The sequence below is a fragment of the Algoriphagus faecimaris genome (assembly GCF_900101705.1).
GTDB classification, from domain to species: Bacteria; Bacteroidota; Bacteroidia; order Cytophagales; family Cyclobacteriaceae; genus Algoriphagus; species Algoriphagus faecimaris.
In genome coordinates this window covers 14,096-62,776 of record NZ_FNAC01000027.1, presented here as the reverse complement: position 1 = coordinate 62,776, position 48,681 = coordinate 14,096, and the positions used below count along the sequence as shown (strand labels likewise).

General features: G+C 40.6%; 43 protein-coding genes. 36 read left to right on the top strand and 7 right to left on the bottom strand.

Annotation, left to right across the window (positions count from 1 at the left end; all coding sequences use genetic code 11):
• Window positions 1-256: 256 nt before the first annotated feature.
• From BLQ57_RS13960 to BLQ57_RS13830, 25 genes are all read left to right on the top strand, one after another.
• The gene (locus BLQ57_RS13960; RefSeq protein ID WP_087940184.1) at window positions 257-823 is read left to right on the top strand and encodes a hypothetical protein; all 567 of its coding nucleotides are present in this window, start codon (window positions 257-259) and stop codon (window positions 821-823) included.
• 591 nt (window positions 824-1,414) lie between these two features.
• Window positions 1,415-2,410, top strand: a complete 996-nt coding sequence (locus BLQ57_RS13955) for a mannose-1-phosphate guanylyltransferase (protein ID WP_087940183.1) — start codon at window positions 1,415-1,417, stop codon at window positions 2,408-2,410.
• A gap of 378 nt (window positions 2,411-2,788) precedes the next feature.
• The gene (locus tag BLQ57_RS13950) at window positions 2,789-3,160 is read left to right on the top strand and encodes a GxxExxY protein (RefSeq protein ID WP_087940182.1); all 372 of its coding nucleotides are present in this window, start codon (window positions 2,789-2,791) and stop codon (window positions 3,158-3,160) included.
• Window positions 3,161-3,380: 220 nt separating this feature from the next.
• The gene (locus tag BLQ57_RS13945; RefSeq protein ID WP_087940181.1) at window positions 3,381-4,379 is read left to right on the top strand and encodes a GDP-L-fucose synthase family protein; all 999 of its coding nucleotides are present in this window, start codon (window positions 3,381-3,383) and stop codon (window positions 4,377-4,379) included.
• 169 nt (window positions 4,380-4,548) lie between these two features.
• Entirely contained in the window at window positions 4,549-4,935 is a 387-nt protein-coding gene (locus BLQ57_RS13940) for a four helix bundle protein (protein ID WP_087940180.1), read from the top strand.
• Between the two features lie 112 nt (window positions 4,936-5,047).
• Complete coding sequence (gene gmd / locus BLQ57_RS13935; protein ID WP_087940179.1) at window positions 5,048-6,241, top strand: GDP-mannose 4,6-dehydratase; 1,194 nt, start codon at window positions 5,048-5,050, stop codon at window positions 6,239-6,241.
• 133 nt (window positions 6,242-6,374) lie between these two features.
• Window positions 6,375-7,376, top strand: a complete 1,002-nt coding sequence (locus BLQ57_RS13930; RefSeq protein ID WP_087940178.1) for an NAD-dependent epimerase/dehydratase family protein — start codon at window positions 6,375-6,377, stop codon at window positions 7,374-7,376.
• Window positions 7,377-7,398: 22 nt separating this feature from the next.
• A complete protein-coding gene (locus tag BLQ57_RS13925; protein WP_087940177.1) occupies window positions 7,399-8,391 on the top strand; it encodes a GDP-mannose 4,6-dehydratase in 993 nt (330 codons plus the stop codon).
• A 12-nt stretch (window positions 8,392-8,403) separates the two neighbouring features.
• A complete protein-coding gene (gene asnB, locus BLQ57_RS13920) occupies window positions 8,404-10,185 on the top strand; it encodes an asparagine synthase (glutamine-hydrolyzing) (protein ID WP_087940176.1) in 1,782 nt (593 codons plus the stop codon).
• Window positions 10,186-10,187: 2 nt separating this feature from the next.
• Complete coding sequence (locus BLQ57_RS13915) at window positions 10,188-11,201, top strand: glycosyltransferase family 4 protein (RefSeq protein ID WP_087940175.1); 1,014 nt, start codon at window positions 10,188-10,190, stop codon at window positions 11,199-11,201.
• Window positions 11,198-12,229 (top strand): CgeB family protein, encoded by a 1,032-nt coding sequence (locus tag BLQ57_RS13910; RefSeq protein WP_087940174.1) that lies wholly within the window; start codon window positions 11,198-11,200, stop codon window positions 12,227-12,229. The genes BLQ57_RS13915 and BLQ57_RS13910 overlap by 4 nt, the downstream gene beginning before the upstream one ends.
• A 200-nt stretch (window positions 12,230-12,429) precedes the next feature.
• Window positions 12,430-13,203, top strand: coding sequence for an FkbM family methyltransferase (locus BLQ57_RS13905; RefSeq protein WP_087940173.1), 774 nt, complete (start codon window positions 12,430-12,432; stop codon window positions 13,201-13,203).
• Window positions 13,204-13,217: 14 nt separating this feature from the next.
• Entirely contained in the window at window positions 13,218-14,528 is a 1,311-nt protein-coding gene (locus BLQ57_RS13900) for a lipopolysaccharide biosynthesis protein (RefSeq protein WP_087940172.1), read from the top strand.
• Between the two features lie 68 nt (window positions 14,529-14,596).
• Complete coding sequence (locus BLQ57_RS13895; RefSeq protein ID WP_087940171.1) at window positions 14,597-15,982, top strand: O-antigen polymerase; 1,386 nt, start codon at window positions 14,597-14,599, stop codon at window positions 15,980-15,982.
• A gap of 16 nt (window positions 15,983-15,998) precedes the next feature.
• Entirely contained in the window at window positions 15,999-17,159 is a 1,161-nt protein-coding gene (locus BLQ57_RS13890; RefSeq protein WP_087940170.1) for an XrtY-associated glycosyltransferase XYAG1, read from the top strand.
• Window positions 17,160-17,780 (top strand): class I SAM-dependent methyltransferase, encoded by a 621-nt coding sequence (locus tag BLQ57_RS13885; RefSeq protein WP_087940169.1) that lies wholly within the window; start codon window positions 17,160-17,162, stop codon window positions 17,778-17,780.
• Entirely contained in the window at window positions 17,777-18,682 is a 906-nt protein-coding gene (locus tag BLQ57_RS13880; RefSeq protein ID WP_087940168.1) for a glycosyltransferase family 2 protein, read from the top strand. The genes BLQ57_RS13885 and BLQ57_RS13880 overlap by 4 nt, the downstream gene beginning before the upstream one ends.
• Window positions 18,683-18,791: 109 nt before the next feature.
• On the top strand, window positions 18,792-20,513 hold the full coding sequence (locus tag BLQ57_RS13875; RefSeq protein ID WP_087940167.1) for a carbamoyltransferase family protein: 1,722 nt from the start codon (window positions 18,792-18,794) through the stop codon (window positions 20,511-20,513).
• A 2-nt stretch (window positions 20,514-20,515) separates the two neighbouring features.
• Window positions 20,516-21,271 (top strand): glycosyltransferase family 2 protein, encoded by a 756-nt coding sequence (locus BLQ57_RS13870; protein ID WP_087940166.1) that lies wholly within the window; start codon window positions 20,516-20,518, stop codon window positions 21,269-21,271.
• 203 nt (window positions 21,272-21,474) lie between these two features.
• On the top strand, window positions 21,475-22,917 hold the full coding sequence (locus BLQ57_RS13865; RefSeq protein WP_240507831.1) for a capsule assembly Wzi family protein: 1,443 nt from the start codon (window positions 21,475-21,477) through the stop codon (window positions 22,915-22,917).
• A gap of 562 nt (window positions 22,918-23,479) precedes the next feature.
• Complete coding sequence (locus BLQ57_RS13860) at window positions 23,480-23,704, top strand: hypothetical protein (protein WP_087940165.1); 225 nt, start codon at window positions 23,480-23,482, stop codon at window positions 23,702-23,704.
• On the top strand, window positions 23,694-24,017 hold the full coding sequence (locus BLQ57_RS13855) for a type II toxin-antitoxin system RelE family toxin (protein WP_087940164.1): 324 nt from the start codon (window positions 23,694-23,696) through the stop codon (window positions 24,015-24,017). Before BLQ57_RS13860 ends, BLQ57_RS13855 begins: the two co-directional genes overlap by 11 nt.
• A gap of 1,380 nt (window positions 24,018-25,397) precedes the next feature.
• Window positions 25,398-26,591: an ImmA/IrrE family metallo-endopeptidase gene (locus BLQ57_RS13840; protein ID WP_087940161.1), complete on the top strand. Its 1,194-nt coding sequence runs from the start codon at window positions 25,398-25,400 to the stop codon at window positions 26,589-26,591.
• A 116-nt stretch (window positions 26,592-26,707) separates the two neighbouring features.
• A complete protein-coding gene (locus tag BLQ57_RS13835; protein WP_205635628.1) occupies window positions 26,708-27,151 on the top strand; it encodes a hypothetical protein in 444 nt (147 codons plus the stop codon).
• 10 nt (window positions 27,152-27,161) lie between these two features.
• Entirely contained in the window at window positions 27,162-27,527 is a 366-nt protein-coding gene (locus BLQ57_RS13830; RefSeq protein WP_205635627.1) for an AbiH family protein, read from the top strand.
• Window positions 27,528-27,753: 226 nt separating this feature from the next.
• Here the strand turns inward: BLQ57_RS13830 and BLQ57_RS13825 are convergent, their stop codons facing one another.
• Entirely contained in the window at window positions 27,754-28,599 is an 846-nt protein-coding gene (locus tag BLQ57_RS13825) for a hypothetical protein (protein WP_087940158.1), read from the bottom strand.
• A gap of 76 nt (window positions 28,600-28,675) precedes the next feature.
• Here BLQ57_RS13825 and BLQ57_RS13820 point away from each other — a divergent pair, with 76 nt between their 5' ends.
• Together BLQ57_RS13820 and BLQ57_RS13815 are read left to right on the top strand one after the other, a co-directional pair.
• On the top strand, window positions 28,676-28,927 hold the full coding sequence (locus BLQ57_RS13820) for a hypothetical protein (RefSeq protein ID WP_087940157.1): 252 nt from the start codon (window positions 28,676-28,678) through the stop codon (window positions 28,925-28,927).
• Window positions 28,928-28,930: 3 nt separating this feature from the next.
• A complete protein-coding gene (locus BLQ57_RS13815) occupies window positions 28,931-29,587 on the top strand; it encodes a hypothetical protein (protein ID WP_087940156.1) in 657 nt (218 codons plus the stop codon).
• A gap of 429 nt (window positions 29,588-30,016) precedes the next feature.
• Here the strand turns inward: BLQ57_RS13815 and BLQ57_RS21570 are convergent, their stop codons facing one another.
• Window positions 30,017-30,142, bottom strand: coding sequence for a hypothetical protein (locus BLQ57_RS21570; RefSeq protein WP_262481081.1), 126 nt, complete (start codon window positions 30,140-30,142; stop codon window positions 30,017-30,019).
• A gap of 72 nt (window positions 30,143-30,214) precedes the next feature.
• Window positions 30,215-31,198 (bottom strand): AlbA family DNA-binding domain-containing protein, encoded by a 984-nt coding sequence (locus BLQ57_RS13810; protein WP_169712766.1) that lies wholly within the window; start codon window positions 31,196-31,198, stop codon window positions 30,215-30,217.
• A 164-nt stretch (window positions 31,199-31,362) separates the two neighbouring features.
• On the opposite strand from BLQ57_RS13810, the gene BLQ57_RS21465 reads away from it, so the two are divergent.
• From BLQ57_RS21465 to BLQ57_RS13775, 6 genes are all read left to right on the top strand, one after another.
• Window positions 31,363-34,089, top strand: coding sequence for a class I SAM-dependent DNA methyltransferase (locus tag BLQ57_RS21465; protein ID WP_087940154.1), 2,727 nt, complete (start codon window positions 31,363-31,365; stop codon window positions 34,087-34,089).
• Entirely contained in the window at window positions 34,086-34,607 is a 522-nt protein-coding gene (locus BLQ57_RS13800) for a hypothetical protein (protein ID WP_087940153.1), read from the top strand. Before BLQ57_RS21465 ends, BLQ57_RS13800 begins: the two co-directional genes overlap by 4 nt.
• Window positions 34,608-35,372: 765 nt before the next feature.
• Window positions 35,373-35,966 (top strand): toll/interleukin-1 receptor domain-containing protein, encoded by a 594-nt coding sequence (locus tag BLQ57_RS13795; protein ID WP_087940152.1) that lies wholly within the window; start codon window positions 35,373-35,375, stop codon window positions 35,964-35,966.
• Complete coding sequence (locus tag BLQ57_RS13790) at window positions 35,963-36,934, top strand: caspase family protein (protein ID WP_087940151.1); 972 nt, start codon at window positions 35,963-35,965, stop codon at window positions 36,932-36,934. Before BLQ57_RS13795 ends, BLQ57_RS13790 begins: the two co-directional genes overlap by 4 nt.
• 15 nt (window positions 36,935-36,949) lie before the next feature.
• Window positions 36,950-37,321, top strand: a complete 372-nt coding sequence (locus BLQ57_RS13785; RefSeq protein WP_087940150.1) for a TIR domain-containing protein — start codon at window positions 36,950-36,952, stop codon at window positions 37,319-37,321.
• A 289-nt stretch (window positions 37,322-37,610) separates the two neighbouring features.
• A complete protein-coding gene (locus BLQ57_RS13775; RefSeq protein ID WP_087940148.1) occupies window positions 37,611-38,321 on the top strand; it encodes a hypothetical protein in 711 nt (236 codons plus the stop codon).
• A gap of 234 nt (window positions 38,322-38,555) precedes the next feature.
• Here BLQ57_RS13775 and BLQ57_RS13770 read toward each other — a convergent pair whose 3' ends face one another.
• The gene (locus BLQ57_RS13770; protein WP_087940147.1) at window positions 38,556-38,801 is read right to left on the bottom strand and encodes a helix-turn-helix domain-containing protein; all 246 of its coding nucleotides are present in this window, start codon (window positions 38,799-38,801) and stop codon (window positions 38,556-38,558) included.
• A 1,985-nt stretch (window positions 38,802-40,786) separates the two neighbouring features.
• On the opposite strand from BLQ57_RS13770, the gene BLQ57_RS13765 reads away from it, so the two are divergent.
• The 3 genes from BLQ57_RS13765 (at window position 40,787) to BLQ57_RS13755 (ending at window position 47,150) form a co-directional block, all read left to right on the top strand.
• Window positions 40,787-42,424, top strand: coding sequence for a TlpA family protein disulfide reductase (locus BLQ57_RS13765; RefSeq protein ID WP_169712764.1), 1,638 nt, complete (start codon window positions 40,787-40,789; stop codon window positions 42,422-42,424).
• A gap of 13 nt (window positions 42,425-42,437) precedes the next feature.
• Window positions 42,438-45,617 carry a SusC/RagA family TonB-linked outer membrane protein gene (locus tag BLQ57_RS13760; protein ID WP_087940145.1) on the top strand — a complete coding sequence of 1,060 codons (3,180 nt, stop codon included), beginning with the start codon at window positions 42,438-42,440 and terminating at the stop codon, window positions 45,615-45,617.
• Between the two features lie 174 nt (window positions 45,618-45,791).
• Entirely contained in the window at window positions 45,792-47,150 is a 1,359-nt protein-coding gene (locus BLQ57_RS13755; RefSeq protein ID WP_087940144.1) for a RagB/SusD family nutrient uptake outer membrane protein, read from the top strand.
• Window positions 47,151-47,191: 41 nt separating this feature from the next.
• Here BLQ57_RS13755 and BLQ57_RS13750 read toward each other — a convergent pair whose 3' ends face one another.
• The 3 genes from BLQ57_RS13750 to BLQ57_RS13740 all read right to left on the bottom strand — a co-directional run bounded on the left by BLQ57_RS13750 (window position 47,192) and on the right by BLQ57_RS13740 (window position 48,609).
• Window positions 47,192-47,461 carry a hypothetical protein gene (locus BLQ57_RS13750; RefSeq protein WP_139162743.1) on the bottom strand — a complete coding sequence of 90 codons (270 nt, stop codon included), beginning with the start codon at window positions 47,459-47,461 and terminating at the stop codon, window positions 47,192-47,194.
• A gap of 390 nt (window positions 47,462-47,851) precedes the next feature.
• Entirely contained in the window at window positions 47,852-48,055 is a 204-nt protein-coding gene (locus BLQ57_RS13745; RefSeq protein WP_139162742.1) for a hypothetical protein, read from the bottom strand.
• Window positions 48,056-48,405: 350 nt separating this feature from the next.
• Complete coding sequence (locus tag BLQ57_RS13740) at window positions 48,406-48,609, bottom strand: hypothetical protein (protein ID WP_139162741.1); 204 nt, start codon at window positions 48,607-48,609, stop codon at window positions 48,406-48,408.
• Between the last annotated feature and the right edge of the window lie 72 nt (window positions 48,610-48,681).

Below are 48,681 nucleotides of genomic sequence, written 5' to 3'. Positions count from 1 at the left end.
CCATATAGTGATCAAGCCCATACCAAGCAGCGAAAAGGATCTGCAACATCCAAACTTCCATTCCTCCAAACTTCCTGACAACTTCCCATCAATTCCCCAACCCCATTCCTTCGATTAAATCAAAAAAGCCAACACATATTCACTAAACCCCTACAGATATACATTGAATTGTAGTTTAAAGAAATAAATAATACATTTGTAGTTCTTACGTTGTATACTAAGAATTCTTTTTGTTTATCCCCTTTTTTCCAACATCATGAATGTTTTCAACTTTCTTAACAAAACCCTAACTGGGTACAGGGCCAAAACCAAAGAGGTCAACGGCCAAAAATTATCCTATCAGTACGCTGGAAAACCTGTCCTATTTGATCCCTTTCAAATGCTCAAGGACATGAGTTTTCAGTTGGATCAGGCCAAAAGCCTTAAAGCAGATGAGCCTTTCGCCCAAGAGCTAAAGTCGCTCGAACTCATGAGTAGGGAAGGATTACTGCCTACCGTAATTTGCCGCAGCAACCTGGGAAACATAAAATTCTCAGCCAAGCGCTATGTCAAAAACCCCGGCAACAAACCTTGCAGCACCTATGAGTTTTTCATCGATGAGAACACCATTGCCCGGTTCTCTCGCATTTATGATTATGGTGCTAGTTTTGACTCCTTTTGCAGAAGAACTGAAGTATTTGAGCAACTCACAGGCGAGGAAGGCCCGGCTTCACTCCGATTTGAATTAGGATCCAATGAGCTCTTTCTGGCAGAAAACTTCGGACATAGTCAGTTTTGGCATATTCAGGATTGGGCCCAACTCCAACAAATCAGGCCGAACTAAAACCAAAGAGTTGGACACAAAATGCAAAAATCCATATATAAAAAAAACAAGATAAATTTGAACAAAAACTTAACAAAATCTGAGTACTAAATTTGCTCGATTTATTACCTTTGTTCATAATTAGTACTTTCAGTCAGGGTGATCCTATTAGCTTAAAAGACACCTTTGATAAAATAAACCCCAAAATATCAGATCCTTAAGATCTATTTTCTAAACTTACTTTACAAAGCTAAGTACCAAAAACAAAGAAAAATAAAACAGGATTACGCTAGGCCACCCCTTGGCCATTTCAATTAGCCTCCTGTCTTAATTTTTCACTCAAATTGGGACTGAAAGGGCGAAGCTGTAAAAACTTGATTAACTTTCGAATAGAAGCCTTAACCTGAAAATATGGGTCAACTACCAGTTCATCAGTGAAACAATTCATCAATTCGACAACATCCCTGCTTGGCCCTGTCGAAAACCCTGAACCTGTCAGACTATGCGAAGTCGAAGTCCCGAACCCCGAACCTGTCAGACTATGCGAAGTCGAAGTCCCGAACCCCAAACCTGTCAGACTGAGCGAAGTCGAAGTCCCAAACCCCCTCTCCCTTGCATATAATTAACCTCATCCTTTCCGGCGGTATAGGCTCCCGACTTTGGCCCATCTCTCGAAAGACACAACCCAAGCAGTACTTGCCGATTTTTGAAGGGGAAACACTTTTTCAAAAAACAGCAAAACGTAATCAAGCCTACTGCGATCAGGTATTGGTGGTGGGAAATAAGGACAATTACCAACTCTCTAGAAAGGACCTGGAAAAGGCTGGAATCACCGAATATCAGGAAATCATCGAAGCCTGTCCCCGAAATACAGCCGCCGCCATCGCTTTTGCTGCCTTCGCCGTAGAAGCAGAGGATATTCTATTTGTAACCCCTTCAGATCACCTCATCGAGTCAGGCACTGCTTACGATAAAGCGGTCAAGCGGGCCATTCAACTTGCAAAAGAAGGCTATATCGTCACCTTTGGTCTCAAAGCTACCCGACCCGAAACGGGCTTTGGATACATAGAAGCGGAAGGGGAGGAAGTAAAAAGCTTTAGAGAAAAACCCAATCAGGATACGGCAGAGGAATTTATTAAAAAGGGCAACTTCTACTGGAACTCAGGGATGTTTTGCTTTCAGGCAGGATTGTTTTTGGAGGAGTTAAAGGCATTCGAACCCGAAGTTTATCTACGATCCAAAGAAGCTTTTGAAAAACGGGATAAGGGTTTCCTCAAAGAAGATCTCTCTGCCAAAATCCCTTCCATCTCGGTGGATTATGCAGTAATGGAGCAAAGTAATAAGATCAAAGTCGTTCCCTCAGATTTTAAATGGTCGGATATGGGGAGCTTTGAACAAATCTTTACCTACTTCAAAAAGCAAGGCAAGACAGTAGATAAAAACGGGAATATGGTCTTGGGAACGGACATCCATACTGAATTTGTAGGTATTAGAAACAGCTTGATTGTGATGACTCCGGATGCCCTATTAGTACTCAAGCGCTCCAAATCTCAAGAGGTCAAAAAGGTCTATGAACGGCTTGAAAAAGAAAATCCGGATTTGACCTGATATTGGCAAGCTCGCTTTTCTTTAACCACCAAGAACACGAAGGACACAACTTGTCCCGAGAATCGGGAAAGGGCTCGCTGGCTCGCATAATTTGGGGCACGGAAGACCATAGAGTTTGACACAGAGGACCACGGAGTTCTCGCAGGCTCGCTATTTATTAACCACTAAGAACACCAAGATCACTAAGTGCTCGCAAGCTCGCTTTTTTTGAGAACACAGAGGACCACGGAGGGATGCACAACTTGTCCCGAAGCATTTCGGGAGAGTTACACAGAGGGCCAAAGATGTTTATTTAGAAATAAAAAAAGAAAAAACGCTGTGACTCTCGGTGTCTCCTCGGTTGCTCTCTGTGACAAAAAAGTTTAAGTGCAAATAACGATGATTGAAGATTCACTCACCAAACAAGTTATAGGCGCTGCAATTGAAGTACATCGCCATCTAGGCCCTGGGCTTTTGGAGTCTTCGTATCAAAAATGCCTTCAATACGAATTAGTCAACCGTGGTTTAATAGCCAGAAGGGAAGTGCCTGTATCTATTCAATATAAAGATCTACTTGTTGAAAATGGCTACCGAATTGATCTGTTGGTCAATGAAGAGCTGGTAATTGAGACCAAAACCGTCGAAGAATTAAATGATATTCATCTCGCACAAATACTTACCTATTTAAAATTTGGTGGATTTAAAAGAGGCCTTCTATTAAATTTTAAAGCCCTTAGAATGATTGATGGTATCCAAAGAGTATCTCTTTAAAATTTAAAACTCTGTGGCCCTCCGTGTATTTCTGAGGCCCTCGGTGACCAAAAAATACGATTATCTCTATGGGCTTAAAGCAAATTTCTCAGTTTATCTCTTCCTGCCTTAGGCAGGCCCTCAAATAATAAAAAAAAGACTCCGTGGTCCTCGGTGCAACTCGGTTTTCCTCGGTGTCAAGAAAAAAATAAACTCTTTGGCCTTCTGAGACAAATTATAAATGAATAAAAAATCCAAAATATACATTGCAGGGCATAATGGGATGGTTGGTTCAGCAATTTGGAGAGCCTTGGAAAAAGAAGACTATAAAAATCTGGTCGGAAAAACTTCCAAAGAGCTAGATCTTCGAAATCAACAAGCCGTTCAAGAATTTTTTTCCAAAGAAAAACCGGAAGTGGTCATTGATGCAGCTGCCCGAGTAGGAGGGATTCTCGCCAATAATGATTACCCCTATCCCTTTCTAATGGAGAATATGCAGATTCAAAATAATCTCATTGATTCTTCTCACAAAGCTGACGTACAAAAGTTCATTTTTCTAGGTTCTTCCTGCATTTACCCTAAACTAGCACCACAACCGCTCAAGGAAGAGTATTTGCTGACAGGCCCACTCGAACCCACCAACGAATGGTATGCCATCGCCAAAATCACTGGTGTCAAAGCCTGTGAAGCCATCCGCAAACAATATGGAAAGGATTTTGTCTCTTTGATGCCCACCAATCTTTATGGGCCTTTTGATAATTTCGACCTCAAAACCTCCCATGTGCTACCCGCCATGATCCGGAAGTTTCACGAAGCTTTGTCTATGCTGAGCACCTTGGAGACGGGAGTCGACAAGTTCGAAGGATCTGTAGATCATGCACCAGTAACCTTATTGGGTAGTGGTACTCCGATGAGGGAGTTTTTGTATGTAGAAGACCTGGCCGAAGCGGTGGTCTTTGCCTTGGAGAATAAATTCACCGAAAACCTCTACAACGTAGGCACCGGAGAAGACCTGACTATCCGCGAACTCGCCTTACTCATCCAAAAAATCGTGGGACATACAGGGGAGATCATCTGGGATTCCACCAAACCCGATGGCACTCCCCGCAAACTCATGGATGTCTCCAAAATGACCTCCGCCGGCTGGAAAGCCAAAACCACCCTCGAAGACGGCATCCGCAAGACGTATCAATGGTTTTTGGAAAATCAAGGAGAGTTTAAGGAAGTCAAAATCGATTAAAGTTGTTCGAAGTTCGTTGTTCCATGTTCATTCAAACTGAACCTTGAACCTCGAACTCTGAACTTCGAACCCCGAACCCTGAACCCCGAACCTTGAACCCTGAACTCTGAACCCTGAACTCTGAACTCCGAACTTTCAACCAAGAACCCCGAACCAAAAACTATTTTTCATGAAGATCGAGAAGTTTGAAGATTTAGAAATCTGGAAAGAAGCTCGAGAGTTGTGCAAATTTATTCGATCCTTAACTCGAAAGTCTGATTTTTCCAAAGACTTCAAATTGGTAGGTCAGATTAATGGTTCATCTGGTTCTATAATGGATAATATAGCCGAAGGATTTGATAGGGACGGAAATAAAGAGTTTATACAATTCCTTTCTATTGCTAGAGGTTCAAATGCCGAAACTAGATCACAGGCTTATCGGGCCTTTGACGCGGTATATATTGATCAAATTGAACTAGATGAAGTTTTGAACCGAACAGAAAGACTGAGAACAAAGATTAAGTCTTTAATGATCTATCTCAAAAACTCAGAACGGAAAGGAAACAAATATTCTTAAGCAAACCTTCGAACCCCGAACCTCGAACCCCGAACATCGAACTTCGAACTTCGAACCTGGAACCCAGAACCCCGAACTCTGAACCCCGAACTTCAAACGCCGAACGAAACAAATGAATAACTCTTCAACTTCAAAAGTTGCCCTCATAACCGGCATCACCGGCCAAGACGGCGCTTACCTATCCGAATTTTTACTCAAAAAAGGCTACATCGTCCATGGACTCAAGCGTCGATCCTCCCTTTTTAATACGGATAGAATAGACCATTTATATCAAGACCCTCACGAGGAAAATAGAAATTTTATCCTCCATTATGGGGATATGACCGACAGTACCAATCTCATCCGTTTGATCCAAGAAATCCAGCCGGATGAGATTTACAACCTGGCGGCAATGTCTCATGTCCATGTGTCCTTCGAAACCCCGGAATATACAGGAAATGCCGATGGCTTGGGCACCTTGAGGTTATTGGAAGCTATTCGCTTGTTGGGTTTGGAGAAAAAGACGAGAATCTATCAGGCCTCAACTTCCGAACTGTACGGTAAAGTGCAGGAAGTTCCTCAAACCGAGAAAACTCCCTTCTATCCACGTAGTCCCTATGCCGTAGCCAAAATGTATGCCTTTTGGATTACCGTAAATTACAGGGAGGCCTATGGGATTTTTGCCAGCAATGGTATCCTGTTTAACCATGAATCCCCTCTTCGAGGAGAAACCTTCGTGACTCGAAAGATTACTCGGGCAGCGGCAAGAATCGCCTTGGGATTACAGGATAAGCTGTACTTGGGTAATCTCGATGCCCAACGGGATTGGGGGCATGCCAAGGATTACGTCCGAATGATGTGGATGATTTTGCAGGCAGAGGAGGCCGAGGATTGGGTGATCGCTACCGGCAAGACTACTCCGGTAAGGGACTTTGTACGAATGGCCTTTGCAGAAGCAGGTCTCCACCTTCGCTGGGAGGGGACCGGCATAAAGGAGGTCGGGATTTTAGACTCGGTGGACAAAGAAAAATTTCAAAGTGTAACTGTCTTAGAACGCCAGAATTTTGAACATCGAACATCGAACCCCGAACATCGAACCCCCAAAATAGGTGACGTATTGGTAAAAGTCGACCCCAAATATTTCCGCCCAACAGAAGTCGAGTTATTGATCGGAGATGCGACCAAGGCCAAGGAAAAATTAGGCTGGGAACCGAAAATCACCTTGGAAGATCTGGTTAAAGATATGATGCAAAGCGATCTGAAATTGATGAAAAAGGATCAGTACCTCCGTGACGGTGGCTATGAGACCCTCAATTACTTTGAGTAGCGATAAATTGCTCAAAGTTCAAGGTTCAATGTTAACCCCAAATTCACCTTGCCAATCGTGTCGGAAACTCTAATAAAATTGAACCTCGAACAAATACTATTTGTCATTTAACCCTTAATTTTTAGAAAAAGCAGTGAAACGCATTCTTGTCACCGGAGCCGCTGGATTTATTGGTTTTCATCTTTGTAAAAAGCTTCTTGAATTGGGTCACCAAGTAGTGGGCGTGGATAATCTGAATGGTTATTATGACCCTCAACTTAAACTGGCAAGGTTAAAAGAGCTGGGGATTTCTGGTGTGGAACTTGAAAATGAGGAGATTAAAAAGTTGGAGACTGGAGATTTTACTTTTTTAAAAGCTGATATTACCGATGATAAGCTTTGGGCCTTGCTTTCAAAAGAATTTCAAATCACTTCAGTAGTTCATTTAGCGGCTCAGGCAGGTGTGAGGTACAGCTTGGAAAACCCTAAGTCCTATATCAAAAACAATGTCGAAGGATTTCTTAATGTTCTTGAATTTTGTAGATATCAAAAAATAAATCATTTGATTTACGCCAGTAGTTCCTCGGTATATGGCAAGGACTCTGAACAACCTTTTTCAGAAGACCAACCTTGCAACAAGCCCATTAGTTTGTATGCAACTACCAAAAGATCCAATGAATTGATGGCTTTTACATATCATCATTTGTTTGGGATAAATTCCATAGGATTACGTTTTTTTACGGTTTATGGCCCTTGGGGTAGACCAGATATGGCACCCTTCTTATTTACCAAAGCAGCTTTTGAGGGGACTCCGATCAAAGTTTTTAACTACGGAAAGCAGAAACGAGATTTTACTTATATTGATGATATTGTCAATGGCATTGTTCAGGTGTTTAATCAGAAAGAAAAAATCGAAGGAGCTGAAATCTGTAATATCGGTCAGGGAAAGCCGATTGAATTGGATGAATTTCTAAGAGAAATTGAATTCCAAACAGGAAAATCGTTAAAAAAAGAATTTGTTGAAGCTCAACCAGGAGATGTAGAATTGACATTTGCAGATATTTCGAATGTTTCAAAAAAATATTTATTTATTCCAAGTACCCAATTAAAAAAAGGCATCTTAGGGTTTATTAAATGGTACAAAGAATTTAAGTAAAATTTTTACTTTTGATTTTATTTTGAAAAAAGCACTAATAACTGGAATAACTGGTCAAGATGGAGCCTATTTAGCTCAATTGTTATTGTCAAAGGGTTATAATGTAATAGGCGTTACTAGACAAACCGATTCATTTGCCTTCCATCGATTGGCTTATTTAGGTATAGATAAGAAGATTGAAATAGCTTATTTTGATTTGACTGACCCCAAAGCTGTATTAGCATGTTTGGAACAATATCATCCAGATGAAATTTACAATTTAGCTGCACAGAGTTCAGTAGGGCAATCATTTCATATTCCTCAAGAAACTTTTTCATTTAATACAATGAGTGTAATGAATCTTTTAGATGGAGTACGTCAATTCGATAGGAAAATCCGGTTTTACCAAGCTTCTAGCAGTGAGATGTTCGGGAATGTTAGTTTCCAGAACCTGCCCATCCGCGAGTCGTTGCTCTTCCATCCCGTCAGTCCATATGGCATCTCAAAGGCTTCCGCCCACTGGCTGACAGTAAACTACCGCGAGGCTTATGGCATTTTTACTACCTGCGGCATCCTGTTTAATCACGAATCGGCTTTGAGGGGAGAGAACTTCGTCATTAAAAAACTCATCAATACTGCGCTGAAAATACAAGCTGGCAAAGCGGAAACGCTTACTTTGGGCAATTTGGCCGTAAGCCGCGATTGGGGCTATGCGCCCAAGTATGTAGAAGCCATGTGGAAGATGCTGCAACAGGAACGCCCCGGCGACTACATTATCTGCTCGGGTAACCTGAGCACGCTGCAAGAGCTCCTGCTGAAAGTATTCGACCAATTGGGACTGGATATGGGGAAACATCTGCGGCTAGACCAAGCCTTTATGCGTTCCCTCGATCTGGGCGTGATCTATGGCGATAACACCAAAGCCAAAGCGGAATTGGAATGGGAATACAACCTCAGTACCGATGACCTCATCGCCCAACTCATTGCCGATGAACGGGAGTGGATGGCGTGGGGAGATAAAAACAAAGAAGTATAACTTTATACACGCATGTGCCGTATTGCTGGAATCATTGAAGCCCATCCTCAACCAGAGAGTAAAGAAAAGCTAGAGGCCATGCTGTATGCACTCCGAAGGGGAGGGCCTGATGATCAGGGGACTTATGAAGCAGGAGGGGTGCTGTTAGGCCATCGCCGATTGTCCATCATCGATCTTTCTGAGCAGGGTCATCAGCCTATGCTTTCTGAAGATCGCAACCTGATTTTAGCCTTCAATGGGGAAATATATAATTTCCAACAGATAAAAGCAGACCTACTGGCTAAAGGCTACCGGTTCCGTTCTACTACCGACAGTGAAGTAATTCTGTACGCTTACCAAGAGTGGGGCATAGAGGCATTTGCCAAGTTCAATGGGATGTTTGCCTTTGCTTTGTACGATAAAGCAGGCCAACAGGTACACTTAGTACGCGACCATGCTGGGATAAAGCCTCTTTACTATGCCTTTGAAGAAGGGCGGCTCATTTTTGCCTCCGAAGTACGTGCCTTTAGTGCTTACCGGGCAGACTGGCCTGAGCAACCCAATTGGAAAGTTCTGTTTTTGGCTTTCGGTTCGCTGCCTTTTCCATTCACTACTCTTAGAGATGTAAAGATGCTTGCAAAAGGAAGCTGTTTAACTCTCTCTCTCAACGGTTTTTCGCACAGCATTACGAGGTTTCACCAATTTGCTTATACAGATGAGATAAGCTCAGCAGCAGAAGCCGAAGCGCTAATTAAGGAACAACTTACGCAAGCAGTAGAGCGCCACCTGATTGCTGATGCCCCCTTGGGAGTGTTCTTGAGTGGGGGCATAGATTCCAGTTTGCTCACCTTGCTGGCTCACCAATTGGGGAGCAAAAAGCTCAATACGCTTTCGGTAACGTTCAAAGAAGCTTCTTTTGATGAATCGGCCTACCAGCAGATGGTGTTGGAACACATACAGAGCCAACACACTGCCTTCTGTGTGGACGACCAACTGTTTTTGAGCCAGTTGGAAGATGTGTTCCAAGCGATGGATCAGCCTTCCATAGATGGCGTAAACAGTTACTTCATTGCCAAATGCGCACACGATAACGGCCTAAAAGCAGTACTTTCAGGCTTAGGAGGAGATGAGTATTTTGGTGGGTACAGTTCCTTCAAGCGCATGAAACAGTTGCAGTTACTGCGCAATTTACCCACTGCCGCCTTAGGTGCCACCCTGGGAAAGTTCAAAGATGCATACAAGCGCATTGCCTATTTGCAGTTAAGGAATGAAACAGGCGATTATTTATTCTTGCGCGGCCTGTACCCGTCTCAAGATATTTCCCTCATATTAGAAATACCTGAAAAACAGGTGATGGATACCCTGCGGCAAGTCCGTTTTGAAGGCGCTCCGCAAGAAAAGGACGAAAACTACGCTTCGTATTTGGAGTCAAATATCTACATGGAAAACCAACTATTGAAAGATACCGACTTCATGAGTATGTGGCATGCCTTGGAAGTGAGGGTGCCATTTTTGGATAGGCAACTATTGGAAACTGTTCTGAGCATTGCCCCTGCCATCAAATACCGCAACGAGCGACCCAAATATTTGCTTTCCCACACCTTCCGTAACCTACTCCCAGATGGTGTCGTGTTTCGCCAAAAATATGGTTTTACATTTCCCTTTGCCCTATGGCTGAAGCAGCACATAGCACAAGTACAGGCCATGACGCCATCTACCCCCCACATAGCAGCCAAACAACAAGGATTTATGCAAGGTAGTATGCATTGGAGCAAATACTGGAGCTTGGTAATAGCAGAACAGTTTAGGTCTTAACCATGAGCAAAACCCATTCGCGCCCCATAGTTGTGTTTTTCCAACGCAGACCGCGCAAATTCGGCAACTTCAGCGTTGAGTTTATTTTTGATGCGGTTCGTAGAAACCTTCCTTCCGATTTGGAAGGGGTTTATCACCCGGCCAAGCATGAGAGCATTGGGCTTTGGAAGCGGCTATATATTATGTGGGAAGCGGCACAAAGCCAAGGCGATGTGAACCATGTAACGGGGGATGTTCATTTCCTTACCCTGCTGCTACAAAAGCGCAAAACCGTGCTTACAGTCCTCGATGTGGGCTTTATGAAACACCCTTCCAAGTGGGCAAGGGCTTTTTTGAAGTTTTTCTGGATTACCCTGCCCGTCAAAAAGGCCCAACTCATTACCACCATCTCCCAAGCTACCAAACAAGAGCTGCTGAAGTACACCAGTTTCCCTGCCGAACGAGTAAAAGTGGTATATGTCCCCATTTCCGATGACTTTAAACCCATACCCAAGCCGTTCAACAAGGAAAAACCCGTGATTTTGCAGCTAGGCGTGGCATTCAATAAAAACATAGAGCGCTTAATAGAAGCCATTAAAGACATTCCCTGCCATTTGGAGATAGTAGGCAAACTCCCCGAACCACTCCTCGAAAAACTGCAAGCCTACAACATAAGCCACCAAATTTCTTGGAACTTAAGCAATGAAGAAGTAAGGCAGAAATACGCCGAGTGCGATATACTTTCCCTCATTTCTACCTACGAAGGCTTCGGAATGCCCATTGTAGAGGCCAATGCCGTCGGCCGAGCAGTCATCACAGCCAATATTCTTTCTATGCCAGAAGTGGCAGGTAATGCTGCTCACCTAGTAGATCCATTCAATATAGAATCAATGAAAAGCGGCTTCCTTAAAATTATTGATGATGATGAATATAGGGAACAATTAATTGCGAATGGGTTTATAAATAGAAGGCGTTTTTCTATAAATAAAATCACAAAAGAGTATATAAAAATATATAAAGAGATACTTAATTTATGAAAATATTTTTTGCTGGAAATATTGAATTTGGATCTCATTCTTTAGGTAGAATGCAGGCCTTTCAAAATATAGGGCATAGTGTACATAAATTTGATTTTAGGATATTTTTACCGAAAAATCGAATATTAAATGCATTTTTATATCGATATGGTTTAAAGTTTTTAGCTAAAAAATTAAATAAATCCTTTGTAGAAGAGATAAATAAGTTTGATCCAGATTTAATATGGGTTGATAAAGGATTATATCTATTTCCTGAAATATTACAATCAATTTCACAGAGAAAAGTACACTTTAATCCGGATGATCCTTTCGGGCATTATAAATACGGTTGGCATATATTTAAAAAATCAATACCTTTTTATGATATTCATTTTGTTCCTAGACCTCAAAACATTAAGGAATATTTGGGTTATGGGGCTAAAAAAGTAATTGAATATGATCGATCGTATAATCGAAAACTACATTATCCCATTAAATTAAATCCTGAAGAAAAAAAGAAATATTCTGTTGAAGTAGGCTTTATCGGTAGTTATGCAGAAGCTAGGTCAAACTCTATTAAATATTTGATTAAAAATGGAATTGATGTTTATGTTTATGGTCCAGGTTGGAAAAAAGAATTCCAGAAATCAGGATTATTAAGATATGTAAAGTCTGACGCCATTTATGGAGATGAATATAGAAAAGTGATTTGTGGAATGAAAATAGCCTTACATTTCTTGAGAAAAGAAAATAGAGATTTTCAGGACAGTAGGTCTTTTGAAATTCCAGCTTGTGGAACATTTATGTTAGCGGAACGAAGTTATAAGCACGAAGAATTCTTTGAAGATGGAAAGGAAGCAGTGTATTTTAATACAGACGAAGAACTACTTGATAAAGTTAAATCTTATTTAGCAAATCCAAATCTTATAGTTGAAATTGCAAAAGCAGGATACGTGAGATCTATTAATTCTGGTTATGACCATGAGAGTCGTCTTAGTTCCTTAATAAAGAATATTGATGAAAGTGTTATTGAATCGAACTTTCAATAAAATCCAAAATAAACAATCATTATTCAGCTAGGTCTTCATAAAGAAAGGTTGATAGTTAAATAAAAGGTTTTATAATGATTGGTAAAAAACCAAATATTCAAGTAATAAAAATTTTGAGCTTGTACTATATTTTTATAAAAAATAATCAAATGTTTATATTTGTCTAGTTTTATTTGAACGTTAAGTAAATTAAGAAAAAATTGAAAAAGTTGGCCGCTACACTTGCTTATTTTGCAAAATTCTTATCAGCTATCCCAGAACTTGGTTTAGTTAATACTTTTAAATTATTTTTTCTAGTACGAATATTTGCTAAGGAATTTTTGTTAGAATTCAAGAGGAATAATATAAAATTAAGTGTCTATTTGAGAGGAAGAACAAGTGATTCTGATATATTTAGAACTATTTTTATTAATGAAGAATATAAGCTCCCAAAAAAACATAAACCAAAATTTATTCTTGATGCTGGAGCTAATATTGGAATGAGTGCATTATTTTTTTATTTCCTATACCCAGATGCAATAATAATTGCATTAGAACCCGATAAAAATATTTTCAAGCAATTGATTAAAAATACTCGGGGGTTCGAAAGAATTTACCCAACCAATGCAGCATTGTGGAAAAATGCTGGTTTGATACAATTTAACTCGGAGAAATCCACATTAGGAGGAAGTGTAAAGATTAGTGACCAAAACGATGAAACCTTTATGGATGTTGAACTAACCATTGAATCTCTTACGATAGAAAAATTGAAAGAAAAATATAATATCCCGTACTTTGATTTCTTGAAAATTGATATTGAGGGAGCTGAGCTTGAGGTATTCAATGAGGATATTGATTTAAGTGCTACAAATATGATAGCTATCGAGCTACATGACCATAAGAAAAGTGGATGTGGTGAAGCTTTTTTCCAAGCCTGTTCCTCCCAAAAGTTCAACTATGCTGTGAGTGGTGAAAATATTATTGCCTACAAGTGATTTAATAGGTAGGAATGCAGCTGAAAGATAAATTTATAAGCTTAAAGATAAATAAAGTTGTACAAAATTTTTCTTCTAACAGTTTTGCTCAAGCGATTACGTTAGGGATACAGATAGTTAGTGTACCCTTGTTATTGACGGTTTTTGGTATGCAACTATACGGAGAGTGGGTTTTATTGAGTTCTATTCCGGCTTATCTTACCTTCTCAAATTTAGGTATTACACAAATAGCTGGCAATGAGCTAGCTTTAGCAGAAGCCAAAGGTGATGCTAAACAATTTAGCTTAGTGCTGAGAAATGCATTCTTGTTGACTTGTACATTAGTATTTGGAGTAAGTGTGGTGTTTTTGCTTTGTATTTGGTTACTTAATCCTCAAGCACTTTTAAACATAAAAAGTCTAGAGAAGAACGAAGTAGCTTGGATCCTCTCGGCACTCGTCATGTACACGGCTATATCATTGGTAGGGGGAATTTTTATGGCCGTGCTCAGAGGGAAAGGGAAATACGCGCAGGGCACCTTTCTTGCCAATATCAGCCGGGGGGTTGAGTTCTTAATAGTGATTTCCGCGGCTTGGTGGAGTCGGTCTTTATTAGTAATGGCCCTCAGCTACCTCTGCTTACGTATCATCATTACTTTTCTATGGGTTTATAGCGCAAGTAAATATGAGCCAAATTTGTTAGCCAGCCTTAGAATGCCTTCCTACAACAAACATTTAATTAGGAGATTAGCATTGCCTTCTATTTCTTCTATGGGCTTCCCCTTAGGCAATGCCATCAACATACAAGGAATCAATATTATTATAGGTGTAGTCTTTGGTGCTACCACATTGGCCGCATTTAATGTATATAGGGTCATTGCCAACATGGTGAAGCAATTGGTAAATACAGTAAGCCATTCTTTCTATCCTGAAATTACCTTTGCCTATGGGAAAAAAGACTCTCTAAAACTAAGATTTTATATTAAAAAATCACAATTTCTGAGTATAGCAATAGCTGTTAGCTGCTTTCTGGGATTATTGATATTAGAAGAATTCATACTTAAACTTTGGACCCAAAACGAAATACCTTACGATTTTTTTCTCTGTAATCTACTGAACCTAAGTGCAGTGATTTATGCGACCTGGTACAGTAACTATACGGCTTCTTTGGCAATCAATAAACATATGTTTCAATCGTTGTTATATCTAGTTTTAGCAATTCTGACTATAGTTATTTTTTATTCTTTAACTTTTATTTTTGAAAGTCTTGTTATAATCTCAATGTCGTTGATTATAATTGAGTTCGTAATGTATATTAATAGTTCTAAAAGAATTTTTATTAAATAGATATATGCCTGTTTTGCTAAAAATAAAAATTTTTATTTAATCTAGATTTATATTTATACTTTGTTATTTTGAGATATAAAAGTATCAGTCAAGAACAGGCTATTCTGCTATTTGGAGTATTAATATCTTTTATTTTATTCCATTTTTCGGTTTCAAGCTATTTTATTAATATATTTACATCCATAATAATTAGTGTATACGGGGTAACTTTATTTTTTAATGAAAAAGAAAGATTTCAAACTATAATTCATCCACTTGTATTAAGGGCTATTTACAAATTTTTTATTGGTATAGCTGGAGCTTTTTTAACCTTGTTTATTTTTCCCGATTATGAAGGAATGCAGGTTTCAATCATTCAAGTTCCAATAACTAATATTGCTTTTTTTTCAATTCTGTATATTTTAGGTGAGTTATTTTACATAACTGCTTTTAAAAACCATTCAAAAAATATTAACTTAGATCCTGTTTTTAAATCTAAAAAGTTTAGCATAAATTGGTTTGTAATTAGTGCCACTTTTTTTCTTTTGTTTGCTTTATTCCCATCTGCTTTTAAATTTTTGGGCTCTCTTGGTGTATTATTAAATAGAATAGGTTTCGCCCTTCTTTTGTTGATCATTTATTCCAATATAAAGGATAATATAAAGCATCCATTGTTAGTGTTCTCTACTTTAGTTGTCGTTGGATTAAATATTAATAAACTTTCCAAAGCAGCAATTTTTCTAGCTATAATTCCATATTTATTTTATATTTTAATTAAATACCGAAAAAATCTTACTAGATTATTATTGGTATATTTACTTCCATTAGGGTCTGCTTTATATCTTTTTGTTTTTCCATTTGTTTCAGTAGCCCGTTACTATTATTTTGGGGATAATCCAGAGCAAATTAGTTTTTCTACTGCTTTTAATATGGTATATAATGTTGGTTTTCTAGAAAAATATTCTAATATATCTTCTGCTGGGAGTATATTTTATCAACGAGAAATTTATGAGATAATATTTCTTCGGATGTATGAAATGCCTGTTTATGCTGTGGTTGTAGATTTTGTTAATGAGGGTGGTTATAAATTTGGTGAAGCTTTTGATAAATTGATTTATGGACTTATTCCACGCTTAATATGGCCGGAAAAGCCTATAATGGTTAGTAGTTATGAATTTGGTAATTTGCTTGGGGCAGAGGGTACTGCAATTGGTGTATCTGATGTTGGTGACCTATATTGGAATTTTGGGATACTAGGAATTCCTATTGGAATGTATATTTTGGGAATGATTACAGCTCGATTTTTTAATTTTATATTAAGAATAAATAACTCCGTAGTTTATTTTCTGGGATATACACTAATCATATATTCTGGTATGGCATCAAGTGGTTCTGAATTTGTTGCTTCTTTGTTAGGTTGGTTTCAATATTTAGTTATTTTTTATTTATTATATTTATTTCTCAGGATTAAATAGTATAAGATTTTTGTAAATGTCTTTATCCATTTTGCATTTGGTAGCATCCTATAAGCCAGCATTTATTTACGGTGGGCCAGTCGTATCAGTTAGTCGCCTTTGTGAATCCATCTCTATAATTAATAAAGTAACGGTATATACAACTACCGCAAATGGAGAAGAGGAACTAGATGTCCCAGTTAATCTTACTCAAGATGTAGATGGTGTCTCTGTTTACTATTTTAAAAGGATCACAAAGGGGCATAGCCATTTTTCTCCTGCCTTGCTTTGTGCTCTCTGGCGTTCTGTAAAACAGTTTGATATTGTGCATATTCACTCTTGGTGGAATTTAGTCTCTGTTTTAAGTGCTTTAATTTGCATATTCAGAGGGGTTAAACCCATTTTGTCCCCTAGAGGTGCATTATCTGTCTACTCTTTTAAAAAGAGTAAAAGCAGTGTAAAAAAGTGGCTACATGTATTTTTAGGAAAACATATATTGAGAAATACGTATTTACATGCAACCACTCATAAGGAATGGGAAGAATGCAAAGAATTGTTGCCGAATTGGAACGGTTTTGTACTACCTAATTATCTGCCTTATGAAATGGAGGCTATGCTCGAGAAGCCTGTATCTTTTGCTCGAAATCAAGAACATAATCCCTTTCAAATTCTTTTTGTAGGCAGGTTGCATCCCGTAAAAGGAATAGAATTACTATTTAATGCGTTGGCGAAGCTAGAGTTTCCTTTCAAACTAATTTTGGTTGGTGGAGGCGAAGAAGACTATGAAAATGAACTTAAAAAACAGGCAAATAATGTAGGCATTGCTTCATACCTCTATTGGAAAGGTTTTCTGCAAGGAAAAGAAAAAATCGAAGCATATCAACAATCTGATATATTGGTATTACCCTCCTATACCGAAAACTTTGGTATGGTACTCGTCGAGGCTTGGACTAATGGATTGCCCACTGTTGTTACCAAAGGGGTTGGTTTGAGTAGTTTTGTAAAAGATCATCAATTAGGTTGGGTAGCTGATCATACCCCAGAAAGTTTAGCGAATGCTATTATTGCATCTAAAAAGCAAAACACAAAAAGGTTATCTATTGCCTCAAATGCCCAAAAAATAGTATGTCAGCAATTTTCCTCTGCAAAGCTTACGGAAAAATACTTAAAAGCCTATCACCAATTTAAAATGTCTTGAATGGCAACATATAAAGAATACGGTTTTAGCGGAGGTGAAATTTGTTCCCATGGCTACTTAATCCCATCCCTACTCAAGCTGCTAAATAGCGGAAAAAACAAAACCATACTCGACGTAGGATGTGGAGATGGGGCCATTGCAAGGGCTCTTATGGCCAAAGGGTTTGAAATATATGGTTCCGATGCTTCCCCACAGGGAATCGCCATCGCACAAAAGCACCATCCAGAGCGCTTCTTTCTGCAAGACCTTACCAAAGATACTTTGCCCGAAGGACTGCAACACCTTACGTTCGATACCATCATTTCTACGGAAGTAGTAGAACACCTTTACGATCCAAGGGGCTATATCAAGTTCTGTAAAGACGTACTTGCCAAAAACGGGGGCGGGGAGTTGATCATCTCCACACCTTACAATGGCTATCTTAAAAATTTGATGCTCTCCGTTTTAGATAAATGGGATTTGCACCTGAACCCCCTCTGGGATGGCGGGCACATCAAATTTTGGTCGTGTAAAACGCTTTCTGCTTTGGTAGAGGAACAAGGGTTCAAAGTGGTGCAGTTCGAGGGGAGCGGGCGCTTGCCTTACCTTTGGAAGTCCATGTTCATTAAAGCGCGGCTATGAAACCCGACCTCTCAGTTCTCATTCTCACCCATAATGAAACCTTGCACCTACGCCGCTGTATTCAAAGCGTGCAGCCCTTCGCCAAAGCCGTTTTCATTGTCGATAGTTACTCTTCTGATGATACTCTCGAAATAGCCCGATCTTTAGGTGCTGAAGTTTTCCAAAACCCCTGGGTCAACTATGCTGAGCAGTTCAATTGGGGGTTGGAAAACTGTCCCATTACTACCCAATGGGTTATGCGCATGGATGCAGACGAGTACGCAACTCCCGAATTGCAAAAAGAAATCCTTATCAAACTCCCCGCAATGTTGCCGGAAGAAACTGCAGTTTATGTAAAGCGGCGGGTACATTTTATGGGTAAATGGATTAAAAGAGGTGGGTATTATCCCACATGGTTACTTCGTATTTGGCATCACGAAAAAGGTTTTTGCGAAAAAAGGTGGATGGATGAACATATTAAAGTAACCACGGATACGCCCGTTTTTTTTGAGCATGATCTAGTGGATGATAATTTAAACGACCTTACTTGGTGGACTACCAAGCATAACCACTATGCTACTCGTGAATTGGTTGACTTGCTCAACATACGCTATAACTTTTTGGAGTACGACGAGGTAAACCCAGCCCTTTTTGGCTCACAAGAACAACGTAAGCGCTGGCTCAAAATCAAATACGCCAATCTCCCTTTATTTACCCGCCCATTCATCTACTTCCTCTATCGCTATTTCATCAAATTGGGTTTTTTGGATGGCACAAAAGGGCTTATTTGGCACTTTTTGCAAGGATTTTGGTACCGCTTTTTAGTTGATGCCAAGGTGTATGACATTAAGAGGCGGGCCAAGTTTTCAGGCAAGCCACTGGTTCAAGAAATTGAGAACTATCTAGGGAAGCCTTTGCATTAATTGAATAACAAATAAATAGCATAAATGATCATTCTTAAAGGTGATTATATAACCTCTATATTATGCAAGTGTATGTTTCTCAAGGTTAACATATAATTTATTAAATACAATGTACATAATTGGAATTAATGCATTTCACGCTGACAGCTCCGCAGCTTTAGTAAAAAATGGTCATGTTATTTTTGCAACGGAAGAAGAGAGATTTGAGCGCATCAAGCATTGGGCTGGACTTCCTTTACGCTCAATTGAATTTTGTTTAAAAGCGGAAGGCATTTCAATAGACCAAGTCGAAGCCATTTGTATCGGGAGGGATCCTAAAGCTAAATTTGGAAATAAGTTAGCGTATCTACTAAAAAGGCCTAAATCAGCCTTAGGGATGTTTCAGCAACGATTTTCTAATAGAAATGACTTAGGGAATATTCAAGAAGAGATTAAAAAACATTTTGGGTATTGTCCATCTATTCGATATGTTGAGCACCACCGAGCGCATTTGGCATCAGCTTTCTTTTCAAGTCCATTTCATGAAGCGGCTGTTATATCTATTGATGGTTCAGGTGATTTTTCTACTGTAATGATCGGTAAAGGGCTTGGAAATAAGATTGAAGTATTAGAATCTCAAGACTTCCCAGTTAGTATAGGTTTGTTTTATACAGCTTTTACACAGTTTTTGGGTTTTCCATATTACGGAGATGAATACAAGGTAATGGGACTTTCTCCGTACGGTGAACCTAGATATTTAAATGAACTTCGAAAGTTAATCTGGTTAGGTAAGGAAAATATTCTCGAATGGGATGAATCTTTTTTTGACCTAGACGGAGGTATTATTTCCTATGAAAATAAAATGCCTCAAGTTAGTCAGCTTTTTAAAAGAGAAAAGTTTGAGGAGTCGTTTGGAAAATCTAGAAAAAAAGGGGAGCCTATCGAAGGACGACATCAAGACATTGCGGCAAGTCTACAACGTCATACTGAAGATCTAATATTTGGAATTGTTGAAAGAGCTTATAAGCTGACAGGTTATAAAAATGTGGCTATTGCTGGAGGAGTAGCACAAAACTCCGTGGCAAATGGGAAATTAATCCAAAATACATCTTTTGAAGAATTATACATTCCAAGTGCAGGTCATGATGCAGGAATTGCAATGGGAGCTGCTCAATTTGAATTTTTCCAAAATCAAAAAAATCAAAGGATTGCTCCTCTTTACAATGCAAATTTGGGTATTTCATTTTCGAATGAGCAGATAAGAGAGGTTTTGATCCGAATGGAACTCGAATTTACTTTTCTTGAGGATAAAGAATTGTTTTCATTTGTTGCGAAAAAGATTTCAGAAAGTAATGTTGTTGGATTTTTTGATGGAAGTGCAGAATTCGGTCCTAGAGCTTTGGGGAGTAGATCAATTCTGGCTGATCCCCGTAATCCCAGAGCCCAATCTCTGTTGAATGAAAAAATAAAGAAGAGAGAATCTTTTAGGCCCTTTGCCCCATCCATTTTAGAAGAGTTTGGCCCAGAATACTTTCATGAATATCAGTTCACTCCATTTATGGAGCGAGTGTTATCGATCAAAGAGGAAAAAAGGCAATTGATACCAGCTGTTACTCATGTAGATGGATCAGGTAGACTGCAATCGGTAAAAATAGAGCTTAGGCCTCGGTACCATCGCTTAATTTCTGAATTCCATAAGCTTACAGGAATCCCAATTTTGATAAATACTTCCTTTAATGAAAATGAACCGGTGGTAAATATTCCTGAGGAAGCTATTGATTGCTTTTTGAGAACTGATTTGGATATTCTTGTTCTTGGTAATTACATTCTTTCAAAAACTCCCCTGGAATAATCTTGAAAGTATCCTTAATAACAGTTACCTATAACTCTGCAGCTACTCTTAAAGATACCATTGAGAGTGTGGCTTCCCAGGATTATCCGAATATAGAATACATCGTTGTAGATGGCAATTCTAAAGATGGAACTCAGGATATAATTCGTTCTTATAATGATACGGTTTCCAAATGGCTATCTGAACCGGATAAGGGGCTTTATGATGCCATGAATAAGGGCATTCAAATGGCATCTGGAGATGTTGTGGGAATTATTAACTCCGATGATTTTTACCATCGATCGGATGCTATTTCTCAAGTGGTCAATGCTTTTCAGGAATTTAGGGTAGCTTCTGTTTATGCAGATGTACGTTTTGTTCGCCCTGATAATTTAGAAAGGACGGTTCGCTATTATTCCTCTCAAAGTTTTAGCCTAGAATCCTTTAAGATAGGAAGAATGCCAGCACATCCTACCTTTTTCACCTATCGAAAGAATTTTGAAAAGTATGGCTACTACCGAACGGATTATAAGATTGCCGCAGATTTTGAGCTCTTGGTACGCTTCCTTTATCGAGAAAAATTAAGCTATTTTTATTTGCCTATAGATTTGATGAAGATGCGTACCGGAGGCTTGAGTACGAAGTCCTGGAAAAGTAATGTCATTATCAATCAGGAGGATTTGCGGGCTTGTAAAGAAAATGGACTGGATACCAATTATTTTTGGCTGTATTCCCGATATTTCCAAAAATTATTAGAATTTTTACCAGGGTTGTTTTGAGAGGATTTCTATTAGTATTACTGTTCTTTTGTTTTCAAGTCGCTCCCGCACAGGTTATTCCGGCGGGATTTCCTGTTTTGGAGGAGCGGGCCCGGATAAATCAGCTATTTTCTGATTCTATAGGTCCTTCCTTATTTATTAGGCCCACTTTAACCTTTTCTGATTCCTTGCCAAAGGAGTCCCTAAAAGTAAGGAAGAACAAAATGGAGTTCACCATTTTACCTACTTTAAGCACATTTAGAGTAAATACAAAAAGGACTTATGGCTTTGGGGATTACGGAATGATTCCTACTCCTGGTGCTCAGCTGTATTTGGCTGGAGGGGTTCACTATCAATGGAGGGAATTAGGTATTACATACTATCCAGACTTGGTGTATGCACAAAATGCAGCGTTTAATGGATTTCAGGGTTTAGGTAATAGCTCATGGGATCGAAACCGATTTTTATATTGGAATTTTGGAGACAATCCAGAGCGTTTTGGTTCGAATAGCTATAGCCAAGTTAGTCTTGGCCAATCACGAATCTCCTACGGTTTCGGTGCTTTTGAACTAGCTGTAGCCAATCAAAACTTATGGATTGGTCCAGGGCAATTTAATGCCTTGACTTTTTCCAATAATACACCGGGATTTCCCATGGCTTCCATAGGAACACGAAGGCCAGCGAAAACCTTTTTGGGGAACTTTGAGGTGCACTTATTCTCAGGCATTTTAAATACCACTAGACGAGAACCCACGCAATCAGATTCCCTCAATGCTCTTTATTTTAGAACACCAAGAGAAAAGAACCGCTATGTAAACGGCTTGACGGTGAGCTACAATCCAAAGTGGATTAAGGGTTTTTATTTCGGGGCAAATAGAACTGTGCAGACCTTTACGGATTCTATTGGATCAGGCTTTATTGATATTTTACCTGTTTTTTGGGGTGTCACCAAACAGTCCGTTGGGTCGGATTTGATCGGAGAATCGGATAAAGGAAGAAGTCAACTTATTACGATTTTTGGCCGGTATATCCATCAGCCGTCGAGATTTGAATTGTATTTCGAATTTGGAAGGAGGGATCATGCCTTAAATTGGAGGGAGTTTATAATTAGCCCTGAGCATGCAAGGGCTTATATTTTTGGCTTTAATAAGCTAATTCGCATTGAAGGATTAGATTCGGATCTATTAATAAGGGGAGAAATTACACATCAGCAAGAATCGGTCAATCGTTACATTAGATATCCTGGGCTAACTGGCGGAGCTTCTTGGCATATGAATGGTTCGATAGGAGGCCTTACACACCATGGACAACCTACAGGGGTGGGTATTGGAACAGGCTCGAATATCCAAACTTTTGAAATAAGCAAGATTAATGGAATGAATAAGACTGGGCTGTTTTTCGAGCGCTTGGATAACAATGTGGATTTCTATTACAAAGCCTTGCTTCAATTCACCGAGCGCAAACCCTGGATCGACCTCTCTCTCGGTTTCCTCTACGACAAGCAGTTTGGGAATTTGTTGCTGAGTTCCAAGCTGCAGCTCATCCATGCCCGCAACTATCAGTGGCAGTTGGATCCTACCAGTACCCCCGACTTCCCCAAGGGTAAAAACCTGACGAGCGTAATGGGGCAGGTGAGTGCGGTGTATTTCTGGAATAAAGACAATTAACCACAGAGGAGTTTTTAACCACTAAGGACACTAAGGACACTAAGAAATAAGCTTTGTGAACTTCGTGCTCTTCGTGGTTTTCTTTTTTTAGCCACTAAAGACACATCTTGTACCGAGCATCTGGAAAGGGTTTTTGAACCACAACTTGTCCCGAGCATCGGGAAAGGACACCAAGGGCACTAAGAACTAAGCTTTGTGAACTTTGTGCTCTTTGTGGTTTTCTTTTTTTGAGTCACTAAAGACACATCTTGTCCCGAGTATCGGGAAAGGGCACGAAGAAGATGAACCACTAAGGACACAAAGGGCACTAAGGAGTTTTTTTAAAGAAGCTTTGTGAACTTCGTGCCCTTCGTGGTTTTTTTTTTTGAACCACATCTTGTTCCGAGCATCGGGAAAGGATTATTTAACCACCAAGGACGCTAAGGGCACTAAGAACTAAGCTTTGTGAACTTCGTGCTCTTAGTGGTTTCATTCGTTGTGCTCTTGGTGGTTTTTACTTTTTGTATTTGTTGTGTTCGTCTTATTTTAGACGGGATTATTCTAGAATTCGTATATTTGACCTATGAAAGTTGCATCAATAGAATTTGAAAATGAAGAGCAGCTGACTGCTTTAAAGGCCTTTGCAAAGGCAATGAAAATGAAGTTTGTTGGTCTTTCTGATTTTTCGGATAAGCTTGAAGATAAGCGTATTCTGGAGAGTATAGCAAAAGGGTACAAAGAATCTATCGCGATTGAAAAAGGGAAAATAAAACCTAAAACAATCGAGGAATTACTCGATGAGCTATAAAGTTATACCAACCTCCCAATTTGAGAAGGACTTAAAGAAACTTTTCAAAAAGTATCCCTCGGTAAAAAGTGATATTTCTGCCCTTGTTGAGCAATTACAGGATAATCCAAAACTTGGAACTCCTCTTTTAAAAAATTGCTATAAAATCCGAATGGCAATAAAAAGTAAAGGAAAAGGAAAAAGTGGTGGAAGTCGAGTGATTACACACGTAAGAGTAATAAGGGAGGAAGTACACTTGCTTTCAATTTACGATAAATCCGAGCAGTCGAATATTTCGGATTCGGCTATCAATAATCTTCTGGAATTACTATAGCTTTTATTGTTGTCGGTTTTCAGACAATAATCCAGATTGACTTTTTCCTTAGGCTTCCTCTACGAAAAACAGTTTAAGAATCTCTTATTGAGTTCCAAGCTTCAGCTCATCCATGCCCGCAACTATCAGTGGCAGCTGGATCCGTCCAGCACGCCTGACTTTCCGAAGGGGAAGAACCTGACGAGTGTGATGGGGCAGGCCTCGCTGATTTATTTCTGGAATAAGAAATGACCGTCATCGCGCCTGCCCGCAGTGGCGGGAGGGAAGGAACAAAAACCCTATTTAATCTAATAAGCCTTGTCTTCCAGAAGCCTGCCTACCGTAAGGCAGGCCTGCCTCCCGTAGGGAAGGCAATCTTTAGATCAGGACAAGACTGCTTCACTCGTACCCCACTCGAAGTGACGAAAACCAGTAGCTAAGCTTAAAAAACAAGTACTCTCAAGCCAATTCCCAAATTCTCCAACCACCCTTGCGGTGGTTTTTTTTTGCCCAAAATCTCGCTGTTCTCGCTGTTCGGGATTTGAAATCCCGAACCCCTATCATAGGATTTGCAATCCGGATAAATGAAAAGGGCAGCTATGCCGACCTTAGTAGCCAGTCCGCCTCAGGCGGATCACCACTCACGGCACTTGCCACACTTCGAAATTTATCATTTTTCATACATCGTTGGATATTTTTCCATGGGTTGCTGCCTACCTGACGGACCTGGCAAGCATTAAAAAGTTAGCCTGAATGGCTAATTTTAGGAGAGCCTGTCCCACAATATTGCGGGAAGCCAGCTTGTAGGGCTGGGTTTATTCAAATTTTTCCCTTTCTTGCCATAGTAAAAGCTAGTTCAAGGCCAAAAGACAAAATTTACTCCTGTTTAGGTGTTGGAATCTTTCGATAAAAATCAGAGAAATACATCAATTGCAAATTGATAAGGAGATTAGGGTGGGATTGCAAATCCCAACTAGGAACTACCAAAATTTGACTACTCCTAGAGGGGGTATTTAAGCTAATTTTTAACTGTAAACCGACGGAGATCTTCCAGAAAGCGGAACCCTGAAATAGGTATTTGCGGATTTTGGCGAGATAATAAGCCTTCTAACGATAGTAACCAAATAAACAATATCTCTCAGCCCAACCAATTCAAATCCTTCACCAGCAGTGAGAGGAAGGTTCGAAAACTTAGTTTTTTTTTAAGGTCAAAGCTTCCAAGAAAACTCCTAGGTTTTTTTGCAGATTAGTATCAAGCTTCAAAATAATTGACACTAATTGACACAATATTTAGAGTAGTTTTTTAATTGAATCAATACGAAGATAAAATAAAGGGTAATTACCCTCATTTTGTATTTTTTATACAAAATATGTCTTAAATTTAGGGGTAATTTCTCCCTTATGAAAAATTTAGATATTGACCAACTTCTACAAGAAATCTTTGATGATGGTCCCGAATTCAGTGTGAAACAACGATTCGAAGATAAAATCACAGAATACGGGATCAGCAAAACCAAAGCCCTTAAGCTTCTCAATATTGATAAGGACGTTTTTGCTGAGATTCTCGATGGGACAGCTAAGCAACCTAACCTGATCCACATCGTCAAAGTAGCCGAATTTTTGGATATCGATGTCCACAAGTTCATCAAAATGGTACTCAAAAACCAAAGTTCCGACAATATCGCCTCCATTGACCGGGCAAGGAAGGTAAAATTCCTAATGAAGAACTTTGATGTGAAAGCCTTGACAAAAAGAGGTTTTTTTGATTCAGGTGATGATATCGATCACCTAGTTCAAAAGGTCCTAAGCTATTTTGGATTTGATTCGATAGCAGAGTATGAATCACAAGTGGTCGAACCCCTGTATAGCAGATCCAAAAGACCCTTTTCGGATAAAATGAAAGATTTTTGGGTGAGGTCCGCTTACCAAACTTTTGGATTAATCAATAACCCCAATTCATATGATCGAGAGTTGCTCAAAGATACCCTAGTCAAAATAAAACCATACTCCCAGGACGTGAACAATGGACTGTACATTGTAAGTAGGGCCCTATATAATGCAGGCCTCACGGTTATCTTTCAAGACTATTTTGAAACTACACATGTAAGAGGGGCTACATTCAATATCAATGGAAAACCCTGCATCGTCATCACGGATTATTTAAAGAAGTACCCCAACCTTTGGTTTACCCTATTACACGAATTGCATCATGTCCTTTTTGACTATGAAACCGTGATTTCAAATAATTTCCACCTTTCTGATGATCAGGATTTATTTCTAATTGAAGAAAAGGCCAACAGCTTTGCCAGAGATTACTTCCTCCCTATCGAAGGCTTTCACTACATCAAGCATTACATCAATAATCCCTATATGGTGGAGCGCTTTGCCAAAGAGCAGGAGATCCATCCCTCACTCATTTATTCCTTTTACACTTGGTACCAGAATGAACTCTACGGCAAGAATTTTTATGGGGCCTTTAAGGAGCACTACCCAACCTGTAAAAGTGCCGTAAGCAAGTTAAACCCAATTACCTGGAAAGAAGAATCGATAAAGGATGCCAGTAAAAAAATAAAGGAAGTTTTCGAATTAAAATAAACCACTACCACTATGGATGGCAAAAATAAAAACCCAAAAAAGAAAAGGAACAGACGGAAGTAGACTTAGAGCGTCTGGAACTCTTAAGACGGGCCCATGAGAAGAAAGGGAAGCAATTGACCATTTCGGGAGATTCAGGTGCCTTAGAAGAAATAGACGAATTAAAGCAACTGGTTGCTCGGCAATTGGATAGTCCGGAAGAGAAATACAACATCTACTACAAAGGAATCCGGAAGCTTTTAATGGATCATTTACCCAAAGGAGAAGATTACAAGCAAATGCGGGATATCATCTACGATGAAAAAAACATTTTCCTCAACCTCGGGAAGAGAAAAAGCGACAATAAAGGTATTAGGGGCTCCGACGGCCGAATGACCTTTCAACCGGTGATGAATGAAATGCTTGATGTGGTCATCTCTTGGGTTAGTGGCTCCCAGAATCCATTTCAGCTTTATAAAGAATTGTACCTGCTCAATGAGCGTCATGGCTATCCCCATGAAGAATATGATGATTCAGGAAGGGCAGTGGCGAAGGCAATGTTGAAATTGGGGGAAGAATGATGGTGATAAAATGATGAATATAGTCTATCTTATCGGTAATGGCTTTGATTTAAATCTTGTATTAAATACTAAGTATTCAGATTTTTATGAATATTATAAATCTTCCAAAACCTCAAACCCAAAAATCCTTGAAATTAAAAATGAAATTTCCGCGAACTTACAAAATTGGTCAGATTTAGAATTGGCATTAGGTCACACCTTGGGTGCCAACCCTCGGATAAAAATTTACTTTTCCCGAGGGCCTAAAAGGGCGAAACCCAACTTGGTTTCGGCTGCCGCAGGTAGCCTTAGACAATCACAGAAACGCCTACCTAACGCTTTACCTTCAATGCCTCTGCACCAAGCTTCCTCCGACTTTGCCACAGATATCTTGTAGGTGGCACTCGGAAGATACCTGGAGCATACTTGGCTTTGGGCTTGGGTTGATATGCAGAAACAAAGGGGTATCTTGGGCTTGGGTATTGGATTACTACCTGTGGATCAAAAGAGCGGATAGGCTTGCTGGCCATTCTTACGATACTTCGCCATCTTCTGCGGATGATTTCCTGTGAAGATAGGGCGGTGAGGGAGTGGGGGTTAGGACAATAGAAATCCTATTTATTTTAAATTTTCAAAAGTTCTTTATCCCTATTGTCACAAAGATGATTTGGGACAATTATTTCTAAAAGCTCTTTATATAGGTGAATTTGATATTGTTTGAATGAAATGTAACCCGAAAAATACCCATAAAAAATTATTCTTGTTTCATGCACATTTAAGGTGTTCATAAAAATTGAAATGTAAAATTCATGATCGATCACTTTTCGATTGCCATCCAGATGAATCAGTATACCTAATGCTGAAGACATTATAGCCCTTACCCTAGCAAAACCCTGAGAAAAACTAAAATCAAAAGTATTTCCAATTTCAATTGCTTTTTCTCTTTTGTTCAGGGATGGCCAATCTTCTCGAAAATGTAATTGCCTGATGTTCCCATAGAATTTTTTAAGTTTTTCTATTAACATTTCATCCCCATAATTATCTGAAAAGCTGAGTTTTGATTGCTTTTCAAATAAATTAAGTAAACTGAAGAAGACAGTTTCAAATGATTGAATCTGGAACTGTTTATTCTGAAGCTCTAGCTGTTCCTTTTGGCCTCTGATTTCCACTCTGGTGTCTTTTAACTCCTTTCGGTTAAGTTCCAATTCTTCTTGCTGCATCAGAATTTGAAGCCGCTGTCCTAAAAAAGCAACATAAACGAAGGCAAGGCCAGCAAATGAGGCGAAAGTCCCAGATGTACCACCAATAAAATCACCAAGTTCATTTTCCTTAAAAAATGAACGGTTTCCAAAAACTTGGATCCCAGCCCAAATTAAAGGAATAATTGCGATCAAGGCCGATATCCCTCCAATCCATGTGAATAGAGTTGTTTTTGAGTTCAGTCTTGATTTCTCCTTCTTATAATCCATCCTGAAAATCTAGTCAATTTCCTTCAAACTAAAAATCGGGTTTGTATCTTTTAGATCCCTTCTCTAAAATGTAAGCATGGATTTGTCAAGGAAATTAACAGATGAAGAAGAGCAGCTTCGGGTGGAGCTGGTAACGCTGGAGAGGAGGATCAATGCCAAGATCAAGAGGATCTGTGAGACTCATCAGAAACTTCCCTATGATCGGCTAGCTGCCGGCCGTGACCTAAAAGAAACTTGTTTGCTGGCGATTTCTTATCTTGACCAAGGAAATCAAGTCAGGCTCAGTGAATGCCTGAGGTATTTAAGGGAAAAAGAGGTTAAGATTTAGATTATGAATTTAGAACAGTGGTTTTTTACAGTAGACAATGCCGCAAGCATTTGGATGGCTGGTATGATGACAATCCAAACTATCATTTTGGTGTTTGGTGGTTTTTTTGGTTATAAACAATATCGATTTTACCAACAAAGTCTAAGGAGGGGACATTGTCAAAAAATTTATATTTTAAATAAAAAGATCAATAAGAAAGTTGAATTTTGTTTATCTAGGTTTACTCTAGGTCATAATTTTAACCTAGAAAAAGACTTTCCCTATGTACCTCGATCGTTATCTGGAATTGCAAGAATTTTTAAAATTATTACTGAAAAGTATTGGGATAGTTCAAAAGAAATAGATGATTTATTTTCTGAAGCCTTTGATGAAAATAATTTTTTGGGAGATAGAGATTTATTGCCCCTTTTAATTGAAAAAAGGGAATTGATTTCAGAGGTTTTTTATAATTTTCAGCGAGGATTTACAATGCTTCACGAATACGGCGAAGCCATTATCCATGGGATCGAAACAGGGCAAGAAGAGAAAAAGATAAAAAACTTGTATGCAAAGATGCCAAGAAGCATGAATGATAAAGTTAATCATTGGGTAATTAGATTTTTGTTAATTGATAATAAGTTAGAGAATCTTCTTCTTTCCAAAATGCACGAAGATTTCTGAAAAAAATGTTTTGAGCCACTTTTTTACTCAATGAGCTCTTCCCCCTCCGGAAACTCCAACGACTGCCTCTCAATCAGATTTCCCTGAGCATCATAGATGGCGAAGCTGGCCAGATCAAAGCGGTCCGTGACTTGCTGGAAGAGACCGTTTAGGCTGAATTTTTTGATCGGAGTGCCAAAGAGCTGGACAAAGAATCCAAAATCTTCCTAGCTTGAGATGACTGGTACGAGCTCCTGTCGGTTGATGCGGAGGCCGTTTGCGGTTTCGTCATAGGCAGCCCACTTGACCTGGAATCAGTTTGTTTCGACTTGGACCCGATCAGGATCTCCTCGCATGTAATGACTTTTTTCTTTACCGGTCCAGTCATGGATTAAATAGCTCCCCGATAATTCGCAATTCAACTGGGTTCAGTACATCTTCGGCCTCGATCTAAATTTCTGCCTGAGACTGGTCACCCCTTCCCGAGGCACGGCTTACAGGATCAGCCATAGAAACGATCAGTGGATCGAGTACGGGGTGGATGGAGGGGAGGGGATTTACTATTTCGGTAGCCATCGAATGATTTTTAGAATTAAGGTTCTAAAAGCAAGATGGTATTGGTTTCATGAGGAGGATAGGACAGCGATTTTAAAAATCAATTCCAAGAGATTTTTTTAATGATTCCTCATGTGTTAGTCCTAGGTTTTTTTTATGTTCAGAAATTAAAATATTATCGATATCTAAAATAGCTTTTCCGCCTTTTAAGAAACCTCTCAAGTTTCTTTGTTCAATATAAAATTCATAAACAGTAAGTTTTGAAGGGGAAGACTCGCCGTGAAAAATAATGTTAAGAAGGACCTTCTTATCTGATTGAATCATTCCAAAGTTTCCAGAGAGAGTAAAGGGTACTGTGTATGGCTCTCCATAAGTAAGATTCTCTATTTTAAAATAGTCTGTCTCTTTTGAAAGGTTTTCCCCTTTAGATGACCCTAATTCTAAAATCATAGATCCATCGACTTTTAGTCGATACCGGATGTTTTTTTCATTCTGGAAAGGAGAAAAATTTATAAAACTAAGATCGAATGAGATTAAAAGTGTATCACTTTTCAGGTCACAATACTCACTTCTTTTGGTCTTTAGATAAGCCTTTATGGTGGGAAAAGTGACCTGCTTCATCATTGCCTCAATCAAATAGTGAGGGGCAGGTTTTTTCTGGCCATCAATTCGGATTTGGTAGATGTTTTCCGTTTGATGAGGTTTGGATTGGCTTTCTTGAATTTCAAAGACGGCAACCATCCCGTCTTCCACTTCAACTTCTTTGAGTCGAATACCAATAGGCATTGGAGTAATTCCGTCTGCTATTTTTCGAATGATTGAATCATGGTCACCAAGAAGTTGTGGATGATAAGGTCTCAACTTAAAGTTATCTGGGTTTTCAGAATTTCTGTGATCCTCTCTAGGTGCGCCATAAATAAGGATCCCTCCTTCAGAGTTTAAAAATGAGCAAATGGCAGGCTTTAGACTTTTACTAAAGATTTTTTCTGCATTGGTTTCTCCAGAACTTTTGAATTCAATGTATTGTGTTTCTTGTTGGTGGGTAGCAAAAAATGTAATCAAATCTGACTCTTTCAAATCGTCAAGATTTCTATTGAAGTAGGCCTGGCAATAATTCATATCTCAAAAGTTTTATCCAAGGTAAAACTTATCATCTATTTTTTACTTTGATTAAACCTGTTTTTCCGATATCATTATGTACAAATTGATGTCCAATTTTTCATCAACCTAACTTTTAATCAATGGCTTTAAGCTGGAATGAAATCAAGGATCGCGCCTTGAGGTTTACCAAAGAATGGGAAGGCGAAACGCGGGAGCGTGCCGAAAAGGATTCCTTCTGGAATGATTTCTTTCATGTGTTTGGAATCTCTAGGCGTAGGCTGGCCACCTTTGAGGAGCCGGTTAAAAAGCTGAATAATCAACAGGGGTTTATCGATCTTTTCTGGAAGGGGACACTACTAGTGGAGCATAAATCCAAGGGTAAAAATCTGGATGCGGCCTTTGAGCAGGCGACGGATTATTTTCATGGCATCAAAGAACATGAGCTACCCAAATATGTCTTGGTCTCCGACTTTGATAATTTTAAGCTCTATGACCTGGATGAGGGGAGGGAGTATGAGTTTCACCTTTCGGAGTTTCACAAAAATATCAAGCTGTTCGGCTTTATCGCGGGCTATCAGAAGCGGAGCTTCAAGGAAGAAGATGCCGTGAATATCGCTGCGGCTGAACTTATGGGCAAGCTCCATGATCAATTGGAGGAAAGTGGCTATACTGGCCATGCACTCGAGATGTACCTGGTGCGTCTGCTGTTCTGTCTTTTTGCGGATGATACGGGGATCTTTGAGAAGGATACTTTTAAGGAACTGATCGAGGTCAAATCCGGAGAGGATGGCAGTAATCTGAGCGGTCTGCTGGCTCAGTTCTTCCAGGTATTGAATACTCCTCGAGAAAACCGGATGTCCAGTCTGGATGAGCATTTGGCGACCTTTCCCTATGTGAATGGGAAGCTTTTCGAGGAATTTTTGCCGATACCGGCCTTCAACTCCAAGATGCGGGAGATCCTACTGCAGTGCAGTGCGCTGAACTGGGGTAAAATCTCTCCGGCCATCTTCGGGTCCATGTTTCAGTCGGTGATGGATCCCATCGAGCGGCGAAATCTGGGCGCTCACTATACCTCCGAGAAAAATATCCTGAAGCTGATCAAACCTCTATTCCTGGATGAGCTCCGGGAGGAGTTTGAAAAGCTGAAGGGAAATAAAAATAAGCTGCGGGAGTTTCATCAGCGACTGGGCAAGCTGAAATTTCTGGATCCGGCCTGTGGCTGTGGGAATTTTCTGATCATCACTTATCGGGAGCTGCGGCTCCTGGAACTGGATGTGCTGAAGGAAATCTACGGGGCCCAGCAGGCCATCGGGATTCAGGAAATCATGACCATCGATGTGGATCAGTTCTACGGGATAGAGTATGATGAATTTCCGGCACGGATCGCTGAAGTGGCGCTCTGGTTGATGGATCATCAGATGAACCTGCGGATCTCGGAGGAATTCGGGCAGTACTATGCCCGACTGCCTCTCCGTAAATCCGCCAAAATCGTCCATGGCAATGCCCTTCGGATCAATTGGGAGGAGGTAGTGCCCAAAGAAGAGCTAAGTTATATTCTGGGGAATCCTCCTTTTTACGGGTATTCATATCAGTCCAAAGAGCAAAGAGCGGATTTAGCTGACGTCTTTAGTGGTGTACAAGGTTCAGGAGTTTTGGATTATGTTACTGGCTGGTATCTTTTAGCGGCAAAATACATTCAAAACACTTCTATTGAAGTTGGTTTTGTTTCTACAAATTCAATTTCACAAGGGGAACAAGTTGGGATTCTTTGGAAAGAGATGTTTTTAGAAAATATGGTCAAAATAAATTTTGCTCATAGAACTTTTAACTGGAAAAACGAGGCTAAAGGAAATGCAGCTGTTCACGTAGTGATTATTGGATTTGGACTTTTTGAAAGAAAAGAAAAAAAGCTTTTTTCCTATGAGGATATAAATGGAGAACCTTTGGAAGTAAAAGTCAGGAATATCAATCCCTATTTGGTTAATGGTAAGGATTTGTTTGTTTCAAAGCGTTCAAAGCCCCTTTGTAATGTACCAGAAATGACCAAAGGCAGTTCTCCAACAGATGGGGGTAATTTAATTATTGAGGATGAAGAATTAGATGCTTTTTTAAATGTAGAACCCTTGGCAAAGCCGTTTATTAGACAATATTTAGGAAGTAGGGAGTTTTTGAATAACATCAAAAGATGGTGTTTATGGCTAAAAGAAATTAAACCTTCTGAATTAAAATTAATGCCCGTTATCCAAGAGAGGTTAAGTTTAGTCAGGAAAATGAGATTGGAAAGTTCAAAGAAGTCAACCCAAAAATGGGCTGAATTTCCAGCTTTATTCATTGAGGAACGACAGCCTTTGACGGACTATGTTATAATCCCTAGAGTTTCCTCTGAAAGGAGAAAGTATATTCCGCTTGGATATATTGATAAAGATATTGTTGTTAGTGATAGCGCTATAACATTACCTAATGTTGATTTTTTTATTTTCGGAGTGCTCACATCAGGGATGCACATGACTTGGGTTAATTATACTTGTGGTAGACTTAAAAGCGATTATAGGTATTCAAATACTGTTGTATACAATAATTTCCCCTGGCCAAAGAATCCATCCGAAAAGAATAAAAAGCTTGTCGAAGAGAAGGCGCAGAAAGTATTGGATACCCGGGCGAAGTATCCTGAGAGTAGCCTCGCGGATCTCTATGATCCACTGCTGATGCCTCCGGATCTGGTGAAGGCGCATCAAGAGCTCGACCGGGCGGTGGATCTCTGCTATCGTCCGCAGGCTTTTACCTCGGAAATGGCCAGAATCGAATATCTATTTGAACTGTATGAGGAGTACTTGGCTCCGCTGATGGGGAAAGGAAAGAAGAGATGAATGAGCTTAGTTTGGTAGAGTATTTAGGAATTGGCGGTTTTTGTTTGTCGTTATTTTCTATCGGATTAACGATTCTTCTTGAATTAAGAAGAACAAAAGGAAACTTAAAAGTTAATATCAAGTCGGTTACAAAGACTACCGGATCAGCAAGGAGCTACCTTAATTACGAGGTTGAAATTGTAAATGGTAGCCTAGAGAAACGATATATCAAAACTGTTTTTGAACATAATCTTCTTGGCAGATGGGTATTTTTGTTAAAATTGAAGAGTGATGCTAAGCATAGAATAAAATCTTGGCATATTAAGGAAAGCTATGAAAAATATCCCTGTCTAGAAAGGGGAGAAGAATTAATCCTTGTTTATGATATTATTTATCCAAATGAAGAGTTTTCAAAGATGGTTTATCTAAAGTTTTTGGTTGTTGATTCATTTGGGAAAAAGTACAAAAGCAAAGGCATTAGCATTATCCCAAGCGAACTTGAAGAAAAGCCGTCAAGAGGGGGATTATATCGTATCTAGTACTCTAAAGTATCGGCTTACATTCTTTAGCTTCAGGCAAGTAACTCGTGATGTACTCTCCGCGCTCCTTTTTATTCATGTCGATGGCGTAGATGCGGAAGGGGAGTCCGGTGGCTTTGTCCCGGCGCTGCTCCATCATCAGGTAGAGATTGGCGGTGATTGGCGTCACCATTTTTCATCCTTACCGTCCCAAAAGAGTTCGTGCACGAGGTGCACTTCTCGGGTTTCCTCATTGATGTGCAGGGCTCCTTTTTCTTCCAGGAGCTAAGGGTTAAAGAGGCTTTAGCATAAGAGATTAGCTATTAAAGCATAGCATAGTGCCCTAATCTTAGAAAATTTTCATTTCAGAAGGCATTTACTCCAAAAAAATCCGACAAATCTTGTCAAAACCACCCATTTAACCCAAAAAATACCCAGTACTGGGTATTTTTTTTATAAAATTTTTCCCTTTCTTGCCATATTAAAAACTAGTTCAAAACCATAAGACAAAATTTAATGCTGTTTGCGCTGTGGAATCTTGCTGGAATAGAGCAGAGAGATAAAACAATTGCAAATTGGTAAGGAAAGTAGAGTGGGACTGCTCCCGATAGCTATCGTGGACCCCACCCAGGAGCTACCAAAATTTGACTACTCCTAGTGGGGCGAAGGAAGCATTCAAAAGGTATTGAAATCAGCTTTGAAAAAGAAAAAAAGAATTGAAAGGTAAGAAAGTAATCACTTGGTCTTGGGACAACTTAGCCAAGATCATTAAAAGGAAATAAAATAATGAGTATATACAGTAGTGCAGAATTAAAAAGTATTGCAACTAAAAAACAGAGTTTATTTGAGAGCAGGATGTTCAGTGCTCGTAATGTTCCAATAACAACGAAATTTGATATTTTCTTATCTCATAGCTTTTTAGATAAAGCCGAAGTTCAAGGGCTTTATCAAGAATTGACGGATTTTGGATATTCTGTTTATGTCGATTGGATTGTTGATCCACATCTTGACAGAGCTAACGTTACCAAAAAATCTGCAACTCTTGTAAGAGAAAGAATGAAAAATTCCAAAACACTCCTTCTTGCTATTTCGACAAATTCCTCAATGTCTAAATGGATTCCTTGGGAACTAGGATATGTTGATGGAAACACAAATAAATGTGCCATAATACCTGTATCAAAGGAAAATACTCCACCTAAGTCCTTCAAGGGTACGGAATATCTCATTCTATATCCATTTATAAAAAAAATATTTGTGAAAGGTACCAATGAAGGTAAATTATTTGTAATCGAAAGTGAATTTTCGTATTCGCAATTCGATTCTTGGTTTAATACAGGGATAATTGCGGAAAACCGAAACGTTAATATATTCAACTTATGAGAAAAGCACTTATAGTAGGAATAAACAACTATCCAAATGCAGAATTATACGGATGCATCAATGATGCTTCAGCTTTTGGAAATACATTGGAAACAAACGGTGATGGTTCACCCAATTTTGATGTACGGTTGCTAACAGATGTTCCAACTAAAGGAGATTTAAAAGGTCATATAAAAGACTTGTTTGCGGGGGATTGTGAGACAACTCTCTTTTATTTTTCGGGTCATGGATTTTTTGATGAAACAGGCGGTGGAATAATTGTTACACCTGATTTCACAGCAAATGACGAAGGAATTTCAATGGATGATATACTTCACATTGCCAATGAATCCAAAGCACAAAACCGAGTAATCATTTTAGACTGTTGTCATTCGGGTTCATTTGGCAACCCGAAATTAAATGGAGGAAGAAATGCTCAAATAGGTGAAGGGGTTTCGATTTTAACAGCAAGTAAAGCTGATGAAGCTTCCGTAGAAATCAATGGACATGGCGTTTTTACAAATCTTCTTTTAGACGCCATGCAAGGCGGAGCAGCAGATTTAAGAGGTCATATAACACCAGGCAGCATTTATTCATACATTGACCAAGCTCTTGGTCCTTGGGACCAGAGACCAGTCTTTAAAACGAACATTACTCGTTTTACATCCCTAAGAACTGTTTCTCCCCAAATCTCTCCAGAAATTTTAAGAAGACTGAACCAATATTTTACTTCTCCTGAAGACCAATTTAAACTTGACCCATCATTTGAATTCACTAACGACCCAGCAATAGAACACGAATTTGTAAAACCACATGCAGATGAGAAAAACGTTGCGGTTTTTAAAGATTTACAAAAATTAGCAAGTGTAGGTTTAGTGGTTCCTGTGGATGAACAGCATATGTACTTTGCTGCAATGCATTCAAAAAGTTGCAAACTCACCGCTTTGGGTTACCATTATTGGAGACTTGTAAGAGATAAAAGAATTTAATCATTAAAAAAAACTATGGCAGACAAAAAAGTAATATTCGTTGCCTTCGCAATTGAAGACAAAACACAAAGAGACTTTTTAAAAGGTCAATCCCTTAACACAAAATCGCCATTTGAGTATGTTGACATGTCAGTGAAAGAACCGTATGACAAAGATTGGAAAGATAGAGTGAGAACGAGGATTAAGCGTTCAGATGGAGTATTAGTTTTAGTCAGTAAAAACTCTCTTAAATCAACTGGTCAAAAATGGGAAATCCAATGTGCAAAGGAAGAAGGTAAAAAAATCAGAGGTTTTTGGGCTTACTCAGACGATCGTACTGACTTAGAAGGTGTTTACACAAGAGTGTGGACTTGGGACAACATTAAAGGCTTTATCGATTCACTATAAAAATGCCATCCCTACGCACCCATACACATTGCCAAGCCGCACAAGCCAACGCTAATACCCAAGCTTGGCAAAGAGTGTGTCTGTCCCAACGCTCAACAAAAACGACCGTCAAACAAACGAACGAAGAAGAAGCACGATGCCCTAACATGCGTTTGGCGTCATGCGGGGTGAAGTGGTTAAATTCAATTTCAGTTTTTCAATTGGAGTTTTGTGGTGGGTTGACAGTTTTGTCCTCCGAAATCCCGTACGAACGCCAAGCGCAGAACCGTTGTACCTAATTTGAAAACAGATGAGTGAAATAATAAATAAATTCGATGAACTTGACTCAGAAAATGTAAAACAAGCATTTAAAGAATTGCTTCAAGACTACTTGACACCTGCATTTGCTTCGATGTCAAAAAGAGACTTTGATATTCTAATCTTTATCAAGCTTCAAGAACTAGGAATTTTCAATAAGAATCCAGAAATCTATGAACTTGTTTCAGAGTTAAGGGTAACAAGAACAAAGGCAAGAAACCTTCTATATGAATCGAAACTAAGACAAACAAGTAAATCAGAACTTGACCAAGAATTAAAGGAAATACTCAAGACCCCGATTTTCCTCAAAGACAATGATAAAATTGGGATTGAGATTGACAATCCTTATTTGATAGATCATTTACGAGCTAAACTAAAACAGTTAAACCATATAACTGACGGTTCATTTTCGCCAGAACTTGTCCGTTTGACGACTGACGCATTTGTTTCACTTTTTGAATCCTTTTTACCTGAAAATTCCAAAGACCAGATAAAACAAGCCTTTGTTGACGTTGGTGCAGAAGCCGACACTTCATTGAAAGGTGTATTAAAAGGAGCTTTTAAAAAGTTAGGGTCTAAAATTGCAGATGAAGCAGGAGGACAAGTTGCCGAGTCGGTTGGTGAGTACCTTGGACCAATAATAAGTGGAAGCATTGACGAATTGAAAAGCAGGTTCACGGATTTATTTACTGAAGAAGAATAAAAAACTAGACGCAATAACTAGGTTTTCGTCGCATGCGAAGCACGAACGATGAAACCGCTACTGCACTGCCAGCCTAGTCTCGATTTATCCGAATATCAGGGAAATATATAAGGTGTACGCTAGGCATGTCCCGAATTTCAGGAGATCTGGGAGAAGAGAGAGAAAATTACTTTTCCAGACGTAGTTGTGTGAGAATATTAAAAATGGTAAGAGATATTTAGATTAAATACTGAATTACTCCCATTCAAAATCAAGCAGTTCCCTTGGATGAACTTTTAATACCTTAGCAAATCGTTCAAGTTCACTTATTCCATAATTAGTCTCACCCCTGAGAACACGTCCGATTTGTCTATTATCGTCGGCATGAAAAAGTTCAGCAATTTTATCCTGAACAATGTCTTTTTCTTTAGCAATTTCAAGAATTCTTGCGCTTACTTTCTTTATAAATTCCTCGTTTTTGTAATTTGGCTTTCGTCCCACATGACAATAGTGAATATTTAGTGAATTTTTTGTTAGGACATATTTGTCCTTTTAATTGTTTTTCGTATCTTAGTTGCGGTTAAAGTGTTCTTTAATCGGCAAATATTCATTTGAATGCATTTGCACTTGTGAGTCTCGTCTTAGGAAACTGGTAATTTCATTTGAGGAACGGGATAAATGAGTGAGAATGCTCACGCCATTGGCGTGGGCTACTTACTTGCTTGTTCCTCAGGTATACCAGTACCTCTAAGACAGCTTGTTTGGGTCCACGCCTCTTTTTATGGCTTGGTCTCAACTTGGACATTAATTATAACCCAAGTATCATGGAGCAGACCTTGATTTTTTCTGGAGTAACGCACTTCCCGGGAGTAATTTTCCGGAAAGAATCTCTTCCTGTACCATCTTGTACCTGGGTCATGGGTTTAGCCACTTCTGGGATCATAGCCTCTGACTGGCTTTATCCCCGTAAGCCGAAAAAACCGATCTGATTTAAAACTTAACACTTTTACTCCCTGACAGCTCCGTCAAGACGGACATACCATTCAGAGTCAGCGGGCGACGATTTCTCAAAAACCTATTGCTAGTAATGCTGCCCTTTCGGGCATGGTGGAAATTCTATTTCTATGTGCAGATAGATAAGATCTGTATCACAAGTACTTTGGTCATAGACCCTTCGGTCTTCTGTCTTCGGTCTTCCAACTTAAACCATTGCCATGGAAGCATCATTTCAATCTCACAAACCTGCCTGGGTAAATCTTACCCCCAAGCAGCTCTTTAAAAACCTAATCAAGAACCCAACTTAAACCTATTTTTATTCTCCCTGATTGCTTCCCGAGGGGTTTGTATCACCCAAGGGGACTACCACTCTTGATCAGGGGGCGACGTAATCAGTCATTGGGATGGAAATAATGTGGAAATACATTTGAAATATAGCCAGCAAGCTGGCTGAAATAGAAGGTTCTGCTATGGCCTGTATTTCGCGCGACGAAGGAGCGCATATTTCGCTCCGAGATACGAGGAGCCTATTTTGGCAAAGCCGTATTTCGTCAGATGTTTCGGCCCTATTTCAGGCCGATAGGCCTGTGTTTCCAAGTGTTTCAGACGCTAAAAGCGGCCCTATTTCATTCCATTTGACAAAAATGATAAGCCCATTCCGCTGCAGAGGATTTTCGCTTATCCATTCAATAATTTCTTAATCCATTGATTGATTGACTTATACGGAGTCAGGGTGGGAGACTATTGTTCTTACTTATTGAAATACGGTGGAAGCACGGTAGAAATACTATGGAAATAAAGCCCGCAAGCGGGCTGAAATAGAAGATTCTACTATGGTTCGTATTTCTCGCGACGAAGGAGCGCATATTTCGCTCCGAGATACGAGGAGTCTATTTCGGCAAAGCCGTATTTCGTCCAATGTTTAGACCCTATTTCAGGCCGATAGGCCTGTATTTCGCCCATGGCGTATTTCACCGAAGGTGTATTTCGCGAAGCGTATTTCCTCCTCTATCTCAATCAATCACAACCCTAAAACGCATGAAATCGAGCATGACGTAGCCGTCACACACTGGTATGACTATCAACCATGCGAGATTCCATGTGACCTTTGAAAATCAATTATAGACACATGAAATCGAGCATGACGTACCCGTCACACACCGGGATGATTATAATTGCGAGATTCCATGTGACCGCTAAAAGACAATTATAAACACATGAAAAAATTACTACAATCATGCTTCCTGGAACTGCTGTGCTTTTTCCGGAAAGCTAAAAGATCAATTAGAAGTCAGCTCCATCCAATAAGCATGCAATACTTCCATGTAGGTGGATGGCTTATCTCGCTCCGAGGAACGAGGAGCATATCTCACGCCGATAGGCGGGTATTTCACGACCAAAGGGAGTGTATTTCTTCCAATATTCCTGATATCCGATTAAAACCTATTTCACTAGCCTTCCTACTATTCCTGGTATATTCTCCATTATCAATGAGTCAAGTTGCTGGTTCACCCACGGGAAATCGGTCTTTTGATGCCGACTCCCATCACCCCGGGCGGGAGGAGTACAGCACTCCCGCCCAAAAGGGGGAGGAAAACACCACCCTTATTTATGGGGAAATCATCAATCCGGATTCGCTAAGTCCCCTGTCCCTTACGCTTTCCCCTTACTACTTCAGCAAAAAAAGCCGCTTTATGAATAAGACTTTTAACTCCCCGCTAAGCGAGGGGACCTTCTTTGACGGCGTGATAGATTCCAGGGTTAGAAAGTTTGAATTCACACTTGACCAATTCCAAGACCCAGCATACTTCTCCCTGGAACTGGAGGATAGAATGCTGATCAAAAACATGCTGATCCGTCCTGGGGATAGCCTGAAGATAAAAATAGATCTCTCCGCTACAATCCTGCTATTTGGTGGACCCGATGCCGCTTTTTACGAAGCCCAGTGGCTGCTTGACCGATCCAGAAACCAAGAATCCTTCGATTCCCCCAGAACACTGGTCATCTCCTCGGCCAACAACCTCCTTTCCGACCCCAAAAACGATTCTCTCTTTCAGGCGGCCAATGACCAATTCGGAGCTAGACTCGAATTTCAGACCTTCGGAAAAAAAGGACTGAACAAAGCCCTGGAGGGTTTGGGAAATGCAGAAAGTGAACTCTATAGCCAACTCCAAATCCTTAAATCCTTCGAACCTAAACTGGACCCTGAATCCTACGATCTTCTCCTCCTTGAAACCTATGCATCCTATTACAAACCCTTTGTTTCCACCATCTATCGCTTTTACTTCAATGAACTTGACCGAATCGCAGAGGGAGAGGAACTCAACCAAATCAGAAATAAAATAGAATCCCAGCTCCTCGGAATCAGGGACGGGGGATTTCTCCTTAAATCCAAACTGATCTCGGCACCCTATCTGGATCTCCAGTTGGATAAAATGACCTTGCTGTCTCTCTTGAATGAGGAAGATTTTGGATCTGTCGTCAGCGCAAACTTCAGTGGTGCACTGAAAGACAGAATCCTGACCGGGTTTCTGTCTGCCAATCTGAAACGATACGAAAACCCCACCCAAACCCTAGAAAGCCTGGGTTCCAAGGTAGAATCCTCTCCCTGGAAAGAACGGATTCAGTCACTTGCCAATTCGGTCTCCACGGATAAAGCCATGCCCTCTCTTAACTGGACTGATAGGGAGGGTAGGAGGTCTTCTTCCGATCAACTCGACGATTCTCCCACACTCTATTATTTCTATTTCTCCACCTGTCCCCACAGTGCCCGCTATTTTAAAAATTACCTCTTTCCCTTTTACCGAGAGAAAGGAAAGGATCTGGGACTCCGGTTAATCGCTGTTTCCGTGGACGAAGATCCCGATCTCTGGGTGGAAAATATTCCCCATTTCTCTGCTGAAGAAATCCCCAATTACCGGCTTGAACCCGATTCTAAAGAAAAGTTGGTGTCCCATTACGAAGTTTCGGGGTATCCATTTACCCTGCTTACCGACAGTAGGGGCAAAGTGATTTCCTTCAAATTATCCGCACAGGATTACCCAGATTTCTCACGAAAAATGACTGCCATCCTCAATTCCTCAGGGGAAAACGAAAAAGAAAAAAATCCAAAAAGTAAACAACCCTAAACAATCCATAAAAATGAAAAAACAAATACTCTTACTGCTTGCCCTGCTCTTGATCTGGGAGATCAAAGCGCAGGATCTGAAAGTGTCGGGAACTGTTCTAGAACCTGATCAGAGCACACCCATTCCCGGGGTGAATGTTGTCCTCAAAGGAACCAGCCTGGGAACGGTTACCAACGAAGAAGGAGACTTTGTCCTGATTCTTCCCGATACCGACTCGCCCACTTTGGTCATCAGTTTCATCGGTTACAAAACCCAAGAGCTGGTACTCAGCCCCGACCAAACTTCCAGTCTGAGGATAATCCTGGAAATGGATGAACTGGGACTGGATGAGGTGGCTGTGGTATCCACAGGATTTGAGGAACTCCCGGCAGAACGGGCCACCGGTTCCTTTGCCAAACTCGATCAGGAGCTGGTGGATCGCAGAATCAGTACCAACATCATCGACCGTCTCGAAGACTTGACTCCGGGCTTGATTTTTAACCGGGACCGCTCCGACCTGGAATATGGTGAGGATATTTCCATCCGGGGTACAGGTACCATTCGTTCCGATAGCCAGCCTCTGATCGTCATCGACAACCTTCCCTACGAGGGCCCGCTATCCAATATCAACCCCAATGATGTGGAATCCATCACCGTACTCCGGGATGCCGCAGCCGCGTCCATATGGGGAGCCAGAGCAGGAAACGGGGTGATTGTCATCACCACCAAAAGCGGAACCTTTGATCAGCCGGTTCGAATCAGTCTGACTGCCAATACCACCATCGGCCAAGCTCCTGATCCCTTCTACAGACCACAAATGAGCATCAACGATTTTGTGAACAAGGAAATCCAGCTTTATGAGGATGGAGCCTTTGCCGGTGCGGTCAATTCCTTTTTCAAATCCCCGGTTTCTCCACTGGTGGAAACCCTATATGCCTTTGAACAGGGACAACTTACCCCAAATGAACGGGATGCCCGGATCGCCAGGTTTAGGAATTCGGATGTGCGAAACGAGCTGTCAAAGTACATGTACAGACCATCGCTTTTACAGCAATACGCGCTAAACCTGAACGGGGGAGGAGGGAAGCATTCCTATCTTTTTTCCCTGGGCTGGGATGATAACCGTCAAAACCAAGTTGCCCAAAACAATTCCAGACTGACCCTGAACACAGTACAGAACTTCAAACTGGCAAAAGACAGACTGAACCTATCACTTGGAGCATATTTGGCTATCAGCGACTCGGAAGATGGGCTGCCGGCCATCTCCAATTTCTATCCCTATGACCGCCTTGCGGATGAAAACGGCAATCCCTTACCCGTATACCGCTCCTTTCACCAGCGATTCAAAGAATCCACAGTGGGTACAGGTCTACTGGACTGGGAATACTATCCCCTGGATGAAATAGGGCTGAGCCCTAGAATCAATCGGGCCAACGACCTGAGGCTGACAGCAAATTTGGACTACAGAATCAGCCGGGGGCTGAATTTCAAGGTGAATTATCAATACTGGACCAACCAGCAAAATAATGAGCAAAACAGTCCCCAGACAGCATATACTACCCGCGAACTGATCAATGATTTCACGGAAATCGATCCAAACGGCAACCTGATCAACCATGTCCCGCTGGGAGGAATCTTGGACTTCTCCAACCAGCGCTCCTTTAGCCACACCCTGAGGGGGCAGTTGACCTATGAAAAAAGATGGAATGACCACCAGCTCAATGTGCTGGCCGGATCGGAAATCAGGGATGTCCAGTCCGAGGGGAATTCCGGCAGGGCCTACGGGTTCAACAGCCTAAATGCAACCTCACAGCCGGTGGATTACCTCTCGTTCTTTACTCTTTATTCGATCGGTTTTCCCGGGACTATACCTTTTGTTCAGAATTTTTCCGGTACAGTCAACCGATATGTCTCGGGTTTCGGAAATGCCGGATACTCCTACAAAGACAGGTACTTCCTTACCGCCAGTGCCAGAGTGGATGCTTCCAATATTTTCGGAGTAAATACCAACCAGCGGGCAGTTCCCCTGTGGTCGGCAGGTTTGGGCTGGATTTTAACCGAGGAAAGTTTTGTCAATTCAGACTGGTTGGACTTCCTCAAGATGCGGCTTTCCTATGGTTACAATGGAAACACAAATCCAAACGCCACCGCCTTTACTACCGCCAATTATTTTGGGGCTGGTTCCAATCCCCTGATCAATTCTCCTTTTCTGGGGATACTCAGCCCTCCCAACCCCGAACTCCGATGGGAGCGCATCCAGATTACAAATTTGGGACTCGACTACGAGATGTTTAACGGAAGACTGAGCGGATACTTGGAATATTACCGAAAAAGAGGACTGGATCTCCTCGGCGAACAGCCGCTTTTTGCTTCCTCCGGAGTGGGGCTTGCCACCATCAACTACGCAAGTACCAAAACTGCGGGTTTGGATTGGGTACTCAATACCAAAATCCTAAATGGTCCGGTGAAGTGGACCAACAACTTTTTCCTGAGCTGGGTAAAAGAAGAAGTCACCGACTTTGAAAACGATCCCACCGTGGCACAGGTCCTTACCTCAAATGCAGGCAGTCCGGTACCTGTCATCGGCCGTCCACTCTATTACACCTACAGCCTTCCCTGGGGAGGTTTGGACCCTGATTCAGGTGACCCCAGAGGAATAATTAATGGGGAACCTAGTACTGATTATAGCACTATCCTGAATGAAAGTGAATTGGAGGAGCTGATATATCATGGATCTTCCAGGCCAACACTGTTTGGATCCTTTAGAAACACGCTTGAATGGAAGGGCTTTCTGCTATCGGCGAATATTTCCTACCGGATGGGCTATTATTTTCGGAGGCAGACCATCAACTATGACAATTTGAACAGAGGGGAGTTCGAACACGCAGATTACGAACGAAGATGGAGGCAGCCTGGAGATGAACTCACCACGGATATTCCCTCTGACCCCGGGACAGTCAATGCCTCAAGAAACCAGTTTCTTCTCCGAAGTGAATCACTGGTCGAAAAAGGAGATCATATCCGGCTGCAGGATATACGCATTGCCTATCGCTTTGGTAGAAACCGGCTGAAAGGAATCCAAAACCTGGAAATCTATGCCTATGGCAATAACCTGGGCTTGATCTGGAAAGCCAGTAAGGAAGTTCCCGATCCCGATTTCCGCACCTCCCCAAGTTTAAGAACACTCTCATTTGGGCTAAAAGCAAACTTCTGATCCCAGCAACAAAGGGTAAAAGGAGAACAGGTATAAACCCAAATAGCTAACCTCATAAGGCTGGGGAAACCCAACCTGACTCTCCCGGCAGCAGATTATGGTTGATTATTGCTGCCACCCTTTTAACTGGGAATTACTTCAATGAAAATCCGGAAAATTTAAAATGATACTACTATGAAAATGTTACGAATACTCCTCTTCTCCCTGATTGTGGGATTAGCCTCATCCTGCGACAGCTTTCTGTCTGAAAAACCTTCCAAAAACTTGGTGGTCCCCAGTGAACTGGATGATTTTCAGGCCTTACTGGATGCCAAACTACGAGGACTCAATACCTCCCCGGCAACAGGCTTATTGGGATCGGATGACATTTATCTCGGTCCAGGCGCGATTAATCGGCTGCAGCCGCATCAAGTTTCCACCTATTTCTGGGCTGAGGAATTCTACATTCCGGGAGAATACGACCCCAATTGGTCAACCATTTATCAGAAAATATTTTATGCAAACGTCGCACTGGATGGCTTGGCCGAATACAGTCCCTCTTCCCAGACAGAAGCTTCCAGAAAAGCAGAATTAACCGCGTCGGCGAAGTTCTACAGGGCCTTGGGGCACTTTGAAATCCTGACCCATTTTGCTCCCCAGTATAGTCCAGACCAAGGTGATCAATTGGGTATTCCCCTGAGAACTACCTCAGATGTCAACATCAAAACAACCAGAGCTACGCTGGAGGAATCCTATCAGCAAATTATCCGGGATTTGGATGAGGCTTTGCGCGACCTTCCGCAGATTGCAACAGTTCCCACTAGACCATCCCAATGGTCAGTCCATGCCCTACTCAGCAGGGTGTACATGACACGGCAGGAATATTCTTTGGCCAATGAACATTCATCACAAGCACTCTCCATCAAAGATGAATTAATGGATTATAATGAACTGAATGATGGTTTGCCTTATTCCTTCGAAATTTTCAATCCCGAGGTGATTTTTTATTCCGAATTGATCACCAACAGGTATGCGACCAACAGAGAAACCTACATCAACCCTGATCTGGTTGAGCTTTATGAAGAAGGGGATCTGAGAGTTCCGCTCTTTTTCAGAACTGCGAGGGTGGATACGCTTTACAACATGAGAGGGCATTATACCGGGGATTTTTATCCTTTCGGAGGCTTGGCGACCGATGAGCTTTGGCTGGATTATGCCGAGTCATCAGTCAGGCTGGGTGATGTTGAAAATGCCAAAAATGCCATCAATACGTTAAGGCAGCACAGAATTTCATCCGTCGAATTCCAGCCATTTGATGGAACTGACGCGGAATTGGTTGAACATATTCTTCTGGAAAGGAGAAAAGAACTTGTATTCCGAGGAGTTCGATGGCTTGACCTTAAAAGGTTAAATACAGATCCGGCTTTAGCGATTACTTTGGTGAGGAAATTCAATGCTGAACAAGCCGAATTACCACCAAATGATCCCAGATATGCCATTCCAATTCCTCCTGATGAAATGGATTTTAACCCAATGGAACAAAATCCAAGATAAAAATAGGGAGGCTAACCCAAAAAGAATAGCCTCCCTTTCCACTAAGGTTGAACTACGGGAAGTGTACCGTTCTTGATAAATTCCCCAGAAGTTTTCATAGCCGCAGAGCTACTTGGAAGTACTCTGGTACAAACATCCTGGACATCATCACACTCATAAGTGTTGGGTCCAGGTGTTACCGATGACAAATCATACCAGATCTCCTGATTGTCAGGATCCTGTGCATACTCCGGATCTAATTCACCGGGCATGTTAAAGGCAAAGGCAGCAAACGCCACTAGCACAAAGGCAAGGAGCGGAAGCTTACTCATTAGTTTGTTCATAACTTTGCACCCTTTTTTAACACATCAAAAAAGGAGAAAACGTTTGGGGTCTCAAAAGGGAAGCAGATGAAGCTGCTCCCCTTGAAACCTGGTTAAAGCGCCTACTCTCTTCAAAGGGTTTTCGGCTTCCCCCAGCGGGTTAATCGGTATTGGCTTGCTTCTCACCCAAGCCATCGAGAAGAATAAACCCGTTTATTTCTAATCTCATTTTTTGCAGCCAGAGCTCACAACTTTCGGCTGCCGGGCCAGTTCAAGCACTGGCCCTTTTTTTAATCCTAACCTTTGAGGTTTTCGTCACCGAAGCCTATAGATCCAATTCACATTCCATACAGCGGGAAAGCAGACCTCGAAGGTTTTTATGTCAACTATCCAGGCGGTCTAGGTCATCCCTGTTCTCCAATTTTTAAATCTCCATTCTCTATTATCTTTTCCCTGTTCCCTTTTCTCCAATCTCAGGCTGTTCGGGATTTGCAATCCCGACCCATTATCGTAGGATTTGTAATCCGAATTAAGGCCAGAAATCTCGCCTTCAGCACAAGGAAGTCTCATCCCTACCAATCTGGAAACTTCGCTATTCCTCATTCGATAATCTATTCTCATAATCTCCTGTTCCCTGTTCCCAGATCTCTATTATCTTTTCCCTGTTCCCTGTTCTCCAATCTCTCAATCTCTATTCTTCCAATTCTCCAAGACAGCCTACTGCCACTGCCTACTTTTCCCCAAGCCATCGAGAAGAATAAACCCGTTTATTTCTAATCTCATTTTTTGCAGCCAGAGCTCACAACTTTCGGCTGCCGGGCCAGTTCAAGCACTGGCCCTTTTTTTAATCCTAACCTTTGAGGTTTTCGTCACCGAAGCCTATAGATCCGATTCACATTCCATACAGCGGGAAAGCAGACCTCGAAGGTTTTTATGTCAACTATCCAGGCGGTCTAGGTCATCCCTGTTCTCCAATTTTTAAATCTCCATTCTCTATTATCTTTTCCCTGTTCCCTTTTCTCCAATCTCAGGCTGTTCGGGATTTGCAATCCCGACCCCTTATCGTAGGATTTGTAATCCGAATTAAGGCCAGAAATCTCGCCTTCAGCACAAGGAAGTCTCATCCCTACCAATCTGGAAACTTCGCTATTCCTCATTCGATAATCTATTCTCATAATCTCCTGTTCCCTGTTCCCAGATCTCTATTATCTTTTCCCTGTTCCCTGTTC

What these genes read in the sequence shown, in the direction of transcription:
- BLQ57_RS13960 (WP_087940184.1), top strand. Translation starts at nt 257, where the DNA reads ATGAATGTTTTCAACTTTCTTAACAAAACCCTAACTGGGTACAGGGCC.
- BLQ57_RS13950 (WP_087940182.1), top strand. Translation starts at nt 2,789, where the DNA reads ATGATTGAAGATTCACTCACCAAACAAGTTATAGGCGCTGCAATTGAA.
- BLQ57_RS13945 (WP_087940181.1), top strand. Translation starts at nt 3,381, where the DNA reads ATGAATAAAAAATCCAAAATATACATTGCAGGGCATAATGGGATGGTT.
- BLQ57_RS13940 (WP_087940180.1), top strand. Translation starts at nt 4,549, where the DNA reads ATGAAGATCGAGAAGTTTGAAGATTTAGAAATCTGGAAAGAAGCTCGA.
- gmd (WP_087940179.1), top strand. Translation starts at nt 5,048, where the DNA reads ATGAATAACTCTTCAACTTCAAAAGTTGCCCTCATAACCGGCATCACC.
- asnB (WP_087940176.1), top strand. Translation starts at nt 8,404, where the DNA reads ATGTGCCGTATTGCTGGAATCATTGAAGCCCATCCTCAACCAGAGAGT.
- BLQ57_RS13915 (WP_087940175.1), top strand. Translation starts at nt 10,188, where the DNA reads ATGAGCAAAACCCATTCGCGCCCCATAGTTGTGTTTTTCCAACGCAGA.
- BLQ57_RS13910 (WP_087940174.1), top strand. Translation starts at nt 11,198, where the DNA reads ATGAAAATATTTTTTGCTGGAAATATTGAATTTGGATCTCATTCTTTA.
- BLQ57_RS13900 (WP_087940172.1), top strand. Translation starts at nt 13,218, where the DNA reads ATGCAGCTGAAAGATAAATTTATAAGCTTAAAGATAAATAAAGTTGTA.
- BLQ57_RS13890 (WP_087940170.1), top strand. Translation starts at nt 15,999, where the DNA reads ATGTCTTTATCCATTTTGCATTTGGTAGCATCCTATAAGCCAGCATTT.
- BLQ57_RS13885 (WP_087940169.1), top strand. Translation starts at nt 17,160, where the DNA reads ATGGCAACATATAAAGAATACGGTTTTAGCGGAGGTGAAATTTGTTCC.
- BLQ57_RS13880 (WP_087940168.1), top strand. Translation starts at nt 17,777, where the DNA reads ATGAAACCCGACCTCTCAGTTCTCATTCTCACCCATAATGAAACCTTG.
- BLQ57_RS13875 (WP_087940167.1), top strand. Translation starts at nt 18,792, where the DNA reads ATGTACATAATTGGAATTAATGCATTTCACGCTGACAGCTCCGCAGCT.
- BLQ57_RS13865 (WP_240507831.1), top strand. Translation starts at nt 21,475, where the DNA reads ATGGAGTTCACCATTTTACCTACTTTAAGCACATTTAGAGTAAATACA.
- BLQ57_RS13860 (WP_087940165.1), top strand. Translation starts at nt 23,480, where the DNA reads ATGAAAGTTGCATCAATAGAATTTGAAAATGAAGAGCAGCTGACTGCT.
- BLQ57_RS13855 (WP_087940164.1), top strand. Translation starts at nt 23,694, where the DNA reads ATGAGCTATAAAGTTATACCAACCTCCCAATTTGAGAAGGACTTAAAG.
- BLQ57_RS13840 (WP_087940161.1), top strand. Translation starts at nt 25,398, where the DNA reads ATGAAAAATTTAGATATTGACCAACTTCTACAAGAAATCTTTGATGAT.
- BLQ57_RS13830 (WP_205635627.1), top strand. Translation starts at nt 27,162, where the DNA reads ATGATGAATATAGTCTATCTTATCGGTAATGGCTTTGATTTAAATCTT.
- BLQ57_RS13825 (WP_087940158.1), bottom strand. Translation starts at nt 28,599, where the DNA reads ATGGATTATAAGAAGGAGAAATCAAGACTGAACTCAAAAACAACTCTA.
- BLQ57_RS13820 (WP_087940157.1), top strand. Translation starts at nt 28,676, where the DNA reads ATGGATTTGTCAAGGAAATTAACAGATGAAGAAGAGCAGCTTCGGGTG.
- BLQ57_RS13815 (WP_087940156.1), top strand. Translation starts at nt 28,931, where the DNA reads ATGAATTTAGAACAGTGGTTTTTTACAGTAGACAATGCCGCAAGCATT.
- BLQ57_RS21570 (WP_262481081.1), bottom strand. Translation starts at nt 30,142, where the DNA reads ATGGCTACCGAAATAGTAAATCCCCTCCCCTCCATCCACCCCGTACTC.
- BLQ57_RS21465 (WP_087940154.1), top strand. Translation starts at nt 31,363, where the DNA reads ATGGCTTTAAGCTGGAATGAAATCAAGGATCGCGCCTTGAGGTTTACC.
- BLQ57_RS13800 (WP_087940153.1), top strand. Translation starts at nt 34,086, where the DNA reads ATGAATGAGCTTAGTTTGGTAGAGTATTTAGGAATTGGCGGTTTTTGT.
- BLQ57_RS13795 (WP_087940152.1), top strand. Translation starts at nt 35,373, where the DNA reads ATGAGTATATACAGTAGTGCAGAATTAAAAAGTATTGCAACTAAAAAA.
- BLQ57_RS13790 (WP_087940151.1), top strand. Translation starts at nt 35,963, where the DNA reads ATGAGAAAAGCACTTATAGTAGGAATAAACAACTATCCAAATGCAGAA.
- BLQ57_RS13785 (WP_087940150.1), top strand. Translation starts at nt 36,950, where the DNA reads ATGGCAGACAAAAAAGTAATATTCGTTGCCTTCGCAATTGAAGACAAA.
- BLQ57_RS13775 (WP_087940148.1), top strand. Translation starts at nt 37,611, where the DNA reads ATGAGTGAAATAATAAATAAATTCGATGAACTTGACTCAGAAAATGTA.
- BLQ57_RS13765 (WP_169712764.1), top strand. Translation starts at nt 40,787, where the DNA reads ATGAGTCAAGTTGCTGGTTCACCCACGGGAAATCGGTCTTTTGATGCC.
- BLQ57_RS13760 (WP_087940145.1), top strand. Translation starts at nt 42,438, where the DNA reads ATGAAAAAACAAATACTCTTACTGCTTGCCCTGCTCTTGATCTGGGAG.
- BLQ57_RS13755 (WP_087940144.1), top strand. Translation starts at nt 45,792, where the DNA reads ATGAAAATGTTACGAATACTCCTCTTCTCCCTGATTGTGGGATTAGCC.
- BLQ57_RS13750 (WP_139162743.1), bottom strand. Translation starts at nt 47,461, where the DNA reads ATGAGTAAGCTTCCGCTCCTTGCCTTTGTGCTAGTGGCGTTTGCTGCC.
- BLQ57_RS13745 (WP_139162742.1), bottom strand. Translation starts at nt 48,055, where the DNA reads ATGAGGAATAGCGAAGTTTCCAGATTGGTAGGGATGAGACTTCCTTGT.
- BLQ57_RS13740 (WP_139162741.1), bottom strand. Translation starts at nt 48,609, where the DNA reads ATGAGGAATAGCGAAGTTTCCAGATTGGTAGGGATGAGACTTCCTTGT.